Genomic DNA, 54106 nt, shown 5'->3' on the forward strand with positions numbered 1-54106 from the left:
CGTTCTGCGCGGCGATCGAGCCGAACTGCGCCAGGTGGGCCTGCACTTGGGCGACGTCGACGTCGGGCGGCGTGCCCGGGTTGTTGCCGCCGCCCACGGTGAGCGTGTACTGGGCGGTGTGGCTCTTGCTGCCGGCCGTGCCCTTGACCGTGAGCGAGTAGGTCCCGGCGGCCGCGCCGGACGTGGTGGCCACGCGCATGGTCGAGCTGGAGCCGGAGGTGACCGTCGACGGGCTGAAGGTGACGCTCACGCCGGGCGGGGTGCCGGTGGCCGTCAGGGACACCTGCTGGGCGCTGCCGGTGACGGTGGTGGTGTGGACCGTGGCGTTGACCGCGGAGCCGGCCTCGACGTCGCCGTTCGCCGGGCTGAGCGCCAGCGAGAAGTCGGTCTGCTGCCCGGTGCAGGTCGGGTCGCCGCCCTGGGCCGGGATGTCGATCGCGTTCCAGGCCGCCTTGGTGGCGTCGAACAGGTCGCAGGAGGCGTCCAGTTCCTTCGCCGCGGTGAGGGTGGCGGTGCGGTACCGCTTGTAGGTCATGCCGCTGGTCTTGAGCAGCATCCCGCCGTAGAAGATCTTTCCGGCGTTCTGGATGCCGATGCCGGTCACCTGGCTGCCGTCACAAGTGGGGCTGGAGGGCTTGCCGCCACCGGGGTTGGAGCCCTCGGCCAGCAGGTAGAACCAGTGGTTCATCGGCCCGGCGGCCGCGTGCTCCTCGGTGCGCGGGATGGCGGAGGAGTAGCAGTTGGGGTGGTTGCTGACCAGCCGGGGGTTGTACATGTTGCGGATCGGCCCGCGGCCCTGGAGGTCGATCTCCTCGCCGACGGTGTAGTCGGGGGTGTCGTACGGGGCCGGCTGGTTGGCGTAGGCCTCGGTGAGGGCGCCCATGATGTCGCCGGTGGCCTCGCCCAGGCCGCTCTCGTGGTTGGCGCCGCCGGGGGTGTAGCTGTCCAGGCCGTGGCCGAACTCGTGGCCCACCACGTCCATTCCGGCGATCCACTCGCCGGCGCTGTTGTGGCCGATGGTGACGCGTGAGCCGTCCCAGTAGGCGTTGAGCTGGTTGAGTCCGACGAGGACCGGCCAGCTTCCGCCGTTGCCGTTGTGGCCGTTGCGGCCGAGCCAGTCGCGGAGCATGTCCGATTCCTTCTGCGCCGCGTACATGACGTCGACGCAGCCGGTCTCGCGGCTGGAGGCGTCGCCGTTGCCCCAGTCGTCGTCCGGACCGGTGAAGAGGCCGCCGTTGTAGTTGGAGCACTGAAGGCCGGGGCGGGTGGTGTCGCGCAGGGCGTACTGGCTGCCCGAGCGGGAGGTGTCGATGGTCAGCGGGTTCGGGCCGTTCCACTCGCTGTGGCCGGTGCCCGCCTTCACGTCGTCGTAGCTGTCGACGACCTTGCCGGTGCGGGCGTCCACGAAGACGTGCAGCTTGCTGGGCACGTGGTCCTTGGTCGTGCCGACGAGCACGGTCTCCCAGGCGAGGGTCTGGACGTCGTTCTTGACCCGGACCACCAGCCGCTTGGAGTCGACCTTGTCGACGTCGGCGAGCCGCTTGCGGCTGGTCTTCACCGCCTGCTCGGCCTTGATTCCCGCCTCGGTGGGTACCGCGATCGCGGCCTCGGTGGCGGACTGGACGGCGCGGACCCTGCCCTTGCCGTCGGCGAGGACGACGGCGTCGCCGCCGACCACCGGCAGACCGTTGTAGGTGCGCTCATAGGCGACGGAGAAGAGGTCCTTGTCCCAGGGGGTGACCTGGTGACGGTTGTACTGCTCGTCGGGTCCGCCGTCGGCGAGGGCGTCCAGGCCGCTGCGTACGGCCTGGTCGGCCGCGGCGACGGCCCTCTCGACGGGGGTGGGTTCCGCCGCGGAGGGCGCGGACCGCTCCGAGGCCGAGGCGAGGGAGGCCGGTACCACCACCCCTGCGAGTGTCATGGCCAGGACTGTCCCGGCCACCGCGGTCTGTCTGAGCATCGTGGCTCCTTGTGAGAGTGGGGAGGCCTCTGTCGGGCCGGCCCGGCCGTGACATGCCGGACGCGCACCAAGGGGTGCGGAGACGCGTCCACTGGGGTGTCATTTGCATGTCATGTCGCGGGCTGGCGGAACCCTCACACCCCGCCGCGCCGGAATCAACGACTCCGCGGCAATGGTCCAGTCCTGTCAAAATCCGGCAAGCGGGCGAGCCGCGCCCCCGCCGCCCTCTCCCGCGTCCAGCAGCCGCTCCCGGTACTCCCTGACCTCCGGCAGGTCGGCCCACTTCGTGGTGAGCCGGCTGTGCAGGCCGCGCAGTTCGGCGACGACCATCGACTCGCGCGAGCGCACGGCCTCGGGCAGGACATCCGAGGCGAGGGCGACGGCGGCGCCGGGATCGCCCGCACACGCCAAGCTGTCCGCCAGACGCAGGGTGAGCAGCAGCCGCGCGCCCCGCATCTGGGGCGGCACCTGCGCGCACGACCGCGCGGTGGCGTCGACCGCGCGCCGGGCCGCGGCCCGGTCCCCGGTCACCACGGCGAGATCGCGCAGGGCTCCGCCGATCGCCGAGTCGAGCCGCATCCCGCCCTCGGCGCCGGCCAGCCAGGGCGCCTCCAGGTGGTCCCGCCGGTCGAGACGGGCGAACCCGCGCCGGGCCAGGGTGATGTGACGGCGGCACTGGGCCGCGTCGCCCGCCAGGGCGTGGCCGCGCGCCTGGTAGAGGTCCGAGAGGGTGGCCGTCCACCGGCGCCGCCCGTCCACCGCGCCGATGCCCTCCGCGTACCCGAGCATCATCGAGGGGTCCCCGTCGAGCCGGACCAGGGTGCACATGTCGCTGAGCAGGGTCGCGCGGGCCGAGGCGTCCTGGACGGCGTCCGCCCAGCGCAGCCCGTGACCGAACCAGGCCATCGCCACGCCGCTCTGCCCGCGCTCCATCCGCAGCCGGCCGGCGACCTGGGCGTACTGCGCGCCGAGCCGCAACTGCCCGTACGGCAGCCGTCCGTCGGAGTTGACCTCGTCGGCCCAGTGCGCCACGGCCCGCAGCAGCCCCTCGACGGCTCTCACCCGGCCCTCGTGCCGGAACGCCTCGCGGATCAGGCAGGCCAGGACGGCGGTGAGGCCGTGCAGCAGTTCGGTCTCGGCGACCGCCGCCCCGCCGCCCGCTCCCCACGCCGCGGCCGGACCGCCCCACGGGCCCGGACCGTCGAGCAGGGCCGGTAACTCGCCCGGATCGGGCACCGCGCACCCCGCGGTGCCGTGCAGCGGGCACGCCAGCCCCTCAGCGGGCAGCCGCGCGGGCCACATGCGGGCATCCGGCGCCCCCTGGCCCTCGGTGCCGTCCGCGCCGGGCAGTGGCGCGAACAGCGCCGGGTCGACCGGGAACCGGCCCGGTCGCCGCGGCACTTCGCGCGGCGCGGCGACGATCGCGGCCAGCTCGCCGCCGGTCTCCAGCACCGCGTCGAGCCGGCGCACCAGCCCGACGGGCGGCTCGCGCAGACCGGCCTCGAGTTTGCTGACGGCGGAGTGGTGGTAGCCCACCCGCAGGCCGAGCTGTAGCTGGGTGAGCCCGGCGGCCCTGCGCAGGGAGCGCAACTGCCGTCCGAACTCCGCCCACGCGGCCCCGGCCGCCCGTGCCGATCCAGCGGTCATCCGCCCTCCCCCGGGTCGCGCCCCCGCCTCGGGCCGTGCGTCGCCCGGGCTTCGCGCCTTCCGCCACCGGACAGCACAGAGGAGCGGGGCTGCCGCGTCAATCGGGTTGACCGAAGAGCGGCCGAACCGGTCCCGGACGGTTTCGGCGCGGCCGGGCTACGATCGGTCACCGGACGCGGACGACCGGCCGAGGGCCCGGAGAACTGGGAGACACACCGTGTTCTACTACGTGCTCAAGTACGTACTGCTGGGCCCGTTGCTGAGGGTGGCCTTCCGGCCCCGGATCGAGGGCCTGGACCATGTGCCGGGGTCGGGGGCGGCCGTCGTCGCGGGCAACCACCTCTCCTTCTCGGACCACTTCCTGATGCCCGCCGTACTCAGACGCCGCATCACCTTCCTCGCCAAGGCCGAGTACTTCACCGGACCGGGCCTCAAGGGGCGGCTGACCGCGTTCTTCTTCCGCAGCGCCGGGCAGATCCCCGTGGACCGCTCCGGCAAGGAGGCGGGGCAGGCAGCGATCCGCGAGGGACTCGGCGTGCTGGGCAGGGACGAGTTGCTCGGCATCTATCCGGAGGGCACCCGCTCGCACGACGGCCGGCTGTACAAGGGCAAGGTGGGCGTCGCGGTGATGGCGCTCAGGGCCGGGGTGCCGGTCGTGCCCTGCGCGATGATCGGCACCTTCGAGGCGCAGCCGCCGGGCCGGAAGATCCCCAAGGTGCACCCCGTGGTGATCCGTTTCGGCGAGCCCCTCGACTTCTCCCGCTACGCGGGCATGGAGGGCGAGAAGGCCGTGCTGCGCGCCATCACCGACGAGATCATGTACGCGATCCTCACGCTGTCCGGGCAGGAGTACGTCGACCGGTACGCGGCGGACGTGAAGGCCGAGGAGGCGCAGAAGGCGGCACAGGGCCGGAGGTTCCCCCGGCTGCCGCACCGCTAGCGGGGACGGCCCCGTCTGCCGTCGGCAGAAGGGCGTGCCCGGCGGGGGCCCGGACGCCTACGGTCGCCGTATGACACGTGCAGTGGTGATCGGGGCGACGGGACAGATCGGGCGGGTGGCGGTCGGGGCCCTGGCCGGGGACGGCTGGGAGGTGACGGCCGTCTCGCGGAGCGGCGACCGGGACGCGGGCTGGCCGCGGAACGTACGGGTGGTGCGGGCCGACCGGGAGGACGACGCGGCGCTGTCGGCGGCGGTGGGCGAGGGCTGTGACGTCCTGGTGGACATGGTGGCCTACGGGGACCCGCAGGCACGGCAGTTGGTCTCGCTGGCCGGGCGGGTCGGCTCGGCGGTGGTGATCTCCAGCCTGTCGGTCTACGAGGACGACAGGGGCCGCAACTTCGACACGCAGGCCGAGCCCGACGGCTTCCCCGAGTACCCGGTGCCGCTCACGGAGGCGCAGCGCACGATCCGGCCGGGCGACGCCTCGTACAGCACCGGCAAGGCGGCGCTGGAGCGGGAACTCCTCGCGGCCGGCGACCGGTTGCCGGCGACGCTGCTGCGGGCGGGCGCGATCCACGGCCCGTACGGCCGGACTCCGCGCGAGCTGTACTTCGTCAAGCGCAACCTCGACGGCAGGCGTCGGCGCGTGCTCGCGTACGGCGGCGCGAGCCGCTTCCACCCGGCGAGTGTGCGCAACATCGCCGAGCTGATCCGGCTGGCCGCCGCGCGGCCGGGCTCGCGCGTCCTGAACGCCGTTGATCCGGACGCCCCGACGGTGGCGGAGATCGCGGCGGCGATCGACGCGGTGATGGGCGTGGAGGTCGAGCAGACGCTGGTGGACGGTCCGCCGCCCGCTGACGGCGTGGGCGACACCCCGTGGTCCGTGCCCGCCCCCGTGGTGTGCGACATGAGCGCGGCGCAGGACCAGTTGGGCTATCGGTCGGTGGTCCGGTATGCCGACACCCTGCCCGAGACGGTGGCGTTCATCGAGGAGCGGCTGGCCGGGCGGGACTGGCGGGAGGCGTACCCGAAGATGTACGAGGCGTACGGCGACCTCTTCGACTACGCGCCGGAGGACGCCTGGACGGCGACCGCGCGGCGAGGCTGAGGACGCCGGAAGGGGCGGCCGGCCGGACCGGCCGCCCCTCTCTCGTACCGCCGCCGGGATTACGGCTTCGGTGTGGCGTGCGGCGCGCAGGTCACGTCGTGGTCGTCCACCTTGCCGGTGAGCAGGTAAGCGTCCACCCGGTCGTTGACGCACGGGTTGACCAGCCCGGTGACGCCGTGCGATCCGGCGTCCCGCTCGGTGATCAGGCGCGAGCCCTTGAACCTCTGGTGCAGTTCGACGGCGCCCGCGTACGGGGTGGCCGCGTCCCGCTCGGACTGGACGATCAGCACCGGCGGAAGTCCCTTGCCGGTCTTCACGTTCAGCGGGGTGTGCTGCTTGACCGGCCAGGTGGCGCACGGCAGGTTCATCCAGGCGTTGGCCCAGGTCATGAACGGGTGGTCGCGGTGGAGCCGGGTGTTGTCCCGGTCCCATGTGCGCCAGTTCGTGGGCCACTTGGCGTCGGTGCACTCGACGGCGGTGTAGACGGCGTTGCCGTTCTCCGCGGCGGCGTTGCCCGCGGTGTCGGACAGGTCGGGGGCGGCGGCGTCGACGAGCGCCTGGGTGTCACCGGCGACGTACTTGCTGAAGATCTCCGCGATCGGCGCCCAGGCCGAGTCGTAGTACGGGGCGCTCTGGAAGAAGGAGATCAGCTCGGCCGGTCCGACGACCCCGCCGAGCGGCTCCTTGGCGGCGGTGGCGCGCAGTTCGAGCCACTGGTCCTGGACCTCGGCGCGGGTGTCGCCGAGGTGGTAGGCCGCATCGTTCTTTGCGACCCAGTCCTGCCAGTCCTTCCAGCGCGACTCGAAGGCGACGTCCTGGTCCAGGTTGGCCTGGTACCAGATCTTGTCGCGGGACGGGTTGACGACGCTGTCGACGACCATGCGGCGGACATGGCCCGGGAAGAGGGTGCCGTAGACCGCGCCGAGGTAGGTGCCGTAGGAGACGCCGAGGTAGTTGAGCTTCCTCTCGCCGAGTGCGGCGCGGATGACGTCGAGGTCGCGCGCGGTGTTCGGCGTGGTCATGTGCGGCAGCATCTCGCCGCTGCGCTCGAAGCAGCCCTCGGCGTACTCGCGGGCGAGCTTGCGCTGGGCACGCTTGTCCGCCTCGGAGCCGGGCACGGGGTCGGCCTTGGGCGCCTTGACGAACTCCTGCGGGTCGACGCAGGAGATGGGCGCGGAGTGGCCGACGCCGCGCGGGTCGAAGCCGACGAAGTCGTAGGCCTTGGCGGCGTTCGCCCACACCGCGCTCTTGCCGGTGACGCGGGCCGGGAAGCGCAGCCCGGAACCGCCGGGGCCGCCGGGGTTGTAGAGGAGGGCGCCCTGGCGCTCGCTCTTGCCGCCGGTGTTGCCGATGCGGTCGACGGCGAGCTCGATCTGCTTGCCGAACGGCTTGGCGTAGTCGAGCGGCACGGTGACGTAGCCGCACTGGATGGGCTTCGGCAGGTTCCAGTCGGCGGCGCAGTCCTGCCAGTCGACGCCGGCCTTCGCGGCGCGGGCGGCGGCGATGGCGGCACCGCGGGCTTCCCGGTCCCAGCCGTGCCCGTGCCCGTGCCCGTGTCCGTGTCCGCCGGCCGGGGCGGCGCTCGCGACCGGTGCCGAGACCGCACCGGCCATCAGCGTGGCGGTGACCATCGCCGCGGCCGAGCCGAACGCCGTCGCCCTCCGCCGTATGCTGCTCTTCCTCAAGTGGGCCTCCCCGTACGTGTTCGCGACAAGTACGGGGATCCTCGCGGCTGTGGGTTTCCTGAGAACAGAGTCAGTAGTACTTCTTTGCCAATCCGATAAACGGAGAAGGGCGTTCGGTCGGCGGGAGGAGAACCCGCTGAAGCAGCGGTGGCCCGCGGCCCGGCACGCCGTTGAGGAGCGGTGCGTGTACAGCACCGTGGGCGGCCCGAGGCTGCTCACGGCATCCGCGGCAAGCGTCCGCCGGAGGAACCCCGGTCCAGGTGGTCGTGGTCGCGGCGGGGGTCGCGCACGGCCGGCCGGGGCGATCGGTCAGTGGCTGCCGCCAGGCGCGGGCGCGTCACTGCTGCGCCCGGTGGCTGGACCCGCTAGGACGGGTTCGGTCCCCGGTGTTCCGCGGCGATGCCGAAGCGGTGGTGCTCGCGGGGCGCGGATGCGGAGGCGGCGGCGGTGTCGCGGACTCCGGTGACCGAGGTGATCACCTGGCCCTCCCGCGACTCCCGGAGTTCCTCCAGCAGCTCGAGGTCGGCGGCGGAGACGAGGGCGACGAGAGGCTTGCCGTGTCGCGTCACGACGACGCGCTCGCCGCCGTACACCACACGGTTGATCAGGTCGGCGAGTTCAGCCCTGGCTTGCGTCACCGGAATCTCGTAGGCCATGGCTCCCAGCTTACGGTTCGCGCCCGGGCGACCGCCCGCGCGACCGTTCGGCGCGGGCATGGGTGGTTCCACTCCTGCGAACCTTCCTTCCATCTGCGTACGTCCTGTACATTTTTTACAGAGACGGCGCAGCCGAAGACGGCTCCGCCACCGAGGAGGGGTTCGCCATGACCCGACCGTCCGCCCGCCATGTCCTGCCCGAGTTCACCGAGCGCACGAGCGCCGGGACCCGGACGACTGACCCGTACTCGAAGCTGATGGAGGAGCGGATCGTCTTTCTCGGGACGCCGATCGACGAGACGTCCGCGAACGACGTGATGGCACAGTTCATGTACCTGGAGCACCAGGCACCGGACCGCGCCATCGCGCTGTACATCAACTCGCCCGGCGGCTCCTTCACCGCCATGACGGCGATCTACGACACGATGCGTTACGTCGCCTGCGACGTGGAGACGACCTGTCTGGGGCAGGCCGGTTCGTCCGCGGCGGTGCTGCTGGCGGCGGGCACCCCGGGCAAACGCGCCGTACTGCCCGGCGCCCGGGTGGTGATCCGCCAGCCGGCGCTCACCGAACCGGTTCAGGGGCAGGCGAGCGACCTGGCCATCCAGGCCGACGAGCTGATCCGCGTCCGCACCCGTCTGGAGGAGATCCTCGTACGGCACACCGGCCGCACCCCCGGGCAGGTGAGCGCCGACATCGAGCGGGACACGATCCTCGACGCCCGGCAGGCGCTCGAGTACGGACTGGTGGACCGGATCGTGCCCGGCCGCAGGGCCCCGCTCACCGCGCCCGGCACGAGGTGATCCGCCGATGCTGCCACCGGAACTGCCCCCGCTGCCCGCCCTGACCCGCGCCGAGGCCGAGCTGATCGACCGCTACCTGGACGTCGTCGACCTGCTCGGGCGCGTCAACCCCGCACTGGACGGCGACACCTACCGCGCGCTGCGGGCCGCCCAGGCACTGGTGGGCAGGGCGGCGGCCCTGCGCGACGCGCTGGCGCTGATGCACGGCAGGGGCGAGACGGACGTACACGCCGCCACGCTGGCCCGCGCCCTGCGGGTGCTGGACGGCGAGCGGCGGACGGGGCGTATCCGTCTTCCGCCGCGTTCCGGCGGTTGAGGAGCCCCGCCGAGTGGGCCAGCGCCGAAACGGACCAAATGACGTACCCCCTTTCGGCGTAGGAACACCTCCGATTTGTGACCGGTCGAAGTTGCGGCACGCGCGCGTCCGGGCAGCGGAGTGGACCGCTCCGCCGCTGGTCCCGGGGTCGCGACCACGCCCGACGACAGGTCGAACACAAGGGTGCCCGCCCGAACGGGCGAGTGGTGGGTAACAACACAAAGGGCACGTTCCGTTGGGAATTCCCCCTGGGACGGGACAAGATCCGTGACTGACGACAAGCCCCCGCCGCAGCGGCGGGGCGGTCCGGGCGGACGCCGAGTCCTGCCGCCTCCCGGACGACCGGTCGCGAGGGAAGTGGATCGGCAGGAGTGGAGGACCCGAGCACGACGGGTCGCCGGAACGGTCGTCTCCGCGGGAGACGCGCCGGGCCGGGCAGCCCTTGGGGTGAAGCCGCACTCGTGCGGCCGGGCAACTTCGCCAGCCCGAATCCGACAGGTCATCCTTCACAGGCGGCTGACGAAGGGTTGCGCATGTCCGCGCTCAATCGTGTCCCGTCCCTGATGGCTCGTGCCGGTACGGCCTCGGCCCTCACCCTCGCCGCCGTGGGCGGCTCCGTCGTGGTCCCCGGTGTCGCCTCCGAGGCGGCCGCCGCGAGCCATGCGACGAAAGCCCTCAAGATCGCGGCATCCAAGAAAGGTTCCCCCTACCGATGGGGCGCCGCCGGCCCCCACAGGTTCGACTGCTCCGGTCTGACGCTGTACTCGTTCAAGAAGGCCGGCAAGAAGCTGCCGCGCACCGCGGCCCAGCAGTACAACAAGACCCGCCACGTCTCCGCCCGCAACCGAAAGGCCGGAGACCTGGTGTTCTTCCATTCCGGCCGCAGCGTCTACCACGTCGGCATTTACGCCGGCAAGAGCAGGATCTGGCACGCGCCTAAGACCGGCGCCGTGGTGCGCCTGGAGAAGATCTGGACGTCGAGCGTCTGGTACGGCCGGGTCAAGTAGCCCGCCCGAGGGGGTGACGGCGGTCTGCCCCGCCGTCACCTCCTCGGGTGCGTCCGGCGGCTCACCGCGCCGACTCCCGGCTTCCCACGCCCCGCACCACGGCCGCGGCCGACTCGGGGGCGTCCGGCCGGCCCGGGGGCGTCCAGGGCAGTTCGATGGAGACGGTCTTGCCACCCTCGCGCGTGGGCCGGACTCTCAGCCTGCCGCCGCACTCGGCGGTCAGCCAGCGGACGATCACCATGCCCCGCCCGTTGTCCTGCTGGACGGCGGCCGGAAGGCGCTTGGGAAAGCGCGGATGGCTGTCGGTGACACCGATACGCAGCCGCTCGTCGCGGTCGAGGACGAGGTCCACCGTGAAGGTGGGCGACTGCCCGAACGTGTGCTGGACCGCGTTGGTCGCCAGTTCGGAGACGATGAGCCGGACGGTCTCGGACAGGTCGGCGTCGGCCGGCAGGCCCCACTCCGCCAGTGTGCCGACCACATAGGTGCGCGCGGCGGCCACCGAGGCCGGATCGCTCGGCAGAGTGACGGATGCTTCCAGATGGTCTGCCATGTCGACGCCGTCCCTTTCTCACGGGACCGCAGCCCGACACGGAGCGGATCGAGTACGGTCCCGGACTGGTGCTTCGCCGCCAGACTGCCATCACCAGGCCCGTGAAGGACGGCGATCCACCAAGATATGCATATATCTGTCGCTCGAAGCGGTGAACTCTGCGACGGCAGAGCGTATTTGAGCGACTCATAAGGAGTAGGGGGGTTGGCCCATGCAGCACGGTCCCGTGGTGCGCCGCCGAAAGCTGGGCGCGGAACTGCGCACCCTGCGCACCTCGGCGGGCATCACCAGCGGCGAGGCGGCCCGGCTCGTGGGCTGGCACCAGTCGAAGGTCAGCCGGATCGAGACCGGCACGAGCGGGGCGAAACCGGCCGACGTGCGGTTACTGCTGGACGCCTACGGCGTGGACGACGAGCAGTTGCGGGGGCTGCTGGTGATGCTGGCACGCTCCGACGACGCGGGGGGCCGCAACCACTGGTGGCACGCCTACCGCGGGGTGCTGCCACCGACCTACCGCGACTTCATCAGCCTGGAGTCGCAGGCCAGCGCGATGCGCACGCTGGAGACCACGGTGGTCCCCGGCCTGCTGCAGACGCCGGAGTACGCCCGCGAGGTGACGCGGGCCGCGGTGGACGGGACGCCGGAGGAACGGCTGGACACGCTGGTGGAGGTCCGGCTGGCCCGGCAGGACGTGCTGCGCGGCGAGCCGCCGCTGGAGCTGAGCGCGGTACTGGACGAGGCGGTGCTGCGCCGGGAGGTGGGCGGACCCGGGGTGATGGCCCGTCAACTGGCGAGACTGGTCGAGGCCGCGCGGCTTCCCCATGTCCGGCTCCAGGTCCTGCCGTTTGCCGCCGGGGCGCACATCGGTGTCACCGGTCCTTTCGTAATCTTCTCTTTTTCGAGCACTTCTGATCTGGACGTGGTTGTTCTCGACCACTTGACGAGTAGCCTGCACCTCGAACGGAAAGAAGACTTAGAGGCCTACACCGAGGCCTTCAACGCCCTTCTGATCCATGCCCTTTCGCCCGAGAACTCGTTGGACTTCATCGCCGCGACCGCGGCAGGCGCGTAAGGAGGCACCATGTCAGGCTCGACGTCCGAACTCTCCCGGAACATCCCTGTCAGCACCGATCTGCCCGACGTACGGTGGCTGCGCAGCAGCTACAGCACCGGAGCGAACAACTGCGTGGAGACGGCCCGGCCGTCAGCCGGCCCCTGGACCGGTCTGCTCGCGGTGCGCGACTCCAAGAACCCGGCCGGACCCGCCCTGCTCTTCTCCCCCGCGAGCTGGACGACGTTCACCGCCGGCGTCCACCGGGACTGAGCCCGCCCCGCCGGGCACCGGACGACGCACGGCCGTGTCACGCCGACTCATGGTCGCGTCTCGCCGATCACCCGTACAGCGCGCTCGATCTGTTCCCCGCCGAGGTCCCCGCGAGCGGTCAGCCTGAGCCGTGAGATGCCGTCGGGCACGGAAGGAGGGCGGAAGCAGCCCACGGACAGGCCGGCCGCACTGCAGTCGGCCGCCCACCGCACGGCCGCCTCCGGCGAGGGCGCCCGCACCGAGACGACCGCGGCGTCCGGACGTACCGCGTCCAGACCCGCGGCGGTCAGGCGTGCGTGCAGATCCGCGGCGACGGCGCGGGCCCGCGCCGCGCGCTCCGGCTCGCGGCGCAGCAGGGTGAGCGCCGCGAGCGCCGCGCCCGCCGCGGCCGGGGCGAGGCCGGTGTCGAAGATGAACGTACGGGCCGCGTTGACCAGGTGGGCGACGACCCGGGCGGGGCCGAGCACGGCGCCGCCCTGGGCGCCCAGCGACTTGGACAGCGTGACGGTCACGACGACGTCGTCGCGGCCCGCGAGTCCCGCGGCGTGCGCGGCGCCCCGGCCGCCGTCGCCGAGGACACCGAGCCCGTGCGCGTCGTCGACGACCAGTCCGGCGCCGTGCTCCCGGCACGCCTGGGCGAGCGCGGCCAGCGGCGCGGCGTCGCCGTCGACCGAGAAGACCGTGTCGGAGACGGCCACCGCGGGTCCGTCGTGCGCCGCCAGCGCCTTGCGCACGGCGTCCGGGTCGGCGTGCCCCACGACCTGAGTGGTGCCGCGGGCGAGCCGGCAGCCGTCGATCAGTGAGGCGTGGTTGCCCGCGTCGGAGACGACGAGGCTGCCGTGGGGAGCCAGCGCGGTGACCGCGGCGAGGTTGGCCGCGTAGCCGGAGGAGAAGACGAGCGCGGCCTCGAATCCGCAGAAGCCGGCCAGTTCGCGTTCGAGTTCGGCGTGCAGTTCGGTCGTGCCGGTCACCAGCCGCGAGCCGGTCGCGCCGCCGCCCCAGGTCCGCGCGGCCAGGACCGCGCCCGCGACGACCTCCGGGTGCCGGGCCAGCCCGAGGTAGTCGTTGCTCGCCAGGTCCAGCAGCGGCGACGCCGCCGGACGGGGGCGCAGAATCCGTACAAGTCCGGCCCGGCGGCGTACCCGGGCCTGCTCGTCGATCCAGCCGAAAGCCATGGGTCGGTCCTCCGGAGTTTTGTAGGCAGTGGACAGACATTAGCGGCACGGCCACCCCCGCGAGGTGTGGCAATACCCACACGGTGATCTGTCAGTGTTGTGCAAAGTCTCCTTGGCCGCGGGCGGCCCCTTACGACAGGATCGGCTCTCATGGACCTGCTGAACACGCTGGTGGACAAGGGGCTTCGGCGCGAGTCGCCGACCCGCGAGGAAGCTCTTGCCGTCCTCGCCACTTCCGACGACGACCTGCTCGATGTGGTGGCCGCGGCCGGCAGGCTGCGCCGCCACTGGTTCGGCCGACGGGTGAAACTCAACTATCTCGTCAACCTGAAGTCGGGCCTGTGCCCCGAGGACTGCTCCTACTGCTCGCAGCGGCTCGGTTCCAAGGCCGAGATCCTCAAGTACACGTGGCTCAAGCCCGATCAGGCATCCGCAGCCGCCGCGGCGGGGGTGTCCGGCGGCGCCAAGCGGGTGTGCCTGGTGGCCAGCGGGCGCGGCCCGACCGACCGGGACGTGGACCGGGTCTCGGACACCATCAAGACCATCAAGGAGCAGAACGAGTCCGTCGAGGTGTGCGCCTGCCTGGGGCTGCTCTCCGACGGTCAGGCGGAGCGGCTGCGCGAGGCGGGCGCCGACGCCTACAACCACAATCTCAACACGTCCGAGGCGACGTACGGGGACATCACGACCACCCACACGTACGCCGACCGGGTGGACACGGTGACCAAGGCGCACGCGGCCGGGCTGTCCGCGTGCTCGGGTCTGATCGCGGGCATGGGCGAGAGCGACGAGGACCTGGTCGACGTGGTCTTCTCGCTGCGCGAGCTGGACCCGGACTCGGTGCCCGTCAACTTCCTGATCCCGATGGAGGGCACGCCGCTGGCCAAGGAGTGGCACCTCACCCCGCAGCGGTGCCTGCGCATCCTGGCGATGACGCGGTTCGTCTGCCCGGACGTCGAGGTGCGCATCGCGGGCGGGCGCGAGGTCCATCTGCGCACGATGCAGCCGCTCGCCCTGCACCTGGCCAACTCCGTCTTCCTCGGCGACTACCTCACCAGCGAGGGCCAGGCGGGCCACGCGGACCTGGAGATGATCGCGGACGCGGGCTTCGAGGTGGAGAGCGCCGACGAGGTCACCCTGCCGGAGCACCGCGTCTCCGCCCGGGGCGGCTGCGGCTCCCACGAGGGTGCCGACGGCGACGCCGACGCCGGCGGGGGCTGCGGCTCGCACGCGGGCGGCGGAGTGTGCGGCCCCGCGCCCGCGGCACGCACCGAGGAGCCCCGTACGGACCTGGTGGCGGTACGCCGCCGCGGCGCCGGAACGGACCTCGCGCCCAATGCCTGAGCCTGAGCCCGCGCTGAGCGTGGACGAGCTGCTGGCGCTCGACCGGCGGCACGTCTGGCACCCGTACGGCCCCATGCCCGGCCGCCAGGACCCGCTCGTCGTGGAGTCGGCGAGCGGCGTGCGGCTGCGGCCGGCCGACGGTTCGGGGGAACTGGTCGACGGGATGTCGTCCTGGTGGTCGGCGATCCACGGCTACAACCACCCGGTGCTGAACGAGGCGGCGCGCGAGCAACTGGGGCGGATGAGCCATGTGATGTTCGGCGGGCTCACCCACGAGCCCGCCGTGCGGCTCGCGAAGCTCCTTGTCGACATGTCGCCCGAGGGCCTTGAGCACGTGTTCCTCGCCGACTCCGGTTCGGTGTCGGTCGAGGTCGCCGTCAAGATGTGCCTGCAGTACTGGCGTTCGCTGGGCCGGCCCGGCAAGCACCGCCTGCTGACCTGGCGCGGCGGCTACCACGGCGACACCTGGCAGCCCATGTCGGTGTGCGACCCCGAGGGCGGGATGCACGAGCTGTGGCAGGGCGTCCTGCCCCGCCAGATCTTCGCGGACGCGCCGCCGGCGGAGTACGAGGAGACGTACGCCGACCAGTTGCGGTCACTGATCGAGCGGCACGCCGACGAACTGGCCGCGGTGATCGTCGAGCCGGTGGTGCAGGGCGCGGGCGGGATGCGCTTCCACTCCCCCGCGTATCTGCGGGTGCTGCGCGAGGCGTGCGACGCGCACGGCGTGCTGTTGGTGTTCGACGAGATCGCCACCGGCTTCGGGCGCACGGGCGCGTTGTTCGCGGCGGATCACGCGGCGGTGACACCGGACGTGATGTGTGTGGGCAAGGCGCTGACCGGCGGTTATCTGACGATGGCGGCCACGCTGTGCACGTCACGGGTGGCCGAGGGCATCTCGCGGGGCGAGGTGCCGGTACTGGCCCACGGACCGACGTTCATGGGCAATCCGCTGGCGGCGGCCGTGGCGTGCGCGTCGATCGGGCTGCTGCTCGGCCAGGACTGGCTCGCGGAGGTCAAGCGGATCGAGGCGGGCCTGGTCGACGGGCTCGCGCCCGCCGCCGAGCTGCCGGGCGTGCGTGACGTACGGGTGCTCGGCGCGATCGGGGTGGTGCGGCTCGATCACACCGTCGACATGAAGGCGGCGACGGAGGCGGCCGTGCGCGAGGGCGTGTGGCTGCGGCCGTTCCGCGACCTGATCTACACGATGCCGCCGTACGTCACGGGCGACGTGGACGTGGCGCGCATCGCCCGCGCGGTGTGCGTGGCGGCACAGGAGGGGTGACAGGAAGGGTGACAGGAGGGAAGGGTGACAGGAGGGAAGGGTGACAGGAGAGGTGACAGGTGACATGCCGGTACTGGTGATCACTGGCACGGACACGGAGGTCGGCAAGACGGTCGTGACCGCCGCCGTCGCCGCGACGGCCCTGGCGGGCGGCCGGTCGGTGGCCGTGCTGAAGGCCGCGCAGACGGGCGTGGGGCCGGGCGAGGCCGGGGACGCCCAGGAGGTGGCCCGCCTCGCGGGTGCCGTGACGGTGGCCGAAGTGGCCCGGTTCCCCGAGCCGTTGGCACCGGGCACGGCCGCACGCCGGGCGGGCCGGGCGCCGGTGCGCCCGCGGGAGGTGGCGGAGGCCGCGGACAAACTGGCCACCGAGCACGACCTGGTGCTCGTCGAGGGCGCGGGCGGACTGCTCGTACGCTTCGACGCGGCCGGCGGGACGCTGGCGGACGTCGCCTGCCTGCTGGGCGCACCGGTGCTGCTGGTGGCGTCGGCGGGACTGGGCACGCTGAACACCACGGAACTGACGGCGCGTGAGCTGCGTTCCCGTGGGCTGGAGCTGCCGGGTGTGGTGATCGGGAGCTGGCCCGGGACCCCGGACCTCGCCTCACGCTGCAACCTCGCGGACCTCCCTGACGTGTCCTGCGCTCCCCTGCTCGGCGCCGTGCCCGCCGGGGCGGGCTCCCTCCGGCCGGCCGCCTTCCGATCGGCGGCACCGCGCTGGCTGGCACCGCGGCTGGAGGGCACGTGGGACGCGGACACGTTCCGCACCCTGCAGGGGCCGTGACCGGCGGCGCGGGAGGCCGCCGGTCGACGCCGAGGGCTCGGCCGCCGGCTCGGCCGCCGGCTCGGCCGCCGGCTCGGCCGCCGGCTCGGCCGAGGGCGTGGTCTCCTTCCGTGACCGCGTGCGGGGCCAGGCTCCGGGGCCCGGTGCCGGGCCCCGCCGGAGGCCGGCCGTCCTTCGCGGTCCGGGGTCGGGTCGCCTGCGGAGCGGAAAGGTGTGCTCGCGCGGTGGGTGCGTGGCGCCGGTACGGGGGACAATCGCGGTAAGGCACCACCTCGTGAGGGAGGTCCCATGCCGCTGCGATCCGCCCGTGACCGCGGGGTGCCGCGGGACGCCGTGCACCATCCGCTGTTCGCCCGCTACTACGCCCGGATCAGTGTGGGCGCCGAGACCCGCATGGGCATGGCGCGCGTGCGCGAGCGGCTGCTCGCCGGGCTGTCGGGGCGGGTGATCGAGGTCGGCGCGGGCAACGGGCTGAACTTCTCGCACTATCCGGGCACCGTCTCCGAGGTCGTCGCCATCGAACCGGAGCGCGTGCTGCGGCAGTTGGCCGTGGAGGCGGCGTTGCGCGCTCAGGTGCCGGTGGACGTGGCACCGGGCGCGGCGGAGGCCCTGCCGGTCAAGAGCGAGGCCTTCGACGCGGCCGTGGTCTCGCTGGTGCTGTGCAGCGTCCGCGACGTTCCACGGGCGCTGGGGGAGCTGCGGCGGGTGCTGCGGCCCAGCGGACAGGTGCGGTTCTTCGAGCACGGCCGGGGCGGTGGGCGGGTGATGACCTTCACCCAGCGCGCGCTCGACCGGACGCTGTGGCCCCCGCTGTCCGGCGGCTGCCACCTGTCCCGCGAACCGGTCGCCGCGCTGCGGGAGGCGGGGTTCGCGCTCGGGCCCTACCGGCGGCTGATGATGCCGGAGAACGGTCCGGCGCTGCCGAGTTCGTACTGCGTGCTCGGCACCGCCTGGCGTCCGCCCGGAACACCGGAGTAGTCACGCGCTCCAGCGGCGCAGCTCGTCCGCGATCTCCTCGACCGACGCCTCGCCCCTCTTCACCAGCAGCGCGAGGTCCCGCACCTGCTCGGGTGTGGTCGTGACCTCGACCCCACCGGCCACCAGGTAGGCGTAGGCGACCGCGGAGGCGAACAGGGCGTTGGAACGCTCCAGCGCGGGGACGTGGATCAGCAACTGGAGCAGCGCGGCGGCGCGCGCGTGGGGGGTGTCGTAGACGGGAGTGTCGAATATCTCGGCGCGGTGGCGGGCGACGGCCGCGACGAGCGCTCCCCAGTCGGTGACCCGCGGGTCACCCGGAGTGCGCTGTTCGGCGAGCATCAGCAGCCAGGCGAGATCGATGGTGAGGTCGTTCATCCGGATGCCCCGACGGCTCAGCCGCGGCCCTCGCCGACCTCCTCGGCGAACACCTTCTCGTACTGCCGCATGAAGTCGGCGGCGGCCTCCACGAAGGTGTGGCCGGCCTCACCGGTGTCCTGCCGCACCAGTTCCTCGATGTAGCGGTTGACGCTCATCCCCCGGGCCAGCGCCTTGTCGCGGGCCGCCCGGGCGGTGCCCTCGTCCACCCGCACGTTCAACTGGGCCTTCTGGGTCTTCGCCATACCTCGAAGCTAGCGCCGAAACGCTAGCACTGGCAAGGGCGGTTTCGCCCCGAGCCGGTCCCACGGCTGGAGCGGACGCTCCGGTGGGGGTGGTGGCGGCCCTCGCACACGAGTGATTGACTCCGGTGAATCGACTCCGGTGAATCGACTCCCAGTGACCGGAAGTCCCCCGCGTGCGAGGAGGGTTCATGTCACGTCCGTTCCGCTTCGGCGTCAACCTGACGACCTCCGCCCCGGCCGACGAGTGGAGTGCCAAGTGCCGGCGGGCCGAGGAGCTCGGGTACGACGTGATCCTGGTCCCGGACCATCTCGGCATGCCGGCGCCGTTCCCGGCCCTGGTCGCGGCGGCCCGGGCCACCGAGCGGCCGCGGCTGGGCACGTTCGTGCTCAACGCGGGCTTCTGGAACCCGGCGCTGCTGGCCCGGGAGGTGGCGACCACGGACGCCCTGACGGACGGGCGCCTGGAGCTCGGTCTCGGCACCGGCTACCTGCGGGAGGAGCACGACACGGCGGGGCTGCCATTCGGTTCGCCGGGCGAGCGGGTGGACCGGCTGCGGCACACGGTCGAGGAGCTGGAGCGGCTGCTCGGCGACGAGGAGTACCGGCCGCGCCCGGTGCAGGAGTCCGGGGTGCCGCTGCTGATCGGCGCGAACGGCGACCGGATGCTGGAGCTGACGGCCCGGCACGCCGCCGTCGCCGCGTTCACCGGCGCGCGCACGGTGCCCGGGACGGGGCGGCTGACGCCCATCACCGCCGAGGAGCTCGACGGACGCGTCGCGCGGTACCGGGAGCTGGCGGCGGGCCGCGCGGAACCGGCCGAGCTGAACCTGCTCATCCAGACGGTCGTCGTCACCGAGGACCGCGAGGCGGCCGTCCGCCCCTATCTGGAGCACGTGCCGCACCTGACCGCCGCGGGGCTGCTGGAGCTGCCCGTCCTCCTGGTCGGAACGCTGGAGCAGCTCACGGCGCAGGTGCGGGAGCAGCGCGAGCGGTACGGCTTCACGTATCTGAGCGTGCTGGAGCCGTCCATGGAGGCCTTCGCCCCGGTGATGCGGGCGCTGCGCGGCGGCTGACGGTCCGCATGCCGGAATTCCGCCGGGTGCGCCCGCCGCGCGTGGTGGGATCGCCGCATGAACGATCTGCGGATACGGCCCGCCGGGCCCGAGGACCTGGACGCCGTGCTGGCCTTCTGGAAGACGGCCGCCGAGGGGACGAGCATCAGCGACGACCGGGACGGCGTGGAACGCCTGGTGACGCGCGACCCCGAGGCCCTGATCCTGGCCGAACGCGGCGGGGACCTGGTGGGCACGGTGATCGCGGGCTTCGACGGCTGGCGCTGCCATCTGTACCGCCTGGCGGTGCACCCGGACCACCGGCGCGGGGGCATCGGCTCGGCCCTGCTCACCGCCGCCGAGGAGCGGTTCGTACGGCTCGGCGGGCGCCGCGGGGACGCGATGGTGCTGCGGCGCAACGAGCGGGCCCAGCATGCCTGGCGGGCGGCCGGGTACGCGCCCGAAGAGCAGTGGCGACGCTGGGTGAAGCCCCTCACCGAGTGAACCGACTGAACCGACGGAAAAAACGGAAACGACGTAACCGACCGAAAGGTTGAGCACCGGCGCATGAGCGAGTCCCCGACGGCGGTTCTCCCGGCGCCTTCCTCCGGCGCACGACATCGGGCGAACCTCCGGGTCCTGGCCGATCATGGACCCGAGGTGACCCGATGACCGAAGTGCTCCTGCTGCTGGTGGCGATCCTGCTCTCGCTCGCGTGCGGCGCGTTCGTCGCGGCCGAGTTCTCCCTGACCACCGTCGAGCGGGGCGAGCTGGAGCGGGCCGCGGCGCGTGGCGAACGGGGCGCGGCGAGCGCCCTCAAAGGCGTACGGAACCTGACCTTCCAGCTTTCCGGGGCACAGCTCGGCATCACCGTCACCAATCTGGTGGTCGGCATGCTCGCCGAGCCGTCGGTCGCGGCGCTGATCGCGGGCCCGCTGGAGGACATGGGGGTGTCGCGTTCGGCGGCCTCGTCCCTGGCGCTGGTGCTGGGCACGGCCCTGTCGACGGTCTTCCTGATGATCGTCGGCGAGCTGGTGCCGAAGAACTGGGCGATCTCCTCGCCGCTGCCCGTGGCCAAGCGGGTGGGCGGCCCGCAGCGCGTGTTCAGCTCGGCCTTCCGGCCCTTCATCACCCACCTCAACAACACCGCCAACCGCGTCGTGCGACGCTTCGGCGTGGAGCCCGCGGAGGAGCTGGCGTCCGCGCGCGGGCCGCAGGAGCTGGCGGCGCTCGCCCGGCACTCGGCCAAGGAGGGCGCGCTGGAGCCCGACACCGCCGAGTTGTTCGTGCGCACCCTGAACCTGGTCGACCTGACGGCGCAGCAGGTGATGACGCCGCGCGTCCAGGTCGTCGCCCTCGATGCCCGGGCGACGTGCGAGGACGTGGCGAACGCGACGCGGGCGACCGGACTGTCCCGGTTCCCGGTATACCGGGACACCCTCGACGCCGTGGTAGGGACCGCCCACATCAAGGACGTGGTGGCGCTGCCCGCCGAGCGGCGGCCCGGGATCCCGGTCGCCGAGCTGATGCGCGAGCCGCTGCTGGTCCCCGAGTCGCTGACCGTGGACCGGCTCCTCGACCGGCTCTCCGGGCGGCGCACGATGGCCGTGGTGATCGACGAGTACGGCGGGACGGCGGGCGTCGCCACGCTGGAGGACATCGTCGAGGAGGTCGTCGGCCAGGTGCGGGACGAGCACGATCCGCACGAGACGCCCGACCTGGACCCGGCCGGCACCGACGAAGAGGGGCACGCGCTGTACTGGGCCGACGGCTCGGCGCGCGTGGACCGGCTCGAACGGCTGGGGCTGCGGGTGCCCGAAGGCCCCTACGAGACGGTCGCGGGGCTGGTCGCGGCCGGCCTGGGGCACATTCCCGCCGTAGGTGACAGTCTCGATGTCGCCGGCTGGCGGCTGGACGTCGTGGACGCGACGGGGCGCAGGGCGGCCCGTGTGCTGCTGCACGCGCCGCTGGACGACGCCCGCGCCGCCGCCTCCGAGGACGAGAACGAAGGGAAGGCCGGCCGGTGACCGCCGTACAGCTCCTGATCGGTCTGGCGACGCTCGTCGTCAACGCGTTCTTCGTGGCCGCCGAATTCGCGCTGATCTCCGTGCGCCGCAGCCAGGTGGAGCCGTACGCCGAAGAGGGCGACGCCCGGGCGAAGCGCGTGCTGTGGGGTCTCGAGCACGTGTCGGCGCTGATGGCGGCGGCGCAGCTCGGCATCACCCTGTGCACGCTGGTCCTCGGCGTGGTCGCGGAACCGGCGATCGCGCATCTGCTGGAGCCGGTGTTCCACGCGGTGGGCGTGCCGTCCGGTGCCGGGCACGCGGTGTCCTTCGTGATCGCCCTGGCGCTGGCGACCTATCTGCACATGCTGCTGGGCGAGATGGTGCCGAAGAACATCGCGCTGGCCGAGCCGGTGCGCAGCGCCCTGATCCTCGGGCCGCCGCTGGTGGCGCTGTCCCGTGCGCTGCGCCCGGTGATCTTCACGGTCAACGCCTTCGCGAACGCGCTGCTCAAGCTGCTCAGGGTCGAGGCCAAGAACGAGGTGGCGGCGACCTTCACGGACGCGGAGCTGGCGGAGATCGTCAAGGACGCCGGCGAGGCCGGGCTGATCGACGACCGGGCCCGGGAGCGGCTGTACGACGCCCTGGAGCTGGGCCGGCGACCGGTGCGGGACGTGGTGCTGCCGCTGGAGCGCGTCGTCCACGCGCGCGTGGACACCACGCCGGAGCAGTTGGAGCGGCTGTCGGCCCAGTCGGGGTTCTCCCGCTTCCCGGTGGTGGACGACGGGCGGCGGATCGTCGGCTACCTGCACGTGAAGGACGCGCTGGACGCCTCGCCGCGGGACGTGCCGTTCCGGTCGCGGGACATGCGGCCCATCGCCCGGGTGCGGGAGCGCACCCCACTGGACGACGTGCTCACCGCGATGCGGCGCAGCCGTACGCATCTGGCGGCCGTACTCGGGTCCGACGGGCGGCTGGCGGGTCTGGTGACCATGGAGGACGTGCTGCGGGAGCTGTTCGGGCAGCGGACCTGAGCCCGCGCGGACCGGCGTAGGGCGGCCGACGGGCGGAGGTCGACCGACCGGCGGGTATGTGCAGGGGCTACCATTTCTGTCGCCATGCAGACGAACCCCGCGTACACCAGTCTCGTCGCCGTCGGCGACTCCTTCACCGAGGGCATGTCGGACCTGCTGCCCGACGGCTCCTACCGGGGCTGGGCCGACCTCCTCGCCGCGCGGATGGCGGCCCGCTCCCCCGACTTCCGGTACGCCAACCTCGCGGTGCGCGGAAAGCTGATCAGGCAGATCGTCGACGAGCAGGTGGACGTGGCGGCGGCCATGGGAGCCGACGTGATCACACTGGTCGGCGGGCTCAACGACACGCTGCGGCCCAAGTGCGACATGGCCCGGGTGCGCGATCTGCTGACGCAGGCCGTGGAGCGGCTCGCCCCGCACTGCGAGCAGCTCGTGCTGATGCGCAGCCCCGGCCGCCAGGGCCCGGTACTGGAACGGTTCCGGCCTCGCATGGAGGCCCTGTTCGCCGTCATCGACGACCTGGCCGGGCAGCACGGCGCGGTGGTCGTCGACCTGTACGGGGCTCAGTCGCTGGCCGACCCGCGCATGTGGGACGTGGACCGGCTGCACCTGACCGCCGAGGGCCACCGCCGGGTCGCGGAGGCCGTGTGGCAGACGCTGGGCCACGAGCCCGAGGATCCCGAGTGGCACGCGCCGATCCCGGTGACGCCGCCGCTGGGATGGATGGCGCGCAGGACCGCCGACGTCCGGTTCGCCCGGCAGTACCTGCTGCCGTGGATAGGCCGCAGGCTGACGGGCCGCTCGTCCGGGGACGGCCTGCCGCCCAAGCGCCCGGAGCTGCTGCCCTACGAGGACCTCGCGCGGTGATCCCCGGGGTCACGGGCCCTTCGTAGCTTCCGACGAAAACCCCGTGGCGGCGACCTGCACGAATCGCCCAGTAGAATCCGTCCACAGTTCTACCGGTCGACGAATCCTTACAGGTCAGTGGCCATGTGAGTGATCTCCTGAGAGATCGTTTCTCACAAAATCACACATGGGGGCTTTTCGATCACCCCCAACGAAGCCGTCCCACGCCTTCGCCGCGGCCCTCATGTCCTCGACATCGACGGTGACGTACTTCCGCTTGGTGAAGCTGGCGTTCGTATGCCCGGCCCAGGCGGCGAGGACGACGTCAGGGGTGCCGCTCACCGCGAGGTACGACAGGCAGGAGTGCCGGGCGTCGTACAGCCGGACCCGGCGCATCTCCAGCTCCCGCATGAGCCGATAGGCGTGCTCCCGCAGGTGCCGGGTGTTCCGCGGCATGCCGAGCTGGTCGACGACGACGTACCCGGAGTCGGTGTAGCCCTCGCCGGCCGCGAGCTTCTCCCGGGCCTGGAGTGCCCGGAACCGCTTCAGCGAGTCCAGCACGGGGCCGGGCAGGGGCAGGACGCGTTCGCCAGCCTCGGTCTTCGCATCCTTCTCCAGCACGGTGACGTTGCCGATCATCGTGCGGGTGCGGGCGATCTCCAGCGTGGCCAGCTTGAGGTCCAGGTACTCCCACCGCAGGCCGACGACCTCAGCGGGCCGGAACCCCATCAGGGACAGCAGCAGGGCCGGGTAAAGCCGGTCCCGCTCGATGCCGCGGATGAACGTCTGAACCTCGGTGACGGTCCACGGCTTCACCTTCGGCCGGGCCTTCTTGTCCGCCTTCTTGTCGGCGAGGCTGACCCGGACGAACTGGGCCGGGCTCTCGGCGATGAGCTTGCGGACGACGGCCCGCTTCAGCGCCTCCCGGAGCCGAGTGAGGACGCCTTCGGCCGTGGACACGGCGAGCCGGGTGCCGGCCGCCCCGCCCTTGCGACGGCCGTTGGCGACGATGTCGTCGATGCAGGCCTGCACCTGGTCCTCGGTGAGTTCCTGGAGCCGGACGTGCCCGATGCGGTCGTAGACGTGGACCAGGGCGAGCCGGTACGTGCGGATCGTCGTCTCCTCGACGTCGCGCCGCTTGTACTCCAGCCACTGGTCGAGCCACTCGGCGAGGGTGACCTTGTTGGGGAGGATGAGCGTCCCGGCGGACCGCTGGTGCTGGATTCGGGCGCGCTCGTTCTTCACCTCGGTCTTGGTGTCCTTGGTGATGGTGACCTGGACGCGCTTGCCGGTCTCGTCGCGGCCGGCGTCGACCACCGTGCGATAGCGGGTCTTGCCGTTCCGCAGCGTGACCTTCTTGATCTCCGCCATGACTCCCCCTCACCAGCCCTCAGGCGGCCTCACTCGTCTCCGGCGTCACTGCTGCGCTGCTGCTCAACCTTCCATTGGCGAGTCTCTCGGGACAGCTTGGCGTGTTCCTTGGCGGTCTGGTCAACCTCTGCCGAAAGGCGGTCAAGCCAGGTCCGCACCTCATTCAGGTGCTCCTCGAACCCCTCGTCCAGGCGATCGCTGCTGACCTCGGAGATCCCAACCAGGCGGTAGACCTCGTCATGCAGCACGTCTACGGCTCGACCGGCAGGCTTCCGCTTCACGTACCGCTGCTCCTGTGAGTGGCTGAGCAGTTCGTACGCCTCTTGCTTGTCTGGGCTGGCCTTCTCCCCCGGTGCGGCCGGGAGCGCGCGCCGCCCCATGGCCCAGCTCCACGCGTTCGCGAGCGTCGTCTCCACCGTGTCCGTCAGTGGGATGTAGGGGTCGCTCGCACCGTGGGGCGGTAGGAGGAGGGCGAGCGGACTGACGTTCAGCGCAAGGGCGAACGACACGAGGTCGTCCACGTCAATCCGCCGCTCGCCGCGCTCGACCTTGCTCACCACGGTCGGGAGCATCGGCCGGCCTACGGCGCGGAGCCGGTCGGACACGTCCTTCTGCTTCAACTGACGGGCTTTGCGTACCCGTTCGATGTTCCGAGCCACCTGAGTGGACGTCGGTCCAGACTCCGAAATCGCCATGACATGGATTCTGCACCATGGACTAGCGAACGTCCAGTCGCGTGCGCTACATTCCATGAGACGGCGAATCCGTCACACGAAACGGCGAATTCGTTCCCTAGATCGCGCTAGAACACGGAGAGTGGTCGTGAAAGACCTGCCCACCCTGGACGAGGTCCGCGGCTGGCCCGCCACTGTCGACGTCGCCCGAGCGGCCCGCGCTGTCGGTATCAGCCGGGCCCAGATGTACCGCCTGATTGCCGCTGGTGAGGCGCCCGTGAGGGTCCTCGACTTCGGCGCCAAGAGGGTCGTAACCGCGAGTCTCGTTCGACTGCTCGAAGCCGCGTGAAACGGCCCCCGGCAGGTGCTCCAACACCTGTGATCCGGGGGCCGGAAGCACCAGCCATCCATCCCTGAACAGCCGAACGGCGGCGCGGGCCCTACACCCGTTGCGCCGCCGTCGAAAGGAGCTTCAGATGAAGCGTAGCGCCACCCTCCCGACGCCCGCCATCCCGGCCGTGGCCGCCCTCGGCACGAACGGCCGCCTCCCCGCCGTCGTCGCGCAGGCCGGCCTCACCCCGGCGCAGGCCGACGGCATCGCCTGCATCCGCTGCGGCAGCGACGACGGCCCCATGACCCCGGTCGGCACCCGCGACGGCATCCAGGTGTTCGCCTGCACCCCGGCCTGCCCCATCACGGACGGCCGCCCCGAGGGACCGTGGGACGTGGACCGGATCGTCGCCGCCCTCCCCGAAGTCATGCAGCAGGCGTTCCCCCAGGAGTACACGCCCGAGCTGAACACGCAGGTCGTCAAGGAAATCGGCTCCGCCCTCGCCTCGATCGGTCCCGTGCAGGTCGCCAAGGGCGCGATCCGTACGGCGCTGCACGCCCGCCTGGACGGTCTCACGACCAACCCGCAGGACGTCTCCGAGGAACTGCACCAGCAGGTCATCGACGACCAGGCGGAGCACCTCGCCCGTGTCACCGGGTTCCCCCTCGAGGAAGCCCGCGCGAACGAGGCGTTCACCACGGCCAACTACGCGATCCGGCAGGCGCTGAGCCTGTCGCCGGACCGGGCACGGACCGCGTTCGCGCTGCGGTCGATGCTCAACATGCTCATCGACGAGGCCGGCGCGTGACCGGCCGTTCCGCTCACCGAAGCCCTGGCGCCCACCGTGGCGCCGGGGCCTCCGGCGTACGCGACGCACTCCTGAACAACCCGTACGGGCTCACCCTCCGCGAAGTCCGCGCCGAGATCCGCCGCCTGTCCGCCCGCGGTTGGCAGACCTGGGAGATCTCGGTGCGCTTCGCCACCACCCGCAAGGACGCCACCGAGTGACCGAGCACGACAGCGCACCCCAGTGGGGCGCGCAGGACGACGAGCGCATCGGCCTGGAACGGGCCGTGGTCGGCACGGCGCTGCTCAACCCGCAGCAGTTCGCCGACCTCGCCGAGATCATCCACCCCGGCATGCTGCGTCACGCGCCTGCTCGCCTCGTCTGGGACCTGCTCGCCCAGCGCATCCCCGCCGGCCTCCCGACTGACTATGTGGCTCTCCAGATGGAGATGCCCGAGGCGGATCTGAAGCGGATCGGCGGCCCGCCCGTCTTCGCCACCCTCGGGCAGCACTCCGTCGGGGCCGCTCACTGGCACGCCGAACAGCTCCAGCAGATGCACGTCCGTGAGCAGGTGGCCGCGCAGCTCCGCGGCGCCCTGGCCCGAGTCGAGCGGGACAAGGACGTCGAGGGTGCCCTGAGTGTCGTGAGCGATCTGGAGACCCACGTCTCCGGCCCCGCTACGGCACAGGCGGACTGGGAAGACGTCGACCTCGGGCCGGTTCTCGATGGCACCCACAAGCCCCTGACGCCCACGGTCGGCGCCCGAGACGACGGGATCGGACTCTTCTACCCGGGCCGCGTCAACGGCATCCAGGGCGAGAGCGAGGCCGGGAAGACCTGGGCCGCTCTGATTTGCTGCCTGGTCGAGATCAACCGCGGCAATCACGTCTTCTACATCGACTTCGAGGACTCCGAGGACGGCGTAATCGGCCGTCTCCTGCTCATAGGCGGCGTGCCCGAAACCATCCGGGCCCGGTTTCACTACATCCGCCCTGGCAGCACCCCGACCCCGAACGTCCTGCGTACAGTCGCGCGCCGTGTCGAAGAGTACGAGGCCACCCTCGTCGTCATCGACGGCGTCACGGAGGCCATGACCCTCCTTGGCCTCGAGCTCAAGGAGAACTCCGAGATTGCCACGTTCGGCCGGATGCTCCTGCGGCTCTTCGCCGACACCGGAGCCGCCGTCGTCTCCCTGGACCACGTGGTCAAGAGCAGCGAGTCCCGGGGCCGGTACGCCCTCGGTGGCGTCCACAAGCTCAACGCCGTCAACGGCGTCCAGTACATGCTCGAAGCCGTCCGCCCGTTCGGCGTCGGCACGGAAGGCCGCAGCCGTCTGCGGGTCGCCAAGGACCGGCCGGCGCAGGTCCGGAAGAACTCTCTCCCCGGCGGCAAGAACCCCTTGCACTGGTTCGCCGACCTCGTGGTCAAGGCCGAGAGCGACGACTTCGCCGAGGCCCACTTGTACGCGCCGTTCCAGCAGGCCGACGACCCCACCGAGATGACCGCCGAAGAGGAGAAGGAAGCGAAGGCCGAGGCGGAGATCACGGAGGCCAAGGGGAAGATCCTCGCCGCTCTCGAAAGCACCAGCGGACCGCTGACCACCAACGGCATCCTCGACCGCGTCACGGGCCGCAAGGTGGTCGTCCGCGCGGCACTCGCCCGCCTGGTGGACAGCAGCGCAGTCCTCACAGAGCAAGGCCCAAGGGCCTCCGTGCTGCACAGCCTCGCATCGAACGGTGACGGCAAGCCGTGATCAGCGGAGTGGTCCCCACTGGGTCCCGTGCCGCAGCGCCAGATGTGGCACTGCTGACGTCTTCGCAGGTCAGCGGCCTGACGACTGGGTCCCAGGGGTCCGTCCCGGAGAATCCCCGCCTGACTGGCCGTCACGGGACCCAGTCACACCCTCTCTGGCCTGCGCAAATGGCCCCTCCTTCGACCAGGTCCCACAGGGTCCCAGCCGAGTCCCGGACCCAGTCGAGCGACTGGGTCCCGGGTCCCCCTCTCTTAGGGGACCCGGTCCCTCTCGCGCAGTCACACCCACCACAACCGCCGATCGGATCCCTCATGACCAACCTCATCCCCGCTGCACCCGGCTGGTACCTCGTAAGCCACATCGACGGCAGCCGCCACTTGGACCCGATCATCGCCTGGTCCCCGGCAGCCGACCTCGACGGCGGCGCCGTCCTCCTGCCCTACGTCAACGGGGGACATGGTTTCCCGCCCGAGATCGCTGACCTCAAGTCCTTCAAGCAGTTGGGACGGAGCGTCGTCTACTTCCCCAACTACGACCCCGAAGAAGCTGGAGAGCACCGATGACCGAACCGACCTCCCACGTAGAGCAGGCCGTACAAGCCCGCATCGCCGCCGCCAAGGTCCGCGTCCAAGCCGCCGCCAAACGCCGCGAAGACCTCGCCGCCGCACGACGCCGAGGACTCGCCAGACGCCACGCACAGAAGCTGCGACACCAAGCAGAGAACAGAAACACCCCCGAACCACCCGGCGGCGTCTCGGTACAGGCCCATGCGCGCGAGGCCGGTACACCCGAGGACGGAGACCTGATCCCGTGACCGAGCCCATTCCCGACGCCCAGCGCAAGGAAGTCGTCTCCCTCGCCCGCTCCGGCCTCTCCCGAAACGAAGTCGCGCGCCGCACCGGCGTCTCCACCGCGTCCGTCTCCCGCATCGCGAAGACCGCCGGCGTCTCCTTCGACCGCACGGCCACCTCCACCGCCGTAGAGGCCCGCGTCATCGACCTCAAGGCCGCACGCGTCCACCTTGCCGGGAACCTCCTGGACGACGTCGCCGCCGCCCGAGCGCGCTTGCACCACACCACGGAGCCCCGCGACTTCTTCGACCTCGCCCGCTCCGTCGGCGTCCTCACGAACGCGCACGTCCGCCTCGTCGGCGTGGACGGACCACCCGACGAGCACGAGGAAGCCCGCGGCATGGTCGGCGCCCTCGCCCAGGCCCTCGGCGTCGTCTGGGCCAAGGAGCAGAAAGCCACGGCCGACGAGGCCGAGACAACCGAGGACGGCGGTACAGCCGAATGACCAACGGGCAGGTCCAGGATCGCATCTGGGCCATCCTCGCCACCGTCGCCGACGGCCGCCAGGAAGACATCGAAGCGCTCCTGGACGACCTGGAGCAAGACGACCTCGGGCACGTCGTCGCCGGTATCGCGGCGCTCGCCGTCGGCTTCCTCATGCCCCGCGGCACCCCCTGGACCGACATAGGCCGGCGTGGACGCGTCGCCGCCGAACTGCGCGCCGAGCTGCTGCACCGCGCCACCCCCCGAGGACCCGACAGTGACGACTCAGCCTGAGCGCCGCCAGACGCCGCCCCCGGCCGTGCTCGCCGCCGGGGGCGTCTGGCTGCCCGCCGAGGTCTGTCACCCCCTCTGGCTGGTCCTCAGAGCCCACCTCGAGGGGCGGCGCGCGGACGGCGGACGCGTACGCCCCGAGATCGCTGCTGCTCTCGACACCCTGCGCGCGGCCGGCCTCGCCCACCTCACCGACACGTCCCCGAACGGACACGACCAGCGGACATCAACGGACATCACGGCATCCTCGGACCCGCGCCGCCTGGTCACCACCGAGGAACTATCCCGGCGCCTCGGGGTGACCGGGCGCCACGCCCGCCGCCTGGCCGCAGCCGAGGGCATCACACCCGCAGCCCGCGGCCTCTGGCACCCCGACGACGCCCGACACCTCACCCGCACCCACAGGAAGGCCACCTGATGGCCACTACGGAGCCAGCCGACCCGCTCACGATGACCGACGACGAGATCGCCGCCATCACCCCCACCGCCGAGCAGGCCGCCGCCGACGCCAACAAGGCCGTCCAGACCGCGGAACTCGTCCTGCGCGGCGAACTGGCGCCCGCCGCCGGATGGACCCCGCAGGAACTCACCCCGGCCCGGCTCGCCCAACTCCGCGCGGAAGCCGAGCACGCCGACCTCCAGGTGGCCGCTGCCAGACGACAGACGGCACAGATCCGAGAGACTCGCCGGCGCGCAGAGCAGGCCGCTCTCCTCGCCCGCATTCGTACCGAGGGCGCCGCCGACCTCGGCCACGCCACTGACCTGATCGCCGCCCTGAACACCCTGGACGGCGCCCTGCGCGCCTTCTGTGAGGCCGCGTACGCCCACAACGAGCGCGTCACCTACTGGGCGAAGCAGGCGGGCTCCCCGAAGCGCGACGAAGTCACCATCGGCGCCAAGACATGGCGGCACCTCGAAGGCGGCCGGCTGGTCGGCTCCGTCGTGTACCGGGCCATGCACGGCTACCCCAACGCGTTCCTCCGCCAGCACGGCCCCTACGCGATCACGCACGAGGGCGACCCGTACGGCATCAAGAACATGCGCGAGCGCAGCATGGCCGTCCCCACCGCCGACCTCGACCTGCACGACCTGATCCGGAAGGACGCCTGACCATGGCCATCCCGCCCCCGATGCCGCACCCCAACGACGACCCGGACACGATCGCCGTCCGCGCCTCAAAGCAGACGTTCACCGAGGCGGCGAACAAGGCCCGCAGCGAGCACGCCTCCGACCTCTTCGTTGCTGAGAAGGTCGCGAAGCTGTACGAGACGCACCGCACGGAGGCCACCGAGGCGTACGAGCGGCTCACCGCCCGTCGGCGCGCGCGGCTGGACTACCTCGAGGGCCTGGTACCGATCGGCCCCGGCATCCCCGAGGGCACCAGCCCCGCAGACAAGGCCGTCCTGATGCAGGCGTTCCGCGCCGCGTACGGCCAGGCGAAGGACGCCACCTCGAAGCGCCGTACCGAGCTGCTGGCCGAGGCCGAGCGGTTCGACGACGAGGCGATGCGGCGCGGCGCCCTTACCGCGGCGATGGACGTCAGCGACGTGAACCTGATCAAACACTGGTCGCAACTGCACCTCGACGAGGCCGACCACCTGGACGAGGTCGCCGAGCTGCGCGCGACGCTCGCGGGCCGGCACTTCAACAACCGGTGGGACTACCTGGACTTCAACGTGCTGCCCGCCCCGCACGAGGTGAGCGAGCTGCCTCGCCTCCAGGCTGCTGCCGAGGCCGAGCGCCGGGCCCGTATGCAGCGCCGCGGCTTCACCGCCTGACACCGAGCCCGGCCCCGGTGGCCGGGCTCTCTTCAGCCCTTGAGGTTGCCTCAGGCAACAGGACCGTTGCCCGAGGCAACAGAAACGGAGCAGGACCGTGGCGCTCACGATCGGCGAACTCGTCGGGTTCATCCGCGCCGACGACTCCGGCATGCGCCGCGGCCTGGACGACGCCGAACTGCGACTGCGCGGCTTCACCCGCGACGTCGACGGCCGCCTGCGCCACCTCGACGGCCGCTTCGCCAGCGTCAGTGAACAGGCGGCCCTCGGCTTCCGCCGCGCCACCGACGAAGGCGACCACCTCACCGGCTCCCTGCGCCGGATCGCGGGCATGGCCGGCGGACTGGCCCGGGTGGCACTGTCGGGGGCCCGGATCGGGGCGATGCTGGGCACGGCGATACCGGTGGCGGCCGGCCTGGTGACCACGCTGGCGAACATCGCCCCGGCGGCTGCGGTGGGCGTGACCGCGTTCCTGGCGTTCCAGCAGGCCAGTGTCGTCGTCAAGCTCGGCATGCAGGGCGTGGGCGACGCGATCACCGCCGCCCTGGACCCCAGCAAGGCGGAGGAGTTCAACAAGGCCCTCGAGGGCCTGTCGCCGGAGGCGAAGAAGTTCGCGCTGGCCGTGCGGGAGCTGGCCCCTGCCTGGAAGGAACTTCAGCAGGAAGTCCAGGACGAACTGTTCCGGGACCTGTCGAAGAACTTCCGGGGCCTGGCCAAGAGCGTCCTGCCCGGCCTGCGGAAGGAGCTGGTCAAGACCGCTGGTGCGCTCGGCGACATGGCGGCCGGCGCGATGGGCGCGGCGAAGGAGCTGGCCGACAACGGCACGCTCGGGAAGGCCACGAAGTCCGCCCGCAAGGGCCTGGAGAACCTGTCCGGGGTGCCGGGCGTGTTCGTGAAGGCCCTGGGGCAGATCGCTGCAGCGGCCGGGCCGTCGTTCGAGAAGCTGACGGGGTATGCGACGGACGCCGCATTCAAGATCGGCAAGAAGCTCGACAAGGCGTTCGAGTCCGGCGCCATGGAAGACGCCATCGAGGAAGCCATCGAACTCCTCGGCGACCTGTGGGACGTCGGAGAGAACGTCTTCGAGATCATCGGGAACATCTTCGGCGCCGTCCCCGAAGGCGGCGGCATCGTCGGCGTGCTCGAGGACGTCACTCAGGCCATCGCCGACCTCACCGGCACCGACCAAGTACAGCAGGCATTCCAGGCCCTGTTCGAGACGATGGGTGTCCTCGGCGAGACCGCCGCACCGCTCCTTGCGGACGCGCTCGGGCTGATCGCCCCGATCATCACCGAGTTGGCACCGCCCGTTCAAGAGCTGATCCGGCAGCTTGGTGAGGGCCTCCAGCCGATCCTCGACGAGATGAAGGAAAGCGGCGTCCTCACGGAGCTGGCGGCCGCGCTCGGCGAGGTCCTCCTGGCCGTGGTCCCGCTGCTGCCCCCGCTCGGGGAGCTGATCGCGGCGATCCTGCCCTATCTGGTCCCGCTGATCGAGGACTTCACCCTCGGCGTGCAGGTGCTGGGCGAGTTCATCAAGCGTTTCGCCGTCCCCGCGATCCAGATCCTCACGGATCTGCTGCGCGGCGACTTCTCCAGCGCCATGCAGGGCGCGAAGGACCTGGCAGCGGACATGGTCACCAGCACGGTGGCCAGCTTCGCGTCACTGCCGCGCCGGAGCGAGGGCGCCCTTGCCGGTACGAAGGCTGCCGTCGTCGGGCAGGTCGGCACCGCAGGCGCGTCCATGGTCTACACCGTCCGCAGGGCCATCGGCGATTCGATCGCGTCGTTTGCCAGGACACCGAGCCTCGCCGGATCCGCGCTGCGCGCCCTGGCGCCCACGATCGGCGGGCAGGCGGAGCGCGCCGGCGTGCGGCTGCTCCAGGCCATCTCCCAGGGCGTCAACAGTGCGCTGATCCCGCTGACGCGGCTGGTCAGTCGTGCGCGGGGGGCGGTCGGTGACCTGTCGTGGGCGCTGTACAACTCGGGCCGTTCGCTGATCCGGGGCTTCATCGACGGCATCGTGTCGATGATCGGTTCGGTGAAGGACGCCGCATCGGAGGTCGTCGGTGCTGTCTCGGACTTCTTCCCTCACTCCCCGGCCAAGAAGGGCCCGTTCTCCGGCCGCGGCTACACCAGCTTCTCCGGCCGGGCCTTGATCCGCGGCTTCCAGGAGGGCATTGCCCGACAGGCTCCGGCGCTGGAACGGCAGCTCCAGGGCCTCACCGGCGGCTGGCAGGGGGAATTCGCCCTCGCTGGCGCCCCAGGGGCAGGTGCTGGAGGTGGAAGCCGTACGGTCAACCACAACAACACCTACAACCTCACCATGCGGGAGATGACCATGCAGCAGTTCGAGGCCCTCCAGCGCCGCCAAGACACGCTGACTCGGATGGGGAGGCCGTACTGACCAGGCACCGCCCCGACGAGGGCTCACACGAGCAGCGAGCGGCCACCGACTACGACCGCGCGTTCCTCGCCGAGGTCGACGCCAACGAACCCCAACTGATCCGCACGGTGCCCTACAACGAGGTATGGCGCCGGGGGCCCCTGGAACTCACGCTGCCGGCACTGTGCGACTGGTACCCGCCCGACCTGAAGGCCGCCGTCCAGGCATTCCGGCTGAGCGCCCTGGATGGCTCGTGCGCGGCCTGCGGCGCCGTCAGCCGTATGACGGTCGGAGACTGGCGCTTCGAGCACGGAGAGGCCTGCCCAGTGGGTCGGGAAGCGATCGAGATGCTGGCCAACGCCGCAGCGCTCGACATGCCCGCAGACAACCCGGACGCGCTCCCGGACGAGGCGTAGGCGCGGGGGACGCCCCGGCCGGCGTCGGCGAACGACTCGGGGAGCGGACGGCGCTTCGGCTTCGACGGCTCGACGGCGGCCTCCGGCTCGATCCACACGTTCGGCTCGGGGTCGGGGCGGGCGACCGTGTAGGTCTTGCCGTCCGTGCCGGTCACAGGTGCGTCAAATGACGCACCTGCCAGGTCCCGGCGGACCGTGGGTTCACTGACTCCAGTGGCGGCGCTGATGGCTCGGGCGCTGAGCCCCTACTCCTCGGGCGGCTGGCCCACGTACGTACCGCGGCCCTGCACCGTCCACACAACGCCCTCCTCGACGAGCACAGCGATCGCCCGCCGCACCGTCGACCGGGCGATGCCGTACTCCTGCACGAGACCGTTCTCCGAGGGGATCGGCCGGCCGTCTGCCCAGTCGCCGCGCGCGATCCGCGCCTTGAGGATCTCGGCGAGTTGCCGGTACGGGGTGACTGGGCCCTCGTGGTCGATCTCGGCGTCCGGGTTGGTGGCCATGATCCGAAGCTAGGTAGGGGGCTACGGGTCGGCATCTTGGGCTACGTCTCGGTACGTATCGACACAGGGCGAGACAGGCCGATACAAGCAGGTCTACGCTGCGGAAACGAGAAGCCCCCGCGCCGTGCAACCGGCCGGGGGCGTGGACGACGCTTCGAGGGAGCACCGCCATGGACGAGAGTACGCAGACCGAGAGCGAGCAGGGCACCCCCACGGGCTACGGCTTCTGCTCCTGGCACCAGCGGTTCGCCGCCGGCGTGCGGCTCATCAACCACATCGAGCAGGGCTCCGGCCCGGGTGGCGTGCAGTACGCGTGCCAGCCCTGCCGCATCCAGTACAACCTGGTCCCGTTCGCCGACCGGTGAAGCAGGAACTGCCCGACGCGAAGTCGCTGCCTCGTGACCGCTACTCCGGCTGGGCATGCGTCTGGTGCGGGGCTTCGCTGCTGCGGTCGGGCGGGGTTTCCGCCGGCCGGGCCGAGGGCTGGTCGGGCGTGCACGACCTGTCGGTGGAGGTGTACTGCTGCCCACCCCTGTCCGGGTGCGGGCCGACGAGACTCCGGTCCGGAGACGCGCCCCCGTCGTAGCCGGACCGGACAGCGGAACGACCCCCGAGACCAGGCACTCGGGGGTCGTTGCCGTGGATGGGCACTACGCCTGTAGTGGATCAGCTCTGCGGGTGCCCGCAGTCTTCGACCCACCAGCCGCACACCTTGCAGTAGGTGTGCACGCGGCACAGGAAGCGTCGGATCATGACGTCATCTCCTTGTTGGAGAGGTGGATGTGCGTGTGGTTCGGCCGTCCGGGGGGCGCGGTCTTGTAGATCCACATCCCCTCTTGGCCTTCGAGAGGGGTCACGTCCACAAGCTCGTGACCTCGGCATTCGCGGCATGAGGGGCGCTGCGGTGGGGGAGTGGCGGACGAATCGGGCACCGGGCGGCGGGCCATCCACCACACGGCCACCGTGCACGCGGCCACGACGCCGAGGATCCCGGCCGCATCGGACCACGCGAACAGCACACCGAAGACGACGGCGAGCAGCAGCACCACGACCACCGCACCGGCGAGCACGCTCCGCTCCTCGGGCTCGGCCGGCTCCTCCGCCGCCTGCTTCCGGCGGCCCATCACAGCCGCCCGTAGGTGTTGTCGCCGAGCCAGTTCGAAGTCGTGGCGAGCGGGACCGCGGCGAACCCGGCGACGCCGGCCGACGTGCCGAGCGTGATGCCGCACCAAGCCCCCCGCTTCAGCACGCCCGCGTTACCGCTGTTGCTGGCCTTCTTCACGGCCGCGATAAACACGGCAGTGAGGATCAGTACCAGGCAGGCGCCGGGCCCGGACAGCGGGACGAAGGTGGGGCGGGCGGCGAGCTGGCCGCCCTGCTCTCCGACGCCCCAGACGAGGGCTGCGTCGCCGAGCCAGTTGGACAGGCCGAGGACGGCGCTGGACGCGGTGCCGATGAGCCCGGCAACACCGAGGGTGGTCAGGCAGCCGTAGCACCAGGAGAGCAGGAACGGCAGCAGCCGGGATACGTGCTTGAGCGGGTCCTTCATGAGCTGCTTGCGGCCGGGCCACCAGGTCACGACCTCGTATCCGAGGATGCACAGGCCGACGGTCACGCCGCCGTACGTCACGTAGTTCACGGCTGTCCTTCAGTGGAGGATGGCCACGGCGAGCGCGGCGAAGGTGAGCATGAGGGCGCACGTGCCGGTGACCGGCGGGACGGTGCGGGGGTCGACCAGAGCGAGGCCGACGAGGGCCGCGACGGCGGCGAGCGCGTACAGGACGGCCAGGAGGATCACGAGGCCGCCTTACGGGCCCGCTCGGCGCTCCGGGCCTGCCAGTGCTCGCGTACGCCCTGCGCGGCCTGGTGGATCGCGAAGCGTGCCGCGTCCTCGGGCTGCGCACGGAATGCGGCCGTGAGCACGTTGAGGTCCTGCCGGAGCTGCACGCCGTCGGGCAGCAGCAGACCAGCCGCAACCGACGCCGCAGGCTCGGGTACCGGGGCGGGTGCCGACGGGGTCCCGTCGCGCAGGTCCCTGCGTACCGTGTCCGGGGATACGCCCAGCTCAGCAGCGATGTCGGCGGGATTCATGCCGTGCTCGGTGAGGTGCGCGACGACGATGCGACGCGTCGCACGAGACATCGCAGCCATCACGCACCACGCTCGCCCTCGAGCGCGGTCAGATGGTCGGCGAGGTCGCGCAGCCGGTCGGCGTACGCGTCCAGGTCGGCGGCCAGCTCGTACACGCTGCGCGCGTCCAGGTTCCGGCCGACGGGGGTCACGGCGATGCCGAGCGCGGGACTGTCCAGCTCGGGGATGTCGTTCGTGGTGAACGGGGCCTGCACCAGGCCGGCGCTCATGACGGGCTCGCCACGGAAGACGAAGACGACGTTCGGGCCGCGGTGGAGGATGTCGGCGCGCAGTGCGTCGGGCCGGTGGTCGGCGTGCCCACGGCACCAGGACGGTTCAGGGAGAGTGATCTCCCCCCGGTCCGCGGTGGGCAGCGTGATGCTGCGGATAGGGTCCTGCATGGGTCTGGACTCCTTGATCAGGAAGGGTCTGGATCAAGGCGCCGTTCGGTGGGTCGCAACCACCGGCGGCGCCGCCCCGTCTCACACGCGTCTCACAGATGGGACGACGAGTGATGGACGGGAGGCGACTGACCATGCGTTCCGTGGACAGTAGAGACGGGCTGAAGCCCCCATAAACAGCGGGTATGCTCCGTCCACGTGACTTCCGCTCCCGCCAAGCCCCGCATCCCGAACGTCCTCGCCGGACGCTACGCCTCCGTCGAGCTCGCCACCCTCTGGTCGCCCGAGCAGAAGGTGAGGCTCGAGCGGCAGCTCTGGCTCGCCGTGCTGCGGGCCCAGAAGGACCTGGGCATCGAGGTGCCCGACGCCGCGATCGCCGACTACGAGCGTGTCCTCGACCAGGTCGACCTGGCCTCGATCGCCGAGCGCGAGAAGGTCACGCGGCATGACGTGAAGGCGCGGATCGAGGAGTTCAACGACCTCGCCGGGCACGAGCACGTGCACAAGGGCATGACCTCCCGCGACCTGACGGAGAACGTCGAGCAGTTGCAGGTGCGGCTCTCGCTGGAGCTGATCCGTGACCGTTCGGTGGCTGTGCTGGCCCGCCTCGGCAAGCTGGCAGGCGAGTACGCCGAGCTGGTCATGGCCGGCCGCTCGCACAACGTGGCCGCGCAGGCCACGACGCTGGGCAAGCGGTTCGCAACCGCCGCCGACGAGCTGCTCGTGGCCCACGGCCGGGTGGAGGAGCTGCTGGGCCGCTACCCGCTGCGCGGCATCAAGGGGCCGGTCGGCACCGCCCAGGACATGCTGGACCTGCTCGGCGGGGACGCGGGCAAGCTCGCTCAGCTCGAGCAGCGGATCGCCGGGCACCTGGGCTTCTCGCAGGCGTTCACCTCGGTCGGCCAGGTCTACCCGCGCTCGCTGGACTACGAGGTCGTCACCGCGCTGGTGCAGCTCGCGGCGGCGCCGTCCTCGCTGGCGAAGACCGTCCGGCTGATGGCCGGGCACGAGCTGGTCACCGAGGGCTTCAAGCCCGGCCAGGTCGGCTCGTCCGCGATGCCGCACAAGATGAACACCCGCTCCTGCGAGCGCGTCAACGGGCTGATGGTGATCCTGCGCGGCTACGCCTCGATGACCGGCGAGCTGGCGGGCGACCAGTGGAACGAGGGCGACGTGTCCTGCTCGGTGGTGCGCCGCGTGGCCCTCCCCGACGCGTTCTTCGCCCTCGACGGGCTGCTGGAGACCTTCCTGACCGTGCTCGACGAGTTCGGTGCCTTCCCGGCCGTCGTGGCCCGCGAGCTGGACCGCTACCTGCCGTTCCTCGCCACCACCAAGGTCCTCATGGGCGCGGTGCGGGCCGGCGTCGGCCGCGAGGTCGCGCACGAGGCGATCAAGGAGAACGCCGTCGCTTCCGCGCTGGCGATGCGCGAGCGGGGCGCCGAGCGCAACGAGCTCCTTGACAAGCTGGCCGCCGACGAGCGCATCCCGCTGGACCGCGCCGCTCTGGACGCCCTGATGGCCGACAAGCTCTCCTTCACCGGTGCCGCGGCCGACCAGGTCGGTGTCGTCGTCGGCCGGGTCGAGGAGATCGTCAAGCAGCACCCGGCGGCCGCGGGATACACCCCCGGAGCCATCCTCTGACCCGCTTCACCCGGGCCGAACTGGAGGCCGCCCGCGACCGTCTCGTGCCGGACGTCGTCGCGGACGGCCTCCGTGTGCTGTTCTGCGGCATCAACCCCGGCCTGATGACGGCGGTGACGGGCCACCACTTCGCCCGGCCCGGCAACCGCTTCTGGCCGGTGCTGCACCTGTCCGGGTTCACCCCGCGGCTGCTGAAGCCGTCGGAGCAGGACCTGCTGCCGTCGTACGGGCTCGGGATCACGAACGTCGTGGCGCGGTCCAGCGCGCGGGCGGACGAGCTGACCGCCGAGGAGTACCGCGAGGGCGGGCGGCTGCTGGCGCTGAAGGTGGCGCGGCTGCGGCCGAGTTGGCTGGCGGTGGTGGGCGTCACCGCGTATCGGGCGGCGTTCGACGACAGGAAGGCCCAGGTGGGGCCGCAGGAGCGGACGTTCGGCGGCACGCGGGTGTGGGTGCTGCCCAATCCCAGTGGGCTCAACGCGCACTGGACGGCGCGGACGATGGCGGAGGAGTTCGCACGGCTGCGGGTCGCGGCCGGGGCGGAGACGGGGGCGTAGGCCCCGGGCACGGGCACGGGTCACGGTGGTGCCTCCCGCGTGACCACGGCCAGTAGCTGCACCTCGTCCGTCCCGTCCCGGTCGGCGACGGCCACCGCGACCCAGCGGCCGGTGCCCTCCGCCTCCCAGAGGTACGCCACGCGCGCGCGGGCGCTCAGAGCGGCCCACGGCTCGGGTATCTCCTCCCGCTCGGTGCGCAGCAGGACCGTCTGCAGGTTCCACGGGGCGCTCTCCCCCCAGCGCGGGGACAGCCGTCCGTAGAGGGCGTCCCGCACCTTCTCGTACTGCTCCACCGTCACCGCCCGCTCCGCCGGGTCGCCGCCGCGCAGGCCGTGGCTGCTCTCCAGCACCGCCGTGAAGTGCCCGGGGGCCGCTGCGCCGTCGTCCGACGGGCCGTGCTGCGCCGGGAAGGGCCGGAAGCACAGCTCGTCGATGAGGGCGAGGTGCCGTGCGATGTCCATGCGTCCAGTAAACCGGCCGCCACTGACAATTGGCGGGGCGTCAGCCGGTCCGCCGGTTCAGGCGTCCCGGCGGTGCAGTCGCCAGGCTCCCGCGAGGAGGGCGGCGGCCGCCCACAGCGCGGTGACCGCGAGGCCGGTCCAGGGCCCGAGGGTCCCGTCGTACGTCTGCTGGATGACGATCTGCCCGGCCCGGTCCGGCAGGAAGTCGGCGGCGCCGCCCGCAGCGTCGCCAATCACGAAGGAGACGATGAGGATGAAGGGGATCAGCGTGGACAGGGTGGCCACGCCGCTGCGGAACAGGGCGGCGAGACCCGCCGAGAACAGGGCCATCAGCATGAAGTAGATCCCGCAGCCCACGACGCCGCGCACCTGATCGCCGGTGGTGAGTCCGCTCGCCGCCGAGCCGAGGCCCGCCCGGGCCGCGACCAGGGCCGCGAACGCGGTGAGCAGCCCCACGGCGAGAACCGGCACGGCGACGACCACCAGCTTCGCCGCGAACCACCGTCCGCGCCGCGGAACGGCCGCCAGGGAGAGCCGGATCCCGTTGCCGTGGTACTCGGACGAGACGACCATGGCCCCGAAGGCGACGGCGGCGATCTGGCCCGGCATGACGCCGGACAGGACCATGAACAGCGGGTCGAAGTCCGGGTCGGAGGTGTCGGAGACCCCGGCCAGCGCGGAGAAGGCGGTGGTGACCGCGAACACGGCCAGCAGGGTGCCGCACAGCGAGCGCAGGGTGAGGACCTTGAGCGCCTCGGAGCGCAGTACGGGCGTGAAGTACATGGTCAGGCCTCCTGAGGCTGTGCGGTGAACTCGGTCTCGGTGGCCGTCAGGTCGAGGTAGGCCTCTTCCAGCGTGCCCTCGTCCGAGGTGAGTTCGAGGATCGGTACGCCCGCGCCGGACATGGCGCGGCCGACGTCTTCCACGCTCGCGTGCCGCACGGTCCAGTACCCGTCGGTGTGTTCCACGGCGTCGTGGCCGTGCCCGGCGAGGGCCGCCTTCAGGGCGGTGGCGTCCGAGGTGCGGACGCGTACGCGTGGTTGCACCCGCGCGTCGATGAACTCCCGCATCGGGGTGTCGGCGAGCAGGCGGCCCCGGCCGAGGACGACCAGGTGGTCGGCGAAGGACGCGGTCTCGTTCATCAGGTGGCTGGAGACCAGGACCGTGCGTCCCTCGGCGGCGAGCCGGCGCAGCAGTTCGCGGATCCAGATGATGCCCTCGGGGTCCAGTCCGTTGGAGGGCTCGTCCAGCATCACCACTTCGGGATCGCCCAGCAGCGCCGCGGCGATGCCCAGCCGCTGCCGCATGCCCAGGGAGTACGTCTTGACCCGGTGGCGTGCCACGGACGCGATGCCCGTCTCCTCCATGACCTCGTCGACCCGGCGCGACGGGACGCGGTTGCTGGCCGCCAGGACGCGCAGGTGGTCCCGGGCGGTGCGAGAGCCGTGGGCGGCGTGCGTGTCGAGCAGGGCGCCGACGTGCCGCAGCGGCTCCTGGAGGGTGGCGTAGCGGCGTCCGCCGACGGTCGCGGTCCCGGAGGTGGGCCGGTCGAGGCCGAGCACGAGTCGCATGGTGGTGGACTTTCCGGCGCCGTTGGGGCCGAGGAAGCCGGTGACCCTGCCGGGGCGCACGGTGAAGGTGAGGTCGTCGACGGCTCGTCGGGTGCCGTACTCCTTGGTGAGTTTCTGGACGTCGATGCTGGTCATGACTGAAGCGTGCCGGGGGCAAGGGGGGCCGGTCCTCCCCCGCCGGTGGAGATCGTCTCCCCCGTGCGGGGGAGGTTGGCTGTCAGTGGCGGCTGGCACGATGACGCAATGGTCCGCTTTCTGCGCCCGCTGTGCCGGGGCACCACATACACACGGCTGCTGCACCTGTGGGTGCCGATGCTCGTGGTGAGTGTGTGGGCGCTCATCGACGACACGAAGCTGTGGGTGCCCGCGGTGGTGTTGATCCCGGTCGGCGTCATCCCGGCAGTGCGCACCGGCGAGGGCGTTCAGGCACGGCTGCTGCTCACACCCGGCCATGAGGACTCGGGATTCTCGGTCGCGCCCTCGGCGACATGGCGCGACCGGCTGCGCACGGTGGCATGGCTGGAACTGCGGATGGTGCTGGGCGCCTTGACCACGGGCGCCTGCGTCTGGCTGCCGATCCTCACCGTCGAGCTGGTCAGGCTCGCCCTGGGGCACCGGATCGATGACATACCGCTCCTGCGCGACGCCGCGCCGCACTGGGCGTACGCGCTCCTCGCGCTGCTTCCGGTCCTCGCGCTGTACGGCGCCGTGGTCGGTCTCGGCGTCCTGGCGACGGCGGGGGCCCGCGCGCTTCTCGGCCCCTCACCCACCGAGCGGCTGGCCGCCCTCGAAGAACGCACCGAGCAACTCCTCGAACGCACCCGCATCGCGCGGGAGCTGCACGACTCCATCGGTCACGCCCTGACGGTCGCCGTCGTGCAGGCGGGTGCCGCGCGCGCGGCGAACAGCCCCGAGTTCACGGACCGGGCGCTGACGGCGATCGAGGAGACCGGCAGGGCCGCCCTGGAGGACCTCGAGCGGGTGCTCGGTGTACTGCGGGAGGCGGAGCGGCCCGTGAGCGCCAGACCGACACTCATGGACGCCGACCGGCTGCTGGAGTCGGCCCGCGTCTCCGGGGCCAAGGTCGACGCCGAGGTCGCGGGCCCGGTGGAGAACCTGCCGGGCCCGGTCTCCCGCGAGGGGTACCGCATCCTCCAGGAGGCGCTGACCAACGTGCTGCGGCACGCGGGCGCGGTGCCGGCCCTGGTCCACATCGGGGTGGCGCCCGACGCGCTCACCCTGGAGGTGCGCAATCCCCTGCCGGACGGCAGAGCCGCACCCGGCCGCGGCAGCGGGCTGCGCGGCATACGTGAGCGGGCGGCGCTGCTCGGCGGGCGGGCGCACACGGGGCCGGACGACGCCGGGGGCTGGCAGGTGCGCGTCGAGCTGCCGCTCGGCTGATCTACGCTGGGCGGATGCCGGTCAGAGTGCTCCTCGTGGACGACGAACCCCTGGTGCGCGCGGGTCTGCGGGCCGTGCTGGAGGCGCAGCCGGACATCGAGGTGGTCGGTGAGGCCGCCGACGGGGCGGCGGTCATTCCGCTGGTGCGGCAGGTGCGGCCGGACGTGGTCGCCATGGACGTCCGGATGCCGCTGCTTGACGGCATCGAGGCCACGCGCGCGTTGCTGCGGACGGTGACCGACCCGCCGAAGATCCTCGTGGTGACGACCTTCGAGAACGACGAGTACGTGTACGAGGCGCTGCGCGCGGGCGCCGACGGCTTCCTGCTCAAGCGGACCCGCCCGGCCGAGATCGTGCACGCGGTGCGGCTGATCGCCGAGGGCGAGTCCCTGCTGTTCCCCGCCTCGGTGCGGCGGCTGGCCGCCGAGTACGGCGACGGCGACGGCAACCGCGCGGCCCGCGCCGAGTTGGAGCGCGCCCGGCTGACCGAGCGGGAGGGCGAGGTGCTGCGGCTGATGGCGCGCGGGCTGTCGAACGCGGAGATCGCCATCCGGCTGGTCGTCGGTACGGAGACGGTGAAGTCGCATGTGAGCGCCGTACTGGCGAAGCTGGGGGCACGGGATCGCACCCAGGCGGTGATCACGGCGTACGAGTCGGGGTTCGTGGCACCGGGGTGAGGCACTGTCGCGGGCCGGGAACGCGCGGACCGGAACTCGCCGGGGTCGAGCGGGCCGAGTACCATCCGGGCCACACGCGCACGAGCTGGGAGGACCGACCTTGGCAGGCCTGACCGGCGGGGATCCGTCGCTGTTGCGGAGGATCAACTCCGCCGTGGTGCTGCACGCGTTGCGTGCGACGGACTGCGCGACGCTGACCGAGATCACCCGGGTGACGGGGCTGTCCCGGCCCACCGTCGAGGGCGTCGTGGAGGGGCTGATCGAGGCCGGTCTCGTCGTCGAGGCGGCGGCCGACGAGGGCACGGCCCGGCGGCAGGGGCGGCCCGCGCGACGGTTCCGGTTCCGGGCGGAGGCCGGGCATCTGCTGGGCCTGGAGATCGGCCCGCACCGCGTCGCCGCGCTCCTGTCCGACCTGGACGGCCGGGTGATCGGCGCCCAGGCCAAGGACGTCGACGAGAGCGCCCCGGCCGACGAGCGGCTGGAGCGGTTGCGCACGGCCGTCGCCGAGCTGCTGCGGCGGGCCGGTGTCGCGCGCGGCTCGCTGCGGGCGGTCGGCGCGGGCACGCCCGGGATCGTCGAGGCGGACGGCACGGTGCGCCTGGGCACGGCGCTGCCCGGGTGGACGGGTCTTGGCCTGGGCGAGCGGCTGAGCCGTTCCTTCAAGTGCCCGGTGCTGGTCGAGAACGACGCGAACGCTGCGGCGGTCGCCGAGCACTGGAAGGGCTCCGCCACCGAGTCCGACGACATCGTGTTCGTGCTGGCCGGGCTCAGTCCCGGGGCCGGGGCACTGATCGGCGGGCGGCTGCACCGGGGGTACGGCGGGGCGGCCGGGGAGATCGGCGCGCTGCACCTGCTGGGCCGGGACGTGACGCCGGAGACACTGCTGTCCACCACGGACCAGCCGCTGCACCCGCTGGACGAGCAGGCGGTCGCCAAGGTCTTCGCCGAGGCCAGGGAGGGCGACGACGGGGCCCGGGCGGCCGTGGAGCGTTTCATCCAGCGTCTGGTGCACGACGTGGCGGCACTGGTGCTGGCCCTCGATCCCGAGCTGGTCGTCATCGGCGGCTGGGCGGCCGGTCTTGACGGCGTACTGGAGCCGTTGCGCCGGGAGCTGGCCCGCTACTGCCTGCGCCCGCCCCGGGTGGCCCTCTCCCTCCTCGGCGAGGCCGCCGTGGCGACGGGCGCGCTACGACTGGCCCTAGACCATGTGGAGGAGCAGCTCTTCGCGGTCGAGGGAGCGACGGCCCGCCGCTGACCCGCCGAGGGCGGTAGGGGGCGGGCGTCGCCGGCGGGCCGGGGCCGGCAGGGCACAGCTTCGAAGACAGACCGCCGCCACACGGCCGACACCCCGGCGACCGGTCTCCGCGCCGGCGGGAGGGGGCGTCCGTGGTGGACCCGACCGGCCGGGGGACGGTTCGCAGGCACACCGCTACCGCGCCCACGTCCGACCCGGCGGCGCAGACGCGAACAGCGGCTGCCGGGGCACAAGACGGCACACCGCCAGCACCCCGGCGGCCGGGAGACACTCCGGCGGCAGGGGGCCGTCCGTGGTGGACCCGACCGACCGGGGCACGGTTCGCAGGCACACCGCTACCGCCCCCACGGCCGACACGGCGGCGTGCCAAGCGAACAGCGGCTGCCGGGACACAAGACGGCACACCGCCGGCACCCCGGCGGCCGGGAGGCACGCCGACGGTGATGGGCCGGGCCCTGCCGCCGCACCGCCACTCCGGGGGCCGGTCAGGGCGCCGGTGGTGGCGCGCCTGCCGCCCGGGGCGAGGGCGCTTGGGCAGGACGGTGTCGCGGCGGAGGTGGGGTGGGGCGGTCAGGAGGCCTGGGTCTGGGGGCCGTGGTGGATCTCCACGTCGCCCGAGTCCCCGAAGGTCAGGCGGCAGGTGTCCGCGCGGTAGGTGGCGACGGAGAACGCGGCGGTGCGGCCCTCGGCGAGGTAGCGGGTGGTGACCACGAGGACGGGCGCGCCGGGGAGGCGGTCCAGTTCCTTCGCGTCGTCCGCCCCGGCCGAGCCCAGCTCGACCGCGCTCTCCTGCCGCTCCAGCTCCCCGCGCTGCAGTTCGCGCAGCACGGCACGCGCGCGTGCGGCGCCGGAGGGCGCGTCGATGGCGGTGAGGTCGGGCACCGAGGCCGGCGGAACGTAGAGCAGCTCCGCGGCGACGGGCTGGCCGTGGGTCACGCGGGAGCGGCGGACGGTGTGGACGGGCTCGTCGCGGCCGGTCTCCAGGGCGTCGGCGACGGCCTGGGGAGGCGCCGCGAGGACGCAGTCGGCCGGCTGCCAGGCGTCGTCGGTGGTTCCGGGCCAGGCGTGCTGCCGGGTGCCGACGGCCACGCCGACGCGCGGCGGGGCCACGGTCGTACCGACGCCGCGGCGGCGCTGGAGCCTGCCTTCCAGCTCGAGCTGTTCCAGGGCCTGGCGCAGGGTCGCGCGGGCGACGCCGAAGCGGGCGGCGAGGTCGCGTTCGTTGGGCAGGATCTCGCCCACCTCGAACTCCGAGTCCAGGGCCTCGCTGAGCACGGTCCTGAGGTGCCAGTACTTCGGTTCCGGCACCGATTCCAACTGCGTGGTCCCCACCCTGTCCTCCGCAATCGCCGTGGTCCGGCGGCGTTTTGACGCCCTTGTTTATTAAAGGTTGTTGCAGTTCTCTGCGACCATAAAGCGGACCATCCCCTTGGTCAAGACCAATCCCGCGACAGGAAGGCCCCGGCCTCCGTCGCGGAACGGGGGCCGGGGCCGCGAAGAGACCGGCGGGGGCGGCTGGGCGTCGACCAGGCGTCGGCTAGGCGATGCCGGCCAGGGACACCAGCTTGTCCGGGTTGCGGACGATGTACATCGACTGGATGCGTCCGTCGACGACGTCCACCTGGACGACGGAGTCGGGCTTCCCGCCGGACCGGACCAGCAGGGCCGGACCGCCGTTGAGCTCCAGGAGCTGGTAGGTGACGTCCGGCATGCCCTGCCGCGCGACGCCGAGCAGGAAGCGGCCCACCTTGTCGGAGCTCTCCAGCACGCGCAGCGGCGCCCTGGACTTGCCGCCGCTGTCGCCCACCAGCCGCACGTCCGGCGCGAGCATCGCCATGAGGCCGGCCAGGTCACCGCCGGACGCGGCGGCGAGGAAGCGTTCGGTGAGGTCGCGGCGCTGTGCCGGGTCGACGTCGTAGCGGGGCCGCCGCTCGTCGACGTGCTTGCGGGCACGTCCGGCGAGCTGGCGTACCGCGGCCTCGCCGCGCTCCAGCATGGCGGCGATCTCCGCGTACGGGTAGCCGAACGCCTCCCGGAGGACGAACACCGCCCGCTCCAGCGGGGACAGGGACTCCAGGACGACAAGGACGGCGAGGGACACGGTGTCGGCGAGGACGGCCTGCTCGGCGGTGTCCGGCACGGCGTCCCCGAAGTCGGTCACGCAGGGCTCGGGCAGCCAGGGGCCGACGTACGTCTCGCCGCGCGACTTGATCTGGCGCAGCCGGTCGATGGCGAGGCGGGTGGTGACGCGCACCAGGTAGCCCCGGGGCTCGCGGACGGCGGACCGGTCGGCGCCGGACCAGCGCAGCCACGCGTCCTGGACCACGTCCTCCGCGTCGGCCAGGCGGCCCAGCATGCGGTAGGCGACGCCCAGGAGGACGGGCCGGTGCTCTTCGAAGACGTCGGTCGCGGTGTCGGTGGTCACCTCTCCATCCCAGCGGACGCGTCCGGTGGTGTCCAGGCGAATTCGCCCACACCCGACACCGTGGGCTACCCGTCGGTAGCTCTTACTGACAGTCTGTCTACGCACCGCCGTCCGCGTTCCCGGCAACACCCGTTCCCGACAAGGAGCCCCATGTCCGCGACGCTCTCCTTCACGGCCCCCACCGGACACGGTCCGCAGGACGTCACCCTCGCCTACACGCGCGTGGGCACCGGCGAGCCGCTGCTTCTGCTGCACGGCATCGGCCACCACCGGCAGGCCTGGGACCCGGTGATCGACATCCTCGCCACCGAACGCGAGGTGACGGCCGTGGACCTGCCCGGGTTCGGCGAGTCCTCCGCGCTGCCGCACGGACTGCCGCACGACCTGCCGACCACGAACGCGGTGCTCGGCGCCTTCTGCGCGGAACTCGGCCTGGAACGCCCGCACGTGGCGGGCAACTCGCTGGGCGGCCTGCTGGCCCTGGAGCTCGGCCGGGAGAACCTGGTGCGGTCGGTGACGGCCCTGTCCCCGGCCGGCTTCTGGACGCCGGCCGAGCGGCGCTACGCCTTCGGCGTCCTGACCGGCATGCGCCGCACCGCCCGGAGTCTGCCGCTCCCGCTGGTCGAGCGGCTGTCCCGCACTGCGGTCGGCCGCACCGCGCTGACCAGCACGATCTACGCCCGTCCCGGCCGGCGCTCCCCCGAGGCCGTGGTCGCCGAGACGCTCGCGCTCGCGCACTCCGACGGGTTCTCCCCGACGCTGCGGGCCGGACGGAGCGTGCGGTTCACCGACGACGTCCCCGGCATCCCCGTCACCGTGGCGTGGGGCAACCGGGACCGGCTGCTCCTGCCCCGGCAGGGCATACGCGCCAAGCACGCCGTCCCGCGGGCACGGCTGGTGCGGCTGCCCGGCTGCGGCCACGTCCCCATGAACGACGACCCGGCACTGGTGGCCCGCGTCGTCCTGGACGGCAGCCGCCCTCAGGAGGCCAGCGCGGCGAGGACCTCCTTCAGCACGGTCGGGTTGTAGGGCATGCTGACGTGCGGTGTGTGGTCGTCCGGGTCGATGTCCTGGAGGACGATGTTGTTGACGTAGCGGCCCTCCGCCTGTTCCAGGGCGCATGACGTGTACGGCGTGACCACGTCGTCGTACCGGGTGGCGACGACCGTGTGCCGCACGCCCTCGGTGGTCTCGCCGAGGTCGGCCAGCTCGCGCTGGAAGGGGTGGTCGTGCTGGAGCTGCGGCCAGGCCGGCACGACCTCTCCGATCACGCCCTGTTCGACGAGTTCGACCGCTCCGGGGATCTGGCGCGCGAGGTTCATCAGGCCCTGCGCCGTGACGCCGTGGTTGCTGGGCGCGATGCCGACGAAATTGTGCACCTTGGGCCCGCCGCCCAGGGCGTTGAGGTAGTAGCGCGGCATCATGCCGCCCTGCGAGAAGCCGACGAGGTCGACCTGCTGGGCGCCCGTGCGCCGCAGCACCTCGTCGACGAACTCGGCTAGCTGCCGGGCGGAGTGCTTGATGTCGCCGAGGCCGAAGATCACGGGGTTGCCGTGCTGGCCGTAGTCGAGCCGGAAGACGCGGTGGCCGTGCTGCCGCAGGAAGGGCGTGGCCGAGGTCCAGGTGTAGCCGCGGTTGCCGAAGGTGCCGTGCACCAGCACCACGGGGCGCGGGTGTTCTTCCGTCGCCGGGACGCTCCAGTCGTCCGCACCCGCCTGTACGTCGACGGTCGCGACGACCTGCGCGCCGCCGGCCTGCACGACGCCGGTCAGCCGGTGCGGGGCTTCGGTGAGGTCCGCGATCGCGTCCTCGGAGTTGACCCCCGGGATACGGGGATTCAGGAAACTCACGACGATCTCCCTGTCGTTGGGAATACCCGTCGGGATTGCCGATGGGCTCGCTGCGACTTCCCAGTCTCGCGTCCATCGAAATGCGCAACGATCCCTCGTCCGGGGGAAAGAATTCCCTCCATCGAGTAAGTAGGGTTCATTTATTCGAATATTTGAATGCGTCATACGGCCAGCAGTCCGGTCGCAGCGCGCAGGAGGCGCACGTACCAGCCGCACCCGGCGGGTCGGGCCACCCTTCCGGTCAGGGCCCGCTCGGCGCAGTCCAGACTGTGCCGGAACGCCGCGTCGTGCAGCGGCCGGACGATCAGCGCCCAGGCCAGCCAGCGCACTCCGCGCGGACGCACGACGAGGGTGTTGCGCAGCACGCTCAGTCGCTCGTCGAGGCCTTCGACGCTGAACTCGTGAAAGCCCTCGAACCCACGCGGACCGGTGAACCGGAACCGGACCCACCGGCCCGGCACATAGTGACTCACGACGTACCGGACCGGTCCGTGGCCGCCGGACACTCCGACGGAAAGGGGCCGTTCGAGACGCATCGGCGGCCAGTCGGGCGGCCAGAGGCGGTCGTCCTCGCCGCCCAGCGAGTCGATCAGGGCTCCCACGGTCTCCGGCGGGGCGGGCAGGGTGCGTTCATGCACGTTCAGTACGGCGATCACGGAATTCAGCCTGCCCGCAGGCGCCTGCCGACAACTCCGCCGAAAGGTGGGGGCGGGAAAGCACGCCCGGAGCGCGTTTCCCCGGCCGCGCGCCGTAGTTCGCGCGCCAACGCGCGGTCGGAGGACGGTCGTTGTGCGTGGGGGGTGGGGCGGCGTCCGAGCGTAAGGACAGATGAGACGCCGGACCGCCGGTACGGCTCACAGCAAGGGAGACATGGTCATGGCCGCAGGGCCCGAGGTGCCCGGGGTGCCCGAGTCCGGTGACGACGGGGCGAGTTGGCCCGTCGTTCCGCCGGAGGCGCTGCCCGGGACGTGGCAGCCCCTGCTGGGGCGACCCGCCCTGGCGGAGCTGCTCGCTCATCCTCTCGCGGGTGCCGCGCTGACACGGATGTGCCGACTGCCGCCCCGGGTCGCGTTGCACTCCCTGCGGACGTTTCTGCTGGCCGACGCCTGTGCGCGGACGCATGGCACCGCCTACGACCGGGTCGGCCTGCTGGCCGCCGCGGCCTTCCACGACGCCGCCCTGGTGGGGCGCACGCCCCTCGGCCGCGGGGGATTCCCGGGCCACGGCGCCGAGTTGCTCGACCGCTTCCTGGTCGCGCATCAGGTGGGTGCGGCACGGCGCGGGGCCCTGACCCGCGCCGTGCGCGAGCACATGCGGCCGTTCCCGGCGCGCGACGCCGGGCCGGAGGCGCGGCTGCTGCACTTCGGTGCGTGGCTCGACGTCACCGGGCGCGGCGAGCGCCTCGTACCGGGAGACCGGCGCCGGCTGTCCGAGCTGGCGCCCACTCCGTGGTTCGCCGTCTCCTTCTCCGCCCGGGTGGCGGCCTGCGGGCTGCGCCGGGTACTGCCCGCCTCCACGGTCGCCCACCGGTGACCGGGGACGCGGGCAACTCGCTCTTCCCGTCGCGAAAGGAACCGCAGACATGCAAGAGGACCAGCGTGTTTTCGATGTCGCCATCGTGGGTGGCGGCATCGGCGGGACGATGCTGGGGGCCGTTCTCGCGCGCAACGGTGTGCGCGTGCTGCTGCTGGAGGGCAGCGGCCACCCCCGCTTCGCCATCGGAGAGTCCACCGTCCCCGAGACCACGTTCGGCCTGAGGGTGCTGGCCCGCCGCTACGGCGTCCCGGAGATCGAGCACCTGGCGACCAACGGGGCGCTGCGCCGCCACGTGTCGTCCAACTGCGGGGTCAAGCGGAACTTCAGCTTCGTCTACCACCGGGAGGGCGAGCCGACCCGGCCCGACGAGTGCACGCAGTACCCCACCTGGGGCCCGCCGCTGGGCCCGGACTCGCACTACTTCCGGCAGGACGTGGACGCGTACATGTTCCACGTCGCCGTGTCGTACGGCGTCACCGCGTACACCCACACCCTCGTCGACGACGTGAAGTTCGAGGAGGACGGCGCCACCCTCGTCACCCGGGAGCGGGGCAGTTTCCGGGCGTCGTACGTGGTCGACGCCGGCGGGATGCGGGCGGTGCTGCCCGAACGGCTCGGGCTGCGGCAGGATCCGCCGTACCGCACACGGTCGCGCACGATCTTCACGCACATGGTGGACGTGCGGCCCTTCGACACCGTGGCGCCGCCGCGGGAACAGCACGGCATGCCCAGCCCGTTCAGCCAGGGAACGCTCCATCACATGTTCCGGGGCGGGTGGCTGTGGGTCATCCCGTTCGACAACCAGTCGACGAGCACGAGCGAGCTGTGCAGCGTCGGCGTCAACCTCGATCTCGACCACTACCCACGCCCGGACGACGTGTCGGCCGAGGACGAGTTCTGGCAGCACGTGGGCCGGTTCCCCAGTGTGGCGCGGCAGTTCGAGCGGGCGCGGGCGGTGCGTCCGTACGTGTCCACGGACCGCACGCAGTTCGCCTCGCAGAAGGTGGTGGGCGACCGCTGGTGCCTGCTGCCGCACGCCAGCGACTTCGTCGACCCGCTGTTCTCCAGCGGCCTCGCGGTCACCGTGATGGCGCTCAACGCGCTGGGCCACCGGCTCATCGAGGCCGTGCGTCAGGACGACTTCGACACCGCCCGGTTCGCGTACCTGGACCACTGGACCAAGCGCATGTTCCGGTTCTACGACGACCTGGTGTCGTGCAGCTACATCTCGTTCGACGACTTCGACCTGTGGAACGCCTGGAACCGGGTGTGGACCATCACCACGCTGTACGGGACCAACTCCCAGAACCAGGCCGCGGTGACGTTCGAGAAGACGCACGACCCCGCGTGCTTCGACACGCTGGAGCTGCCGCCGTACCGGGGCCTCCAGGGGATCGACAACCCCTGGGTGGAGCGGCTCTTCGACCAGTCGAGGGACGCCGTACTCGCCTACAAGGAAGGTGAGCTGACGAAGGAACAGACGATCGCCCGCATCTACGAACTGCTGCGCGAGAGCGAGCTGTGCCCGGCGGTGTGGGGCACGCTCGACCCCGAGGACCGCTGCCCCGCCGGCGTGTTCACCCTGTGGCCGCTGATGAAGATCCTGCTGTGGGGCAAGTACCGCTCGCCGCGGCACGTGCGCGGGTCCTACTTCACCGGCGGCGCGCGCATGGTGGGCAAGGAGGCCGTCCAGGCGTACACCACCGAGCTGCGCGCCGGCAGCTCCCAGGTGCACCAGACCGTACGGGACATGTGGTTCAACTGGAACCGCGATTGGGCCCGGCGTCCGGCACCGCGGAAATGACAGCGAAGAATCATTCCTGCCGACCGCCGGAGTCACATATTCCGGTTTGCCGCTCCTGGGCCTCGGGTAGGAAAACCACATGGCCGACAATGCAAAGTCGGCCGCGGTTCTCCCTGCTCAATCCGAGAGACAACGGGCTGCAATCCACAATGGTGCGACATTCCACCTGTCAATCGCCCGCTGAATGCTCCTGGGAAGACATCTCCCAGCATCAGGACCGCCTCATGCGGTTGGTTCGGCGAAGACTGCCGAGTTTTCAGGACGCCGAGGACTGCGTTCAGGAAACCATGGCCCGCGCAGCCGCTCACGCCTCGTTGGACAGGAATCGACTCGGTGCCTTTCTGACGTCCGTGGCGCTCCGCCTCTGCATCGACTTCTACCGTGAAACCGAGCGTCGCAGCAGACTTCTGCAGCGGGCGGCGCTCATGGACGCCCCCGGTACGACCGAGGAGGACGTCTGCGACAAGGACTTCGGCAGATGGCTGCTGGGTCAGGTGCAACACCTGCGGGGGCGCGAACAGGAGGTCATACTCGCCCGCGCCAAGGGGATTTCCACTGCGGAATTCGCCCGCATGCACAACATCTCAGTCAAGGCGGCCGAAGCCGCTTTCACCAGAGGCCGCGCCCGTCTCAAGAACGCGTGCGCCAAGGCCCTTGAAGGCTGCATCCAATAATTCCGGAAGCCGCATCTCCTCGTATCAGAGAGACAACGCAGAGAAACGGAAGGGGACCCCACCCATGTCCAACAACAAGAACATTCAGGACATCTTCAAGGATCTGGTCGGCAATATGGCCGACAGCGGGAAGGAGGCCTTCGACGACATGCTCAACCGGCCGGACAAGCCCGGCTCGTCCACCTCCGGGAATCCCCTCGACACCCTGGCCGGGCTGCCCGCGAACGCGCTGGGAACGCTGGCCGGCGCCGTCAACCCGGCGACCGCGCTGGCGGGCGCCGCCAACCCGCTGGCGGCCCTCGCGGGGGGTGTGGGAGGCCTCGGCGGTGCGGGCAACCCCCTCGCCGCGCTGGGCCCGGGAGCCGCGAGCCAGTTGGCGAACATCGCCGGGGCGGCGCAGAACCCCCTGGCCGCGCTCACCGGAGCCGCCGGGGCGGGCAACCCGCTCGCGGCCGTGGCCGGGGCGGCGAACCCGCTCGCCGCCCTCGGCGGAGCCGGCAACCCCCTGGCGGCGCTGGGCGGCGCCGCGAACCCGCTCGCCGCAGTCGGCGGTGCGGCCGGCGCCCTCGGGGGGCTCGGCCAGCTCGCCGGGGGCCTCGGGCACGCGGCCGGCGGGGTGGGCGACCTGATGTCGCTCCCGACCCAGCTCACCCAGCTCCTCCAGGTGCTGCCCAAGCTCATCGAGGCACTCCAGGGCCTGCAGAACCTGACCAACCTCCCGGCCCAGGCCGGGCAGCAGGGCCTCGCCGCTCTCCAGGGCCTGACCGGGCAGCAGCCGGGCGGCGGCCAGTCCCAGGGCGGGCAGTCGTCGTCCTCGAGCTGACCTGCCGTGCCGTCGCCGCGTACCGCTCCCCGACCGAGGAGGATCACCCACGATGACGTCTGTCGTCGGCGACCGGCTGCGCCTCGTGGTCAAGGTCCTGGGCAGCCTCGTGGCCGACGAGGTGGGGCAGGCGACGCGGCTGCGCAGACGTGCGCGACGTGACGCGTGGTCCCCGGCGGAGGGCGCCGACGCCTCCGCCGGGTCCGGCGCCGACGCCTCGGC

At 71.9% G+C, this 54106-nt stretch carries 64 protein-coding genes and 1 riboswitch (2 of these 65 only partly in view); of the genes, 41 read left to right on the top strand and 23 right to left on the bottom strand.

What is annotated here, in order from left to right:
- Positions 1 to 1960, bottom strand: the 5' portion of a protein-coding gene (locus KUM40_RS31475; protein ID WP_217169593.1) for a M28 family peptidase. 1241 nt of this gene lie to the left of the window's left edge; the window shows 1960 of its 3201 coding nt (coding positions 1–1960); it begins with the start codon at positions 1958 to 1960; its stop codon lies beyond the left edge, outside the window.
- Between the two features lie 186 nt (positions 1961 to 2146).
- A complete protein-coding gene (locus tag KUM40_RS31480; protein ID WP_217169594.1) occupies positions 2147 to 3607 on the bottom strand; it encodes a helix-turn-helix transcriptional regulator in 1461 nt (486 codons plus the stop codon).
- 217 nt (positions 3608 to 3824) lie between these two features.
- Here KUM40_RS31480 and KUM40_RS31485 point away from each other — a divergent pair, with 217 nt between their 5' ends.
- Complete coding sequence (locus tag KUM40_RS31485; RefSeq protein ID WP_217169595.1) at positions 3825 to 4547, top strand: 1-acyl-sn-glycerol-3-phosphate acyltransferase; 723 nt, start codon at positions 3825 to 3827, stop codon at positions 4545 to 4547.
- A 70-nt stretch (positions 4548 to 4617) separates the two neighbouring features.
- Positions 4618 to 5655 (top strand): NAD(P)-dependent oxidoreductase, encoded by a 1038-nt coding sequence (locus KUM40_RS31490; RefSeq protein WP_217169596.1) that lies wholly within the window; start codon positions 4618 to 4620, stop codon positions 5653 to 5655.
- Between the two features lie 59 nt (positions 5656 to 5714).
- Here KUM40_RS31490 and KUM40_RS31495 read toward each other — a convergent pair whose 3' ends face one another.
- Entirely contained in the window at positions 5715 to 7340 is a 1626-nt protein-coding gene (locus KUM40_RS31495; protein ID WP_217169597.1) for an alpha/beta hydrolase, read from the bottom strand.
- 365 nt (positions 7341 to 7705) lie between these two features.
- A complete protein-coding gene (locus KUM40_RS31500) occupies positions 7706 to 7996 on the bottom strand; it encodes a type II toxin-antitoxin system Phd/YefM family antitoxin (RefSeq protein ID WP_217169598.1) in 291 nt (96 codons plus the stop codon).
- Positions 7997 to 8163: 167 nt separating this feature from the next.
- Between KUM40_RS31500 and KUM40_RS31505 the strand changes: the two genes are divergently transcribed.
- From KUM40_RS31505 to KUM40_RS31515, 3 genes are all read left to right on the top strand, one after another.
- Positions 8164 to 8799 (top strand): ATP-dependent Clp protease proteolytic subunit, encoded by a 636-nt coding sequence (locus tag KUM40_RS31505; RefSeq protein WP_217169599.1) that lies wholly within the window; start codon positions 8164 to 8166, stop codon positions 8797 to 8799.
- Between the two features lie 7 nt (positions 8800 to 8806).
- Entirely contained in the window at positions 8807 to 9115 is a 309-nt protein-coding gene (locus KUM40_RS31510) for a hypothetical protein (RefSeq protein ID WP_217169600.1), read from the top strand.
- Positions 9116 to 9500: 385 nt separating this feature from the next.
- Positions 9501 to 9645, top strand: a riboswitch (cyclic di-AMP (ydaO/yuaA leader).
- Positions 9646 to 9648: 3 nt separating this feature from the next.
- Entirely contained in the window at positions 9649 to 10122 is a 474-nt protein-coding gene (locus KUM40_RS31515) for a C40 family peptidase (RefSeq protein WP_217169601.1), read from the top strand.
- Between the two features lie 61 nt (positions 10123 to 10183).
- On the opposite strand, the gene KUM40_RS31520 is transcribed toward KUM40_RS31515, so the two are convergent.
- On the bottom strand, positions 10184 to 10675 hold the full coding sequence (locus KUM40_RS31520; RefSeq protein ID WP_254395799.1) for an ATP-binding protein: 492 nt from the start codon (positions 10673 to 10675) through the stop codon (positions 10184 to 10186).
- Positions 10676 to 10886: 211 nt separating this feature from the next.
- Here KUM40_RS31520 and KUM40_RS31525 point away from each other — a divergent pair, with 211 nt between their 5' ends.
- On the top strand, positions 10887 to 11747 hold the full coding sequence (locus tag KUM40_RS31525; RefSeq protein ID WP_217169602.1) for a helix-turn-helix transcriptional regulator: 861 nt from the start codon (positions 10887 to 10889) through the stop codon (positions 11745 to 11747).
- A 9-nt stretch (positions 11748 to 11756) separates the two neighbouring features.
- Positions 11757 to 11999 carry a DUF397 domain-containing protein gene (locus KUM40_RS31530; protein WP_217169603.1) on the top strand — a complete coding sequence of 81 codons (243 nt, stop codon included), beginning with the start codon at positions 11757 to 11759 and terminating at the stop codon, positions 11997 to 11999.
- Between the two features lie 47 nt (positions 12000 to 12046).
- Here the strand turns inward: KUM40_RS31530 and KUM40_RS31535 are convergent, their stop codons facing one another.
- Positions 12047 to 13174, bottom strand: coding sequence for an 8-amino-7-oxononanoate synthase (locus KUM40_RS31535; protein WP_217169604.1), 1128 nt, complete (start codon positions 13172 to 13174; stop codon positions 12047 to 12049).
- 150 nt (positions 13175 to 13324) lie between these two features.
- On the opposite strand from KUM40_RS31535, the gene bioB reads away from it, so the two are divergent.
- The 4 genes from bioB to KUM40_RS31555 all read left to right on the top strand — a co-directional run bounded on the left by bioB (position 13325) and on the right by KUM40_RS31555 (position 17562).
- On the top strand, positions 13325 to 14518 hold the full coding sequence (gene bioB / locus KUM40_RS31540) for a biotin synthase BioB (protein WP_217169605.1): 1194 nt from the start codon (positions 13325 to 13327) through the stop codon (positions 14516 to 14518).
- Positions 14511 to 15803: an adenosylmethionine--8-amino-7-oxononanoate transaminase gene (locus tag KUM40_RS31545; protein ID WP_217169606.1), complete on the top strand. Its 1293-nt coding sequence runs from the start codon at positions 14511 to 14513 to the stop codon at positions 15801 to 15803. Before bioB ends, KUM40_RS31545 begins: the two co-directional genes overlap by 8 nt.
- 64 nt (positions 15804 to 15867) lie before the next feature.
- The gene (bioD, locus tag KUM40_RS31550) at positions 15868 to 16584 is read left to right on the top strand and encodes a dethiobiotin synthase (RefSeq protein WP_217169607.1); all 717 of its coding nucleotides are present in this window, start codon (positions 15868 to 15870) and stop codon (positions 16582 to 16584) included.
- Positions 16585 to 16872: 288 nt separating this feature from the next.
- Complete coding sequence (locus KUM40_RS31555; protein ID WP_217169608.1) at positions 16873 to 17562, top strand: class I SAM-dependent methyltransferase; 690 nt, start codon at positions 16873 to 16875, stop codon at positions 17560 to 17562.
- On the opposite strand, the gene KUM40_RS31560 is transcribed toward KUM40_RS31555, so the two are convergent.
- Both KUM40_RS31560 and KUM40_RS31565 read right to left on the bottom strand, forming a co-directional pair.
- A complete protein-coding gene (locus KUM40_RS31560; RefSeq protein WP_217169609.1) occupies positions 17563 to 17937 on the bottom strand; it encodes a fic family toxin-antitoxin system, toxin component in 375 nt (124 codons plus the stop codon).
- Positions 17938 to 17954: 17 nt separating this feature from the next.
- Positions 17955 to 18182, bottom strand: coding sequence for a toxin-antitoxin system HicB family antitoxin (locus KUM40_RS31565; protein WP_217169610.1), 228 nt, complete (start codon positions 18180 to 18182; stop codon positions 17955 to 17957).
- 188 nt (positions 18183 to 18370) lie between these two features.
- Between KUM40_RS31565 and KUM40_RS31570 the strand changes: the two genes are divergently transcribed.
- The 5 genes from KUM40_RS31570 (at position 18371) to KUM40_RS31590 (ending at position 23138) form a co-directional block, all read left to right on the top strand.
- Positions 18371 to 19255 carry an LLM class F420-dependent oxidoreductase gene (locus KUM40_RS31570; RefSeq protein ID WP_217169611.1) on the top strand — a complete coding sequence of 295 codons (885 nt, stop codon included), beginning with the start codon at positions 18371 to 18373 and terminating at the stop codon, positions 19253 to 19255.
- A 57-nt stretch (positions 19256 to 19312) separates the two neighbouring features.
- Complete coding sequence (locus KUM40_RS31575; protein ID WP_217169612.1) at positions 19313 to 19738, top strand: GNAT family N-acetyltransferase; 426 nt, start codon at positions 19313 to 19315, stop codon at positions 19736 to 19738.
- 164 nt (positions 19739 to 19902) lie between these two features.
- Entirely contained in the window at positions 19903 to 21261 is a 1359-nt protein-coding gene (locus tag KUM40_RS31580; protein WP_217169613.1) for a hemolysin family protein, read from the top strand.
- Positions 21258 to 22271 (top strand): hemolysin family protein, encoded by a 1014-nt coding sequence (locus KUM40_RS31585; RefSeq protein WP_217169614.1) that lies wholly within the window; start codon positions 21258 to 21260, stop codon positions 22269 to 22271. Before KUM40_RS31580 ends, KUM40_RS31585 begins: the two co-directional genes overlap by 4 nt.
- A gap of 84 nt (positions 22272 to 22355) precedes the next feature.
- Entirely contained in the window at positions 22356 to 23138 is a 783-nt protein-coding gene (locus tag KUM40_RS31590; protein ID WP_217169615.1) for an SGNH/GDSL hydrolase family protein, read from the top strand.
- Between the two features lie 114 nt (positions 23139 to 23252).
- Here KUM40_RS31590 and xerC read toward each other — a convergent pair whose 3' ends face one another.
- Entirely contained in the window at positions 23253 to 24488 is a 1236-nt protein-coding gene (gene xerC, locus KUM40_RS31595; protein ID WP_217169616.1) for a tyrosine recombinase XerC, read from the bottom strand.
- A 29-nt stretch (positions 24489 to 24517) separates the two neighbouring features.
- Entirely contained in the window at positions 24518 to 25183 is a 666-nt protein-coding gene (locus KUM40_RS42510; protein WP_217169617.1) for a helix-turn-helix domain-containing protein, read from the bottom strand.
- 127 nt (positions 25184 to 25310) lie between these two features.
- Here KUM40_RS42510 and KUM40_RS31605 point away from each other — a divergent pair, with 127 nt between their 5' ends.
- The 13 genes from KUM40_RS31605 to KUM40_RS31665 all read left to right on the top strand — a co-directional run bounded on the left by KUM40_RS31605 (position 25311) and on the right by KUM40_RS31665 (position 34175).
- Entirely contained in the window at positions 25311 to 25511 is a 201-nt protein-coding gene (locus KUM40_RS31605; RefSeq protein ID WP_308401276.1) for a DNA-binding protein, read from the top strand.
- Between the two features lie 127 nt (positions 25512 to 25638).
- Positions 25639 to 26301, top strand: a complete 663-nt coding sequence (locus KUM40_RS31610) for a hypothetical protein (protein ID WP_217169619.1) — start codon at positions 25639 to 25641, stop codon at positions 26299 to 26301.
- Positions 26298 to 26501 (top strand): hypothetical protein, encoded by a 204-nt coding sequence (locus tag KUM40_RS31615; RefSeq protein WP_217169620.1) that lies wholly within the window; start codon positions 26298 to 26300, stop codon positions 26499 to 26501. The genes KUM40_RS31610 and KUM40_RS31615 overlap by 4 nt, the downstream gene beginning before the upstream one ends.
- The gene (locus tag KUM40_RS31620; protein WP_217169621.1) at positions 26498 to 28033 is read left to right on the top strand and encodes an AAA family ATPase; all 1536 of its coding nucleotides are present in this window, start codon (positions 26498 to 26500) and stop codon (positions 28031 to 28033) included. Before KUM40_RS31615 ends, KUM40_RS31620 begins: the two co-directional genes overlap by 4 nt.
- Positions 28034 to 28344: 311 nt before the next feature.
- A complete protein-coding gene (locus KUM40_RS31625) occupies positions 28345 to 28596 on the top strand; it encodes a hypothetical protein (protein ID WP_217169622.1) in 252 nt (83 codons plus the stop codon).
- On the top strand, positions 28593 to 28847 hold the full coding sequence (locus KUM40_RS31630; RefSeq protein WP_217169623.1) for a hypothetical protein: 255 nt from the start codon (positions 28593 to 28595) through the stop codon (positions 28845 to 28847). Before KUM40_RS31625 ends, KUM40_RS31630 begins: the two co-directional genes overlap by 4 nt.
- A complete protein-coding gene (locus KUM40_RS31635) occupies positions 28844 to 29329 on the top strand; it encodes a hypothetical protein (protein ID WP_217169624.1) in 486 nt (161 codons plus the stop codon). Before KUM40_RS31630 ends, KUM40_RS31635 begins: the two co-directional genes overlap by 4 nt.
- Positions 29326 to 29601: a hypothetical protein gene (locus KUM40_RS31640; protein WP_217169625.1), complete on the top strand. Its 276-nt coding sequence runs from the start codon at positions 29326 to 29328 to the stop codon at positions 29599 to 29601. The genes KUM40_RS31635 and KUM40_RS31640 overlap by 4 nt, the downstream gene beginning before the upstream one ends.
- Positions 29585 to 30016: a hypothetical protein gene (locus KUM40_RS31645; RefSeq protein WP_217169626.1), complete on the top strand. Its 432-nt coding sequence runs from the start codon at positions 29585 to 29587 to the stop codon at positions 30014 to 30016. The genes KUM40_RS31640 and KUM40_RS31645 overlap by 17 nt, the downstream gene beginning before the upstream one ends.
- The gene (locus KUM40_RS31650; RefSeq protein WP_217169627.1) at positions 30016 to 30708 is read left to right on the top strand and encodes a hypothetical protein; all 693 of its coding nucleotides are present in this window, start codon (positions 30016 to 30018) and stop codon (positions 30706 to 30708) included. Before KUM40_RS31645 ends, KUM40_RS31650 begins: the two co-directional genes overlap by 1 nt.
- Positions 30709 to 30710: 2 nt before the next feature.
- The gene (locus tag KUM40_RS31655; RefSeq protein WP_217169628.1) at positions 30711 to 31376 is read left to right on the top strand and encodes a hypothetical protein; all 666 of its coding nucleotides are present in this window, start codon (positions 30711 to 30713) and stop codon (positions 31374 to 31376) included.
- Between the two features lie 97 nt (positions 31377 to 31473).
- Entirely contained in the window at positions 31474 to 33780 is a 2307-nt protein-coding gene (locus KUM40_RS31660) for a hypothetical protein (protein ID WP_217169630.1), read from the top strand.
- Positions 33781 to 33887: 107 nt separating this feature from the next.
- Positions 33888 to 34175, top strand: a complete 288-nt coding sequence (locus tag KUM40_RS31665; RefSeq protein WP_217169632.1) for a hypothetical protein — start codon at positions 33888 to 33890, stop codon at positions 34173 to 34175.
- A gap of 245 nt (positions 34176 to 34420) precedes the next feature.
- Here the strand turns inward: KUM40_RS31665 and KUM40_RS31670 are convergent, their stop codons facing one another.
- Positions 34421 to 34681, bottom strand: coding sequence for a GntR family transcriptional regulator (locus KUM40_RS31670; RefSeq protein ID WP_217169633.1), 261 nt, complete (start codon positions 34679 to 34681; stop codon positions 34421 to 34423).
- A 170-nt stretch (positions 34682 to 34851) separates the two neighbouring features.
- On the opposite strand from KUM40_RS31670, the gene KUM40_RS31675 reads away from it, so the two are divergent.
- Positions 34852 to 35046 carry a hypothetical protein gene (locus KUM40_RS31675; RefSeq protein WP_217169635.1) on the top strand — a complete coding sequence of 65 codons (195 nt, stop codon included), beginning with the start codon at positions 34852 to 34854 and terminating at the stop codon, positions 35044 to 35046.
- Between the two features lie 384 nt (positions 35047 to 35430).
- Here KUM40_RS31675 and KUM40_RS31680 read toward each other — a convergent pair whose 3' ends face one another.
- The 5 genes from KUM40_RS31680 to KUM40_RS31700 are packed head-to-tail and all read right to left on the bottom strand — an operon-like array spanning position 35431 to position 37212.
- Positions 35431 to 35805 carry a hypothetical protein gene (locus tag KUM40_RS31680; protein WP_217169637.1) on the bottom strand — a complete coding sequence of 125 codons (375 nt, stop codon included), beginning with the start codon at positions 35803 to 35805 and terminating at the stop codon, positions 35431 to 35433.
- Positions 35805 to 36320, bottom strand: coding sequence for a hypothetical protein (locus KUM40_RS31685; protein ID WP_217169638.1), 516 nt, complete (start codon positions 36318 to 36320; stop codon positions 35805 to 35807). Before KUM40_RS31685 ends, KUM40_RS31680 begins: the two co-directional genes overlap by 1 nt.
- Positions 36321 to 36329: 9 nt before the next feature.
- Positions 36330 to 36479 carry a hypothetical protein gene (locus KUM40_RS31690; protein ID WP_217169639.1) on the bottom strand — a complete coding sequence of 50 codons (150 nt, stop codon included), beginning with the start codon at positions 36477 to 36479 and terminating at the stop codon, positions 36330 to 36332.
- On the bottom strand, positions 36476 to 36823 hold the full coding sequence (locus KUM40_RS31695; protein WP_254395801.1) for a helix-turn-helix domain-containing protein: 348 nt from the start codon (positions 36821 to 36823) through the stop codon (positions 36476 to 36478). Before KUM40_RS31695 ends, KUM40_RS31690 begins: the two co-directional genes overlap by 4 nt.
- Before the next feature lie 8 nt (positions 36824 to 36831).
- Entirely contained in the window at positions 36832 to 37212 is a 381-nt protein-coding gene (locus tag KUM40_RS31700; RefSeq protein ID WP_217169642.1) for a hypothetical protein, read from the bottom strand.
- 198 nt (positions 37213 to 37410) lie between these two features.
- Here KUM40_RS31700 and purB point away from each other — a divergent pair, with 198 nt between their 5' ends.
- Positions 37411 to 38853: an adenylosuccinate lyase gene (gene purB, locus KUM40_RS31705; RefSeq protein ID WP_217169644.1), complete on the top strand. Its 1443-nt coding sequence runs from the start codon at positions 37411 to 37413 to the stop codon at positions 38851 to 38853.
- Positions 38854 to 38897: 44 nt separating this feature from the next.
- Positions 38898 to 39407, top strand: a complete 510-nt coding sequence (gene mug / locus KUM40_RS31710) for a G/U mismatch-specific DNA glycosylase (RefSeq protein WP_217169646.1) — start codon at positions 38898 to 38900, stop codon at positions 39405 to 39407.
- 20 nt (positions 39408 to 39427) lie between these two features.
- On the opposite strand, the gene KUM40_RS31715 is transcribed toward mug, so the two are convergent.
- From KUM40_RS31715 to KUM40_RS31725, 3 genes are read right to left on the bottom strand one after another with little or no spacing between them, the layout of a single operon-like run.
- A complete protein-coding gene (locus KUM40_RS31715) occupies positions 39428 to 39868 on the bottom strand; it encodes a hypothetical protein (protein ID WP_217169647.1) in 441 nt (146 codons plus the stop codon).
- A gap of 57 nt (positions 39869 to 39925) precedes the next feature.
- The gene (locus KUM40_RS31720; protein ID WP_217169648.1) at positions 39926 to 40651 is read right to left on the bottom strand and encodes an ABC transporter permease; all 726 of its coding nucleotides are present in this window, start codon (positions 40649 to 40651) and stop codon (positions 39926 to 39928) included.
- Positions 40652 to 40653: 2 nt separating this feature from the next.
- Positions 40654 to 41574 (bottom strand): ABC transporter ATP-binding protein, encoded by a 921-nt coding sequence (locus KUM40_RS31725; protein WP_217169650.1) that lies wholly within the window; start codon positions 41572 to 41574, stop codon positions 40654 to 40656.
- A 108-nt stretch (positions 41575 to 41682) separates the two neighbouring features.
- Here KUM40_RS31725 and KUM40_RS31730 point away from each other — a divergent pair, with 108 nt between their 5' ends.
- The 3 genes from KUM40_RS31730 to KUM40_RS31740 all read left to right on the top strand — a co-directional run bounded on the left by KUM40_RS31730 (position 41683) and on the right by KUM40_RS31740 (position 44772).
- Positions 41683 to 42840 (top strand): sensor histidine kinase, encoded by a 1158-nt coding sequence (locus KUM40_RS31730; RefSeq protein WP_217169651.1) that lies wholly within the window; start codon positions 41683 to 41685, stop codon positions 42838 to 42840.
- A gap of 14 nt (positions 42841 to 42854) precedes the next feature.
- On the top strand, positions 42855 to 43517 hold the full coding sequence (locus tag KUM40_RS31735; protein ID WP_217169652.1) for a response regulator transcription factor: 663 nt from the start codon (positions 42855 to 42857) through the stop codon (positions 43515 to 43517).
- A gap of 100 nt (positions 43518 to 43617) precedes the next feature.
- Positions 43618 to 44772 (top strand): ROK family transcriptional regulator, encoded by a 1155-nt coding sequence (locus KUM40_RS31740; RefSeq protein ID WP_217169654.1) that lies wholly within the window; start codon positions 43618 to 43620, stop codon positions 44770 to 44772.
- A gap of 570 nt (positions 44773 to 45342) precedes the next feature.
- On the opposite strand, the gene KUM40_RS31745 is transcribed toward KUM40_RS31740, so the two are convergent.
- Together KUM40_RS31745 and KUM40_RS31750 are read right to left on the bottom strand one after the other, a co-directional pair.
- On the bottom strand, positions 45343 to 46104 hold the full coding sequence (locus KUM40_RS31745) for a GntR family transcriptional regulator (protein WP_217169655.1): 762 nt from the start codon (positions 46102 to 46104) through the stop codon (positions 45343 to 45345).
- Between the two features lie 205 nt (positions 46105 to 46309).
- On the bottom strand, positions 46310 to 47197 hold the full coding sequence (locus KUM40_RS31750; RefSeq protein ID WP_217169656.1) for an RNA polymerase sigma-70 factor: 888 nt from the start codon (positions 47195 to 47197) through the stop codon (positions 46310 to 46312).
- Positions 47198 to 47347: 150 nt separating this feature from the next.
- Here KUM40_RS31750 and KUM40_RS31755 point away from each other — a divergent pair, with 150 nt between their 5' ends.
- Positions 47348 to 48226, top strand: a complete 879-nt coding sequence (locus KUM40_RS31755; protein ID WP_217169658.1) for an alpha/beta fold hydrolase — start codon at positions 47348 to 47350, stop codon at positions 48224 to 48226.
- On the opposite strand, the gene KUM40_RS31760 is transcribed toward KUM40_RS31755, so the two are convergent.
- Together KUM40_RS31760 and KUM40_RS31765 are read right to left on the bottom strand one after the other, a co-directional pair.
- Positions 48178 to 49047 carry an alpha/beta fold hydrolase gene (locus KUM40_RS31760; protein WP_217169660.1) on the bottom strand — a complete coding sequence of 290 codons (870 nt, stop codon included), beginning with the start codon at positions 49045 to 49047 and terminating at the stop codon, positions 48178 to 48180. The two genes, KUM40_RS31755 and KUM40_RS31760, sit on opposite strands and share 49 nt — an antisense overlap.
- 161 nt (positions 49048 to 49208) lie before the next feature.
- Positions 49209 to 49703, bottom strand: a complete 495-nt coding sequence (locus KUM40_RS31765) for an SRPBCC family protein (protein ID WP_374227441.1) — start codon at positions 49701 to 49703, stop codon at positions 49209 to 49211.
- A gap of 220 nt (positions 49704 to 49923) precedes the next feature.
- On the opposite strand from KUM40_RS31765, the gene KUM40_RS31770 reads away from it, so the two are divergent.
- The 5 genes from KUM40_RS31770 to KUM40_RS31790 all read left to right on the top strand — a co-directional run.
- A complete protein-coding gene (locus KUM40_RS31770) occupies positions 49924 to 50580 on the top strand; it encodes a hypothetical protein (RefSeq protein ID WP_217169661.1) in 657 nt (218 codons plus the stop codon).
- Positions 50581 to 50629: 49 nt separating this feature from the next.
- Complete coding sequence (locus KUM40_RS31775) at positions 50630 to 52387, top strand: NAD(P)/FAD-dependent oxidoreductase (RefSeq protein WP_217169663.1); 1758 nt, start codon at positions 50630 to 50632, stop codon at positions 52385 to 52387.
- 149 nt (positions 52388 to 52536) lie between these two features.
- Positions 52537 to 53061, top strand: coding sequence for an RNA polymerase sigma factor (locus KUM40_RS31780; RefSeq protein WP_302180913.1), 525 nt, complete (start codon positions 52537 to 52539; stop codon positions 53059 to 53061).
- 64 nt (positions 53062 to 53125) lie between these two features.
- The gene (locus KUM40_RS31785; RefSeq protein ID WP_217169665.1) at positions 53126 to 53884 is read left to right on the top strand and encodes a hypothetical protein; all 759 of its coding nucleotides are present in this window, start codon (positions 53126 to 53128) and stop codon (positions 53882 to 53884) included.
- A 52-nt stretch (positions 53885 to 53936) separates the two neighbouring features.
- Positions 53937 to 54106, top strand: partial view of an AarF/ABC1/UbiB kinase family protein gene (locus KUM40_RS31790; RefSeq protein WP_217169666.1) — the 5' end (the start) only. Its footprint extends 1408 nt past the window's final position; 170 of the gene's 1578 nt are visible here — the first part of the coding sequence; it begins with the start codon at positions 53937 to 53939; its stop codon lies beyond the right edge, outside the window.

It is taken from the genome of Streptomyces sp. AC512_CC834 (genome assembly GCF_019049325.1).
Classification (GTDB): Bacteria; Actinomycetota; Actinomycetes; order Streptomycetales; family Streptomycetaceae; genus Streptomyces.

Coding starts and splice junctions, on each gene's coding strand:
- KUM40_RS31480 (WP_217169594.1), bottom strand. CDS start 3,607: ATGACCGCTGGATCGGCACGGGCGGCCGGGGCCGCGTGGGCGGAGTTC.
- KUM40_RS31490 (WP_217169596.1), top strand. CDS start 4,618: ATGACACGTGCAGTGGTGATCGGGGCGACGGGACAGATCGGGCGGGTG.
- KUM40_RS31500 (WP_217169598.1), bottom strand. CDS start 7,996: ATGGCCTACGAGATTCCGGTGACGCAAGCCAGGGCTGAACTCGCCGAC.
- KUM40_RS31505 (WP_217169599.1), top strand. CDS start 8,164: ATGACCCGACCGTCCGCCCGCCATGTCCTGCCCGAGTTCACCGAGCGC.
- KUM40_RS31510 (WP_217169600.1), top strand. CDS start 8,807: ATGCTGCCACCGGAACTGCCCCCGCTGCCCGCCCTGACCCGCGCCGAG.
- KUM40_RS31515 (WP_217169601.1), top strand. CDS start 9,649: ATGTCCGCGCTCAATCGTGTCCCGTCCCTGATGGCTCGTGCCGGTACG.
- KUM40_RS31520 (WP_254395799.1), bottom strand. CDS start 10,675: ATGGCAGACCATCTGGAAGCATCCGTCACTCTGCCGAGCGATCCGGCC.
- KUM40_RS31525 (WP_217169602.1), top strand. CDS start 10,887: ATGCAGCACGGTCCCGTGGTGCGCCGCCGAAAGCTGGGCGCGGAACTG.
- KUM40_RS31530 (WP_217169603.1), top strand. CDS start 11,757: ATGTCAGGCTCGACGTCCGAACTCTCCCGGAACATCCCTGTCAGCACC.
- KUM40_RS31535 (WP_217169604.1), bottom strand. CDS start 13,174: ATGGCTTTCGGCTGGATCGACGAGCAGGCCCGGGTACGCCGCCGGGCC.
- bioB (WP_217169605.1), top strand. CDS start 13,325: ATGGACCTGCTGAACACGCTGGTGGACAAGGGGCTTCGGCGCGAGTCG.
- KUM40_RS31545 (WP_217169606.1), top strand. CDS start 14,511: ATGCCTGAGCCTGAGCCCGCGCTGAGCGTGGACGAGCTGCTGGCGCTC.
- bioD (WP_217169607.1), top strand. CDS start 15,868: ATGCCGGTACTGGTGATCACTGGCACGGACACGGAGGTCGGCAAGACG.
- KUM40_RS31555 (WP_217169608.1), top strand. CDS start 16,873: ATGCCGCTGCGATCCGCCCGTGACCGCGGGGTGCCGCGGGACGCCGTG.
- KUM40_RS31560 (WP_217169609.1), bottom strand. CDS start 17,937: ATGAACGACCTCACCATCGATCTCGCCTGGCTGCTGATGCTCGCCGAA.
- KUM40_RS31565 (WP_217169610.1), bottom strand. CDS start 18,182: ATGGCGAAGACCCAGAAGGCCCAGTTGAACGTGCGGGTGGACGAGGGC.
- KUM40_RS31570 (WP_217169611.1), top strand. CDS start 18,371: ATGTCACGTCCGTTCCGCTTCGGCGTCAACCTGACGACCTCCGCCCCG.
- KUM40_RS31575 (WP_217169612.1), top strand. CDS start 19,313: ATGAACGATCTGCGGATACGGCCCGCCGGGCCCGAGGACCTGGACGCC.
- KUM40_RS31580 (WP_217169613.1), top strand. CDS start 19,903: ATGACCGAAGTGCTCCTGCTGCTGGTGGCGATCCTGCTCTCGCTCGCG.
- KUM40_RS31590 (WP_217169615.1), top strand. CDS start 22,356: ATGCAGACGAACCCCGCGTACACCAGTCTCGTCGCCGTCGGCGACTCC.
- xerC (WP_217169616.1), bottom strand. CDS start 24,488: ATGGCGGAGATCAAGAAGGTCACGCTGCGGAACGGCAAGACCCGCTAT.
- KUM40_RS42510 (WP_217169617.1), bottom strand. CDS start 25,183: ATGGCGATTTCGGAGTCTGGACCGACGTCCACTCAGGTGGCTCGGAAC.
- KUM40_RS31610 (WP_217169619.1), top strand. CDS start 25,639: ATGAAGCGTAGCGCCACCCTCCCGACGCCCGCCATCCCGGCCGTGGCC.
- KUM40_RS31625 (WP_217169622.1), top strand. CDS start 28,345: ATGACCAACCTCATCCCCGCTGCACCCGGCTGGTACCTCGTAAGCCAC.
- KUM40_RS31630 (WP_217169623.1), top strand. CDS start 28,593: ATGACCGAACCGACCTCCCACGTAGAGCAGGCCGTACAAGCCCGCATC.
- KUM40_RS31640 (WP_217169625.1), top strand. CDS start 29,326: ATGACCAACGGGCAGGTCCAGGATCGCATCTGGGCCATCCTCGCCACC.
- KUM40_RS31650 (WP_217169627.1), top strand. CDS start 30,016: ATGGCCACTACGGAGCCAGCCGACCCGCTCACGATGACCGACGACGAG.
- KUM40_RS31655 (WP_217169628.1), top strand. CDS start 30,711: ATGGCCATCCCGCCCCCGATGCCGCACCCCAACGACGACCCGGACACG.
- KUM40_RS31670 (WP_217169633.1), bottom strand. CDS start 34,681: ATGGCCACCAACCCGGACGCCGAGATCGACCACGAGGGCCCAGTCACC.
- KUM40_RS31675 (WP_217169635.1), top strand. CDS start 34,852: ATGGACGAGAGTACGCAGACCGAGAGCGAGCAGGGCACCCCCACGGGC.
- KUM40_RS31680 (WP_217169637.1), bottom strand. CDS start 35,805: ATGGGCCGCCGGAAGCAGGCGGCGGAGGAGCCGGCCGAGCCCGAGGAG.
- KUM40_RS31695 (WP_254395801.1), bottom strand. CDS start 36,823: ATGTCTCGTGCGACGCGTCGCATCGTCGTCGCGCACCTCACCGAGCAC.
- KUM40_RS31700 (WP_217169642.1), bottom strand. CDS start 37,212: ATGCAGGACCCTATCCGCAGCATCACGCTGCCCACCGCGGACCGGGGG.
- KUM40_RS31715 (WP_217169647.1), bottom strand. CDS start 39,868: ATGGACATCGCACGGCACCTCGCCCTCATCGACGAGCTGTGCTTCCGG.
- KUM40_RS31720 (WP_217169648.1), bottom strand. CDS start 40,651: ATGTACTTCACGCCCGTACTGCGCTCCGAGGCGCTCAAGGTCCTCACC.
- KUM40_RS31725 (WP_217169650.1), bottom strand. CDS start 41,574: ATGACCAGCATCGACGTCCAGAAACTCACCAAGGAGTACGGCACCCGA.
- KUM40_RS31730 (WP_217169651.1), top strand. CDS start 41,683: ATGGTCCGCTTTCTGCGCCCGCTGTGCCGGGGCACCACATACACACGG.
- KUM40_RS31735 (WP_217169652.1), top strand. CDS start 42,855: ATGCCGGTCAGAGTGCTCCTCGTGGACGACGAACCCCTGGTGCGCGCG.
- KUM40_RS31755 (WP_217169658.1), top strand. CDS start 47,348: ATGTCCGCGACGCTCTCCTTCACGGCCCCCACCGGACACGGTCCGCAG.
- KUM40_RS31770 (WP_217169661.1), top strand. CDS start 49,924: ATGGCCGCAGGGCCCGAGGTGCCCGGGGTGCCCGAGTCCGGTGACGAC.
- KUM40_RS31775 (WP_217169663.1), top strand. CDS start 50,630: ATGCAAGAGGACCAGCGTGTTTTCGATGTCGCCATCGTGGGTGGCGGC.
- KUM40_RS31780 (WP_302180913.1), top strand. CDS start 52,537: ATGGTGCGACATTCCACCTGTCAATCGCCCGCTGAATGCTCCTGGGAA.
- KUM40_RS31785 (WP_217169665.1), top strand. CDS start 53,126: ATGTCCAACAACAAGAACATTCAGGACATCTTCAAGGATCTGGTCGGC.